The 42638-nt window shown below is 68.8% G+C and carries 32 protein-coding genes (1 of these 32 cut by a window edge); 14 read left to right on the top strand and 18 right to left on the bottom strand.

Annotated features, from left to right (window positions below; all coding sequences use genetic code 11):
* The first annotated feature begins 254 nt into the window (after positions 1 to 254).
* The gene (locus tag ACRAQ3_RS18060) at positions 255 to 941 is read left to right on the top strand and encodes a hypothetical protein (protein WP_432256674.1); all 687 of its coding nucleotides are present in this window, start codon (positions 255 to 257) and stop codon (positions 939 to 941) included.
* Between the two features lie 3 nt (positions 942 to 944).
* On the opposite strand, the gene ACRAQ3_RS18055 is transcribed toward ACRAQ3_RS18060, so the two are convergent.
* Together ACRAQ3_RS18055 and ACRAQ3_RS18050 are read right to left on the bottom strand one after the other, a co-directional pair.
* Positions 945 to 1280: a hypothetical protein gene (locus ACRAQ3_RS18055; RefSeq protein WP_432256673.1), complete on the bottom strand. Its 336-nt coding sequence runs from the start codon at positions 1278 to 1280 to the stop codon at positions 945 to 947.
* A 55-nt stretch (positions 1281 to 1335) separates the two neighbouring features.
* Positions 1336 to 2562 (bottom strand): cytochrome P450, encoded by a 1227-nt coding sequence (locus ACRAQ3_RS18050; protein ID WP_432256672.1) that lies wholly within the window; start codon positions 2560 to 2562, stop codon positions 1336 to 1338.
* Between the two features lie 171 nt (positions 2563 to 2733).
* On the opposite strand from ACRAQ3_RS18050, the gene ACRAQ3_RS18045 reads away from it, so the two are divergent.
* Positions 2734 to 5025 carry an FdhF/YdeP family oxidoreductase gene (locus tag ACRAQ3_RS18045; RefSeq protein ID WP_432256671.1) on the top strand — a complete coding sequence of 764 codons (2292 nt, stop codon included), beginning with the start codon at positions 2734 to 2736 and terminating at the stop codon, positions 5023 to 5025.
* Between the two features lie 13 nt (positions 5026 to 5038).
* Here the strand turns inward: ACRAQ3_RS18045 and ACRAQ3_RS18040 are convergent, their stop codons facing one another.
* The 3 genes from ACRAQ3_RS18040 to ACRAQ3_RS18030 form a co-directional block, all read right to left on the bottom strand.
* On the bottom strand, positions 5039 to 5773 hold the full coding sequence (locus tag ACRAQ3_RS18040) for a metallophosphoesterase (RefSeq protein WP_269396860.1): 735 nt from the start codon (positions 5771 to 5773) through the stop codon (positions 5039 to 5041).
* A gap of 82 nt (positions 5774 to 5855) precedes the next feature.
* Positions 5856 to 6488: a hypothetical protein gene (locus tag ACRAQ3_RS18035; RefSeq protein ID WP_432256670.1), complete on the bottom strand. Its 633-nt coding sequence runs from the start codon at positions 6486 to 6488 to the stop codon at positions 5856 to 5858.
* 109 nt (positions 6489 to 6597) lie between these two features.
* Positions 6598 to 6870: a hypothetical protein gene (locus ACRAQ3_RS18030; protein WP_269396862.1), complete on the bottom strand. Its 273-nt coding sequence runs from the start codon at positions 6868 to 6870 to the stop codon at positions 6598 to 6600.
* A 156-nt stretch (positions 6871 to 7026) separates the two neighbouring features.
* Here ACRAQ3_RS18030 and purU point away from each other — a divergent pair, with 156 nt between their 5' ends.
* The gene (gene purU, locus ACRAQ3_RS18025; RefSeq protein ID WP_085897538.1) at positions 7027 to 7884 is read left to right on the top strand and encodes a formyltetrahydrofolate deformylase; all 858 of its coding nucleotides are present in this window, start codon (positions 7027 to 7029) and stop codon (positions 7882 to 7884) included.
* Positions 7885 to 7887: 3 nt separating this feature from the next.
* Here purU and ACRAQ3_RS18020 read toward each other — a convergent pair whose 3' ends face one another.
* The 3 genes from ACRAQ3_RS18020 to ACRAQ3_RS18010 all read right to left on the bottom strand — a co-directional run bounded on the left by ACRAQ3_RS18020 (position 7888) and on the right by ACRAQ3_RS18010 (position 11514).
* Entirely contained in the window at positions 7888 to 9189 is a 1302-nt protein-coding gene (locus ACRAQ3_RS18020; RefSeq protein WP_432256669.1) for an AI-2E family transporter, read from the bottom strand.
* Between the two features lie 4 nt (positions 9190 to 9193).
* The gene (locus ACRAQ3_RS18015) at positions 9194 to 9973 is read right to left on the bottom strand and encodes an SDR family NAD(P)-dependent oxidoreductase (RefSeq protein ID WP_269396865.1); all 780 of its coding nucleotides are present in this window, start codon (positions 9971 to 9973) and stop codon (positions 9194 to 9196) included.
* A gap of 95 nt (positions 9974 to 10068) precedes the next feature.
* A complete protein-coding gene (locus ACRAQ3_RS18010; RefSeq protein WP_432256668.1) occupies positions 10069 to 11514 on the bottom strand; it encodes a mannose-1-phosphate guanylyltransferase/mannose-6-phosphate isomerase in 1446 nt (481 codons plus the stop codon).
* A gap of 248 nt (positions 11515 to 11762) precedes the next feature.
* On the opposite strand from ACRAQ3_RS18010, the gene ACRAQ3_RS18005 reads away from it, so the two are divergent.
* A complete protein-coding gene (locus tag ACRAQ3_RS18005) occupies positions 11763 to 12809 on the top strand; it encodes a DUF475 domain-containing protein (protein ID WP_432256667.1) in 1047 nt (348 codons plus the stop codon).
* 64 nt (positions 12810 to 12873) lie between these two features.
* Here ACRAQ3_RS18005 and ACRAQ3_RS18000 read toward each other — a convergent pair whose 3' ends face one another.
* The 5 genes from ACRAQ3_RS18000 to ACRAQ3_RS17980 form a co-directional block, all read right to left on the bottom strand.
* Positions 12874 to 15069: a DEAD/DEAH box helicase gene (locus ACRAQ3_RS18000; protein ID WP_432256666.1), complete on the bottom strand. Its 2196-nt coding sequence runs from the start codon at positions 15067 to 15069 to the stop codon at positions 12874 to 12876.
* A gap of 122 nt (positions 15070 to 15191) precedes the next feature.
* A complete protein-coding gene (locus tag ACRAQ3_RS17995; protein ID WP_432256665.1) occupies positions 15192 to 15482 on the bottom strand; it encodes a hypothetical protein in 291 nt (96 codons plus the stop codon).
* Between the two features lie 256 nt (positions 15483 to 15738).
* The gene (locus ACRAQ3_RS17990) at positions 15739 to 17481 is read right to left on the bottom strand and encodes an OFA family MFS transporter (RefSeq protein ID WP_432256664.1); all 1743 of its coding nucleotides are present in this window, start codon (positions 17479 to 17481) and stop codon (positions 15739 to 15741) included.
* A gap of 226 nt (positions 17482 to 17707) precedes the next feature.
* Complete coding sequence (locus tag ACRAQ3_RS17985) at positions 17708 to 19696, bottom strand: sensor histidine kinase (protein ID WP_432256663.1); 1989 nt, start codon at positions 19694 to 19696, stop codon at positions 17708 to 17710.
* Complete coding sequence (locus ACRAQ3_RS17980; protein WP_269396872.1) at positions 19693 to 21063, bottom strand: sigma-54-dependent transcriptional regulator; 1371 nt, start codon at positions 21061 to 21063, stop codon at positions 19693 to 19695. Before ACRAQ3_RS17980 ends, ACRAQ3_RS17985 begins: the two co-directional genes overlap by 4 nt.
* 509 nt (positions 21064 to 21572) lie before the next feature.
* Between ACRAQ3_RS17980 and ACRAQ3_RS17975 the strand changes: the two genes are divergently transcribed.
* From ACRAQ3_RS17975 to ACRAQ3_RS17960, 4 genes are all read left to right on the top strand, one after another.
* Complete coding sequence (locus tag ACRAQ3_RS17975) at positions 21573 to 22682, top strand: glycosyltransferase (RefSeq protein ID WP_432256662.1); 1110 nt, start codon at positions 21573 to 21575, stop codon at positions 22680 to 22682.
* Positions 22683 to 22773: 91 nt separating this feature from the next.
* The gene (locus ACRAQ3_RS17970; RefSeq protein WP_432256661.1) at positions 22774 to 22908 is read left to right on the top strand and encodes a hypothetical protein; all 135 of its coding nucleotides are present in this window, start codon (positions 22774 to 22776) and stop codon (positions 22906 to 22908) included.
* Positions 22905 to 23954: an acyltransferase family protein gene (locus ACRAQ3_RS17965; protein WP_432256660.1), complete on the top strand. Its 1050-nt coding sequence runs from the start codon at positions 22905 to 22907 to the stop codon at positions 23952 to 23954. Before ACRAQ3_RS17970 ends, ACRAQ3_RS17965 begins: the two co-directional genes overlap by 4 nt.
* Positions 23951 to 25033 (top strand): glycosyltransferase family 4 protein, encoded by a 1083-nt coding sequence (locus ACRAQ3_RS17960; RefSeq protein ID WP_432256659.1) that lies wholly within the window; start codon positions 23951 to 23953, stop codon positions 25031 to 25033. Before ACRAQ3_RS17965 ends, ACRAQ3_RS17960 begins: the two co-directional genes overlap by 4 nt.
* A gap of 3 nt (positions 25034 to 25036) precedes the next feature.
* Here ACRAQ3_RS17960 and ACRAQ3_RS17955 read toward each other — a convergent pair whose 3' ends face one another.
* Positions 25037 to 26494: an oligosaccharide flippase family protein gene (locus ACRAQ3_RS17955; protein ID WP_432256658.1), complete on the bottom strand. Its 1458-nt coding sequence runs from the start codon at positions 26492 to 26494 to the stop codon at positions 25037 to 25039.
* Between the two features lie 192 nt (positions 26495 to 26686).
* Between ACRAQ3_RS17955 and ACRAQ3_RS17950 the strand changes: the two genes are divergently transcribed.
* The 3 genes from ACRAQ3_RS17950 to ACRAQ3_RS17940 all read left to right on the top strand — a co-directional run bounded on the left by ACRAQ3_RS17950 (position 26687) and on the right by ACRAQ3_RS17940 (position 30999).
* The gene (locus ACRAQ3_RS17950; protein WP_432256657.1) at positions 26687 to 28924 is read left to right on the top strand and encodes a GumC family protein; all 2238 of its coding nucleotides are present in this window, start codon (positions 26687 to 26689) and stop codon (positions 28922 to 28924) included.
* Positions 28925 to 29367: 443 nt separating this feature from the next.
* On the top strand, positions 29368 to 30045 hold the full coding sequence (locus ACRAQ3_RS17945) for a sugar transferase (protein ID WP_432256656.1): 678 nt from the start codon (positions 29368 to 29370) through the stop codon (positions 30043 to 30045).
* A complete protein-coding gene (locus tag ACRAQ3_RS17940; RefSeq protein WP_432256655.1) occupies positions 30046 to 30999 on the top strand; it encodes a glycosyltransferase family 2 protein in 954 nt (317 codons plus the stop codon).
* Positions 31000 to 31048: 49 nt separating this feature from the next.
* Here the strand turns inward: ACRAQ3_RS17940 and ACRAQ3_RS17935 are convergent, their stop codons facing one another.
* The 4 genes from ACRAQ3_RS17935 to ACRAQ3_RS17920 all read right to left on the bottom strand — a co-directional run bounded on the left by ACRAQ3_RS17935 (position 31049) and on the right by ACRAQ3_RS17920 (position 37518).
* The gene (locus ACRAQ3_RS17935; protein WP_432256654.1) at positions 31049 to 33925 is read right to left on the bottom strand and encodes a S8 family serine peptidase; all 2877 of its coding nucleotides are present in this window, start codon (positions 33923 to 33925) and stop codon (positions 31049 to 31051) included.
* A 445-nt stretch (positions 33926 to 34370) separates the two neighbouring features.
* On the bottom strand, positions 34371 to 35225 hold the full coding sequence (locus ACRAQ3_RS17930; protein WP_432256653.1) for a sulfotransferase: 855 nt from the start codon (positions 35223 to 35225) through the stop codon (positions 34371 to 34373).
* An 11-nt stretch (positions 35226 to 35236) separates the two neighbouring features.
* Entirely contained in the window at positions 35237 to 36682 is a 1446-nt protein-coding gene (locus ACRAQ3_RS17925) for a hypothetical protein (protein ID WP_432256652.1), read from the bottom strand.
* A gap of 239 nt (positions 36683 to 36921) precedes the next feature.
* Positions 36922 to 37518 carry a calcium-binding protein gene (locus tag ACRAQ3_RS17920; protein WP_432256651.1) on the bottom strand — a complete coding sequence of 199 codons (597 nt, stop codon included), beginning with the start codon at positions 37516 to 37518 and terminating at the stop codon, positions 36922 to 36924.
* A gap of 382 nt (positions 37519 to 37900) precedes the next feature.
* On the opposite strand from ACRAQ3_RS17920, the gene ACRAQ3_RS17915 reads away from it, so the two are divergent.
* From ACRAQ3_RS17915 to ACRAQ3_RS17905, 3 genes are all read left to right on the top strand, one after another.
* The gene (locus tag ACRAQ3_RS17915; RefSeq protein WP_432256650.1) at positions 37901 to 39622 is read left to right on the top strand and encodes a hypothetical protein; all 1722 of its coding nucleotides are present in this window, start codon (positions 37901 to 37903) and stop codon (positions 39620 to 39622) included.
* Positions 39623 to 39820: 198 nt separating this feature from the next.
* Complete coding sequence (locus ACRAQ3_RS17910; protein WP_432256649.1) at positions 39821 to 41053, top strand: polysaccharide biosynthesis/export family protein; 1233 nt, start codon at positions 39821 to 39823, stop codon at positions 41051 to 41053.
* Between the two features lie 88 nt (positions 41054 to 41141).
* A protein-coding gene (locus ACRAQ3_RS17905) for an Ig domain-containing protein (RefSeq protein ID WP_432256648.1) crosses the window boundary here: on the top strand, positions 41142 to 42638 show its 5' portion. Its footprint extends 1353 nt past the window's final position; only the first 1497 of its 2850 coding nucleotides appear in the window; the start codon lies at positions 41142 to 41144; its stop codon lies off the right edge, out of view.

The raw sequence follows: 42638 nt of genomic DNA, 5'->3' as shown, positions 1-42638 counted from the left end.
CATTTCCGGACAAATAGGGGACACCATGAATGTCCCCCAATACCAATACATACCGATTTCCATCCGGAAATTGGATTGGCGCAGAGGGCCATTCCGGAGTCGGCTTGACAGAATCGTGTTTCCGGACGCAAATCAGGCCATGCCGGGGAAAGACGTTGGGAAGCGATGTCCGAGCCGGTGAGCAGACGCCGTCGGTCATCCGTGCCGGGGGCGTTCAGGGTACCGCCTCGACCGGCGGCAGGACAGGGCGCGCCATGTTGATGACAAAGGCCGTGGGCCGGGGGGCGGCGGCTCGCAAATACGACATCCTCACCGCCCTCGGTGCGCATGCGCTCGCCGGCGGCCGGACCGAGCAGGTGCTTGCCCTGCGGCTGATGACGCTGATCACCGCGCGCTACAACTGGGGTCGCGACGAGCTCGCCGTCGGTCAGCGCGAGATCGCCCGGCTCTGGTCCGTCGACGAGCGCACCGTCAAGCGCGAGATGGCCAAGCTGCGGGGCAGGGGATGGCTCGAGCTGATCCGTGCCGGCGCGCGCGGCCGCGTCGCGGAATACCGGCTCGGCATCGAGAGGCTGCTCGCCGACACGCGGCCCGAATGGGACCGCGTCGGCCCCGACTTCGCGCACCGGCTCGAAGGCTCCGAGGATGAGGGCAAGGTGGTGCCGCTGCCGATCAGGGGAGAAGTCCCGCCGCCCGACCTGTCGGCCGGGACCGAATGGGCCCTGGCCCAGGCGGTGCTCCATGCCGAGGCCCCCGGGCCCTACGCGTCGTGGCTCAGGGCGCTGGAGCGCGCCGGACGATCGGGCGGGCGGCTGACACTCGTCGCGCCGTCCCGGTTTCACGCCGCCTATGTGCAGACACACCTTGCGACGCGGCTGCTCGCGGCCTGCCGATCGGTGGACGAGGATATCACCGAGGTGGCGGTGATCGCCGCGAGCTGAGCCTCAGATGATCAGCGCGATCACTGTCAGCACCACCGCCGTTCCGACCGTCACGGCGATCAGGATGGTGCGGTTGCTGGCCTCGCGCGCGGACAGCTTCGACGTCGCGCTCACCGGGCGCGGGGCCTCGGCCCCCTTGGGTGCCTGACCGCGCGCGGGGTTATCGGTCTCGGCATCCTGGGCGCGCTTGACCTGAGCTTCGGTGTTGGGAAACCCCGAGGCCTCGTCATCCGTACCGAGCGGCGAGGCCGCGGGATCGGGAAAGCCTTTCTTGTCGCCGGCCTCGCCCTCGTCGATGTCGTGGCGCAGACGGTCGGTGCTATGCGGTGTCTCGGCCATGTCGCGGCTCCTTGAAAATGTCACCGCTCAACAGGAGGCGAGGCAGCGCGGTTCCTCAGAGCCTGAGCCGCAGGCCGCTCGCGGGCCATGGCGGTATGGCGGTGCGCGGGATCGACAGATCCTGCGGCGGCGCGTCGAACCCGCTCTCGAGCAGCAGCGCCGTCGCCTCGGACAGCAACGCCGCGGTCAGGGCCTCGCCGGGGCACCGATGCCCGACCCGCATCGAGCCGCCGCCCTGCGGCACGAAACCGCCCAAGGTGGCGGGCGCGCCGAGATGCCGGCGCGGATCGAACCGCCCGGCCTGGGCCCAGGCCGCCGGGTGGCGGTTGCTGCCATAAAGATCGAGCAGCAGCCAGTCGCCGGGGGCGAAGCGGTGGCCCTCATGCGAGAACGGCTCGATCACCCGGCCGCCGATCACGGGAAAGAATGGGTAGAGGCGGCGCACCTCGTCGCCCCAGGCGCGCAGCCCGATCTCGTCGGGCACGAGAGCGGCGCGGGCCTCGGGATGGCTCACCATCGCATGGGCGGAGAAGACGACGTAGCGCCCGACCGCCACGATCGGTCGCAGCAGGTTCAAGAGCTCGATCGCCGCCACCTCGCGGGGCAGGGCGATGCCATCGGGTCCGCGATACCGGGCCACGCGGTCGAGCGGCGTCCCGGGGTCCGGTGCGCCGGACCGCGCGGCGCGGATCTGCTCCCGGGCCCAGGCCTCGGCCCGGCGTCGCAGCGCGCGGGCGCGCAGATGGCCGGGACCGATACGCGCCGCGCCCGAAATCATCGCGGTCAGTTCCTCGCAGCGCCGTTGCGGCGCGTTTTCGGCCGGATCGATCCCGCACCAGCGCAGCGCGACGCGGGTAAGGATCGGCCCGACCTCGTCGGCGAGCACGATCTCCCGCGCGCGCCAGCCGGACGAGGCGGCCTGCCATTCCTCGCGCAGCATCCGCCGTGCCATGCGCAGCCGCTCATCGGCCATCAGTGACAGGAACAGCAGGCGGCGACAGCGATGCGCCACGCCGTCCAGTGTCTGGACCGATCCCTTGTCCTGCAGCAGGGCCAGAACGCCGCCCGGCATGGCGCCGCGCCGCGAAAGTCGCCCCGGCACGTAGAAGGCCCGCGCCGCGGCCGGGCCGCGCAGGCAGGTCACCGGCCGCAGCATGATACGGGTCCGGAACCCGTCGGTGCCGAGCCTGTCGCAGCGCCGCGACACGAAATCATATCCCTCTCTCAGGAACGACAGGGTGCTGTCGACCGAAACGAGGCGGGGGAGAGAGCGGTCTCGCATGGTGACGAAAAAACCGTGGCTCGATGCGCGGGGTTCCGCGCCCTCCGGGCGCCGGGCGGAACCCCGCCATCCGACAGCGGTTGTCCGCCGAGAGCTGTAATATCGCCTGATGGGTGCCGGTGGCGAGGCGAGGGCCGATGGCCAGGGCCAATGGCGAGGGAAGGACCGAACATGACCGACCGCAAGGAAACCCAGCAGCGCGAGGAGCTGCCGCATTACGAGCATCCCTCGGGCGGTTGGGGCTCGCTGCAGAGCGTCGCCAAGCACATGGGTCAGGAGCGGCCCGATCCCGGTGTGATCGAGACGCTGCGCCGCCAGAACAAGCCCGGCGGCCACATGTGCACCTCCTGCGCCTGGACCAAGCCGCCGAACCCGCATATCGCCGAGTTCTGCGAGAACGGCGCCAAGGCGACGCTGTGGGACCTGACGCGCGACCGCTGCACGCCCGAGTTCTTCGCGCGCCACACCGTGTCCGAACTGCGGACGTGGTCGGATTACGATCTCGAGATCCAGGGCAGGCTGACGCATCCGATGCGCTACGACCCGGCCAGCGACAGGTATGTCGAGACCACGTGGGACGAGGCCTTTGCCGGGATCGGCGCGAAGCTGGCCGAGATCCGCGCGAAGGATCCGAAATCGGTGGTGTTCTACGCCTCCGGCCGCGCCAGCCTCGAAACCTCCTATCTCTGGGCGCTGCTCGCCCGGCTCTATGGCAACAACAACCTGCCGGACAGCTCCAACATGTGCCACGAGACCACCAGCGTCGGTCTCAAGAAGGTCACCGGCAGCCCGGTCGGCACCTGCGTGCTGTCGGATTTCGATCATTGCGACATGATCATCTTCATGGGGCAGAACACCGGCACCAACTCGCCGCGCTTCCTGCATCCCCTGCGCGCCGCCAAGAAACGCGGCTGCAAGATCGTCACCTTCAACCCGGTGCGCGAGGCCGGTCTCGTCACCTTCCGCGACCCGCAGAACCCGGTCGAGATGCTGGCGGGCAAGGAGACGGTGATCTCGGACCGCTACCTGCAGCTCAAGCCCGGCGGCGACGTGGCGGTGCTGGCGGGCCTGTGCAAGCGCGTCTTCGAGATCGATAACGAGCAGGGCGGCGGCGTCATCGACCGGACCTTCGTCGCGCAGCACACCTCGGGCTGGCCCGACTTCGAGAAGAAGATCCGCGAGATCGACTGGGCCGATATCGAGCGCGTGTCGGGTCTGCGCCGCGAGGATCTGGCCGAGATCGGCGAGATGTACTGCAACTCCGAGAAGGTGATCGGCATCTACGGCATGGGGCTGACCCAGCACGTGCATGGCAGCCTCAACATCGCAATGTATGTCAACCTGCTGCTGATGCGCGGCAATATCGGTCGCGAAGGGGCGGGGATCTCACCGGTGCGCGGCCATTCGAACGTGCAGGGCCAGCGCACGGTCGGCATCTCGGAAAAGCCCGAGCTGGTGCCGCTCGACAAGATCGACGAGCTGTTCGGCTTCAAGAGCCCGCGCGACGAGGGCACCACCACGGTCGAGGCGGTGCAGGGCATCCTCGACGGCTCCATCAAGGGCTTCGTGTCGCTGGGGGGCAATTTCGCCCGGGCGATCCCGGATCAGGGCCGCACCGACCCCGCATGGAAGGACCTGGAGATCAACGTCCAGATCGCGACCAAGCTCAATCGCAGCCACACCCTGGTCGGCAAGGAGGCCTGGCTGCTGCCCTGCCTCGTGCGCTCTGAGATGGACATGCAGGCGACCGGGCCGCAGGCGGTGTCGATGGAGGACAGCCTGTCGATGATCCATGGCAGCCAGGGCAGGCGGGAGCCCGCCTCGAAGATGCTGCGCTCGGAGCCCTTCATCGTTGCGGGGATCGCCAAGGCGACATTACCGCCGAACCCCAAGGTGAAATGGGACGACTGGGTCGGCGACTACGCCCTCGTGCGCGATCTGATCGAGGAGACCTATCCCGACAAGTTCACCGACTTCAACGAGCGGCTGTTCACGGCGGGCGGCTTCTACAAGGGCAACCCGGCGCGCGAGCGGCACTGGAAGACCGAGACCGGCAAGGCGATCTTCACCGCGCCCGAGACGCTCTCGGCGCTGGGGCAGGTGCCGGGGCCGGACAGCTACACCCTCGTCACGGTGCGCTCGAACGACCAGTTCAACACCACGATCTACGGCTTCGACGACCGGCTGCGCGGGCTCAAGACCGACCGGCACGTGGTGATGATGAACCCCGAGATGATCGCCAGGGCGGGTCTCAGGGAAGGGCAGGAGGTGACGCTCTCCTGCGCCATCGAGGATGGCGAGACGCGCGAGGTCGGCGGGCTCAGGGTCATCGCCTACGACCTGCCCGACGACACGGTGCTGACCTATTATCCCGAAACCAACCCGCTGATCCCGCTCGACTACCATGACGAGCTGTCGAAGACCCCGGCCTACAAGGGCGTGCCGGTCCGCATCAGGGCCTGACGTCGGCCGGGGCTCAGCCCTCGGTCGTGAAGGAGACCGTGCCGTCCGAGATCCGGGCCGCCGTTAGGCGGCCCGTCGCCCATGCGCCGGTATCGATGGCGATCCGCCCATCCTCCACGAACGGCGCCGCCTGAACCACGTGGCCATGCACCACCCAGAGCCCGTCGCGGCGGGGCAGGGTGGCGAATTTGGGATGCCCCCAGAGCAGGGTCTGCGCCGCCTGCCGACCCGGCGGGTGATCGGGGTCGAGCCCAGCATGGGCCGCCACGAGATTGCCGCTGCTCCAGAGCAGCGGCGCCGCGCGCAGCCAGTCCAGCATCGGCCCCAGCGCTGCGGCGAGTTCCGCGGCGGCGCGCGCGGCCTCGCCCGGCAGTTCGAGATCGGGGGGCGCCACGCCAAAGCTCGCCAGCGTGGCGGTGCCGCCATTGTGCAGCCATGGCGCGGCCTTGCGCTGTGGCGCGTCGAGAAAGTCGAGCATCATCTGCTCGTGATTGCCGCGCAGGCAGATCACCCGGTCATGTCGCCAGTGATGCAGCAGCCGCAGCACCCCGGCGCTGTCGGGGCCGCGATCGATCATGTCGCCGAGGATCACGATCGGCGCGAGGGCGTCGCGCCGCGCGATGCGACGCAGCAGCGGCGCCAGCAGGTCGCGGCGGCCATGCACGTCGCCGATCGCATGGACCGTCGTCGTCGGGGCAACGGGGCCGCCTTTGAAACGGCGTCCGGTCAGGGCTGGCAACAGGGACATGCCCATTCGATAGCGCGCCGCGCCTCGATGCGCCACAGGCCCGGCGTTTGGCCAGACACCTTGGCCGGGCGCGCGCCATCACTCAGCCCAGAACCAGACCGCCGGCGATCAGGGCCAGTTGCAGCAGGATCCGACCCACGCGAAAGCCGCTGCGACGAGACAGGGGGTGGGCGGCGGCAACCGCCAGAAGCGACAGGAAGACGAGTTGTGTGATGCTTACGCCATTCGCCGCCAATACGATCACGAGCGGCGCCCAGAGGATCGTGATGGCCACCACTGCCCAGCGGCCCGCGCCAGCTAAGATGGCGACCTCGCTCTCCGTGGCCGGTTCCTCCCAGAAGGCGCGATCGGCCGCGTTCCAAGCGCCGGAGAGCGCGCCGACCAGGATAACGACCGACAGCCAGATCGGGCCGATCCGGGTGGTGTCGTCCAGGATCATGAGCACGAGCGCGAACTGAACGCATTGCCCGAACCCCATGCACCAACGGGTCAGCGGCTTCGGGGCTCCGGCCCTGTCGGCGGCGATGGCGCCGCGCGAGAGGTCCCTGACGACTAGCAGCGAAGCGAACGTGAAGCTCATTCGTGAGAGCACGACCGATCCAGGCAGATCGCTCATCGCGGCCAAATGCGCACCGATCAAGGCGGCGACCGCCGAGCTGAGCAGGAGCTCGACGATCAGGGGCCGTTGTTCCGCGAGGTCCGAGAACCATGCCATCCGCCACATCGCCTCGCTCGTATCCCAGCTCTCTATATGCAACCTATAGGAGAGCTTCGCGAGGCGTGGCAACGGGTTTCGCAGGGTCGGTCCGCGCGTGGGGCCCGTCTCAGTCGCGGCTCACCAGCTTGTTGAAGCGGCTCGCCGCGCCGTCGGCGGCCCGATCCTGGTGCAGGAAGGCCAGTTTGCTTTCCTCGAAGATCGCGAACCAGTCGTCCCAGTCGATCCGCTCCAGCCCCTCGGCGCTGGGTTCGAAATCGATCCTGAGAATGCCGCCCTCGCCCTTGTCGGCGGTATCCGACACCCGGGCGGGATGGCCGCCCCGGGCCTCGCACCATTCGCGGATCTCGTCGTGGTCGGTGGTGGTCTTCGCGTCGCTCATCTTGTGCTCCTATCGGAAACCTTCGTTCCCCAACGCGGCGGCGGAGCCGCGGTTTCGCGTTCCGATGTCGCCAAACCGCGCCGGAGCGGCGCGCGCGTGCTGGCATCAGGGGGCGGAGCGCGCGACAAGCGGTGCCAGCCCAAGACGAGAGATGCCATGACCACCCATATCCTGACGCTCACCTGTCGCAACCGCCCCGGCATCGTCGCCGCCGTCGCCACCGCGCTCGCCGAGACCGGCGGCGACATCACCGAGGCGCGGCAGTTCGACGACACGCTCACCGGCACCTTCTTCATGCGTGTGGCGTTCCGACTGCCGCAGGAGGTCGGCGGCGACGGCGCCTTCCGCGCCAAGATGGACGGCATCGGCACCGCTTTCGGCATGCAGTGGACGCTGAACCCGCAGGATTATCGGCAGAAGGTGCTGATCCTCGTCTCCAAGTTCGATCATTGCCTCGCGGACCTGCTCTACCGCCAGCGCATCGGCGAGATGCCGATGGATCTCGTCGCGGTGGCGGGCAACCATCCGCAGAGCGCGCTGTCGGTGCGGCTGCCCGAGGAGGTGCCCTATCACCACCTGCCGATCACCAAGGAGACCAAGCCGCAGCAGGAAGCCGAGATCCGGGCGCTGGTCGAGGAGACGGGGGCCGAGCTGGTGGTGCTGGCGCGCTACATGCAGATCCTCAGCGACGAGATGTCGGCCTGGCTCTCGGGGCGCTGCATCAACATCCACCATTCCTTCCTGCCCGGCTTCAAGGGCGCCAAGCCCTATCATCAGGCGCATGCGCGCGGGGTGAAGATGATCGGCGCCACGGCGCATTACGTGACCGAGGATCTCGACGAGGGGCCGATCATCAGCCAGGACGTGGAGCACGTGACCCATGCGGACACGCCCGACGACCTCGTCGCCAAGGGCCGCGACATCGAGCGGCGGGTGCTGGCGCGGGCCGTGGCGCTGCATCTCGACCGGCGCGTGCTGGTGAATGGCGGCCGCACCGTGGTGTTCGGCAAGTAGCGCTCAGTCGGCGGCCCCGGCTTCGCCCGGGGCGCCGAGCTGCGCGTCGACGCCGTCGTAATCGGTCTCGTCCGAGAGGCCGAGCGCGATCCAGCGCAGCGCCGGGACATGGGCGCAGGCGACCATCACCACCATGGTGATCGGCACCGCGAGGATCGCGCCCGCCACGCCCCAGACCCAGCCCCAGAACAAGAGCGCCGAGAGGATGACCAGCGCCGAGATCGAGAGGTGCCGGCCCTGCACGCGCGGATCCACGTAGTTGCCCATCACCTGTTCGATCACCAGAAGCCCCGCGCCGATCATCACCGCGGTCCAGGGGTCGCGGGTGGCGAAGGCATAGACCACCGGCAGGATGCCCGAGATCAGCGAGCCGATCGAGGGCACGAAGTTCAGAACGAAGGTCAGCAGGGCCCAGACGATCAGCAGGTCGAGCCCGAAGATCCAGAGCCAGCCCGTGTAGAGCAGCGCCGTGACGATGCCCAGAACGAAGCGGACCGCGAGGTAGCGGCGTACCTTCTTCGCCACCAGTTCCACCGCGCCCGCGACCTCGCGGCGCTTTTCCGGGCGCGTCGCGGCGTCGAGCTTGGCATGCCAGCGCGGCGCCTCGATCAGCATCAGCAGCGTCAGGAAGAAGATCAGCACCAGCGCCAACGCGATGCCGGAAATGGTCGAGACCACGGTGGTGGCGAGCCCCGAGGCGCGCTCGATCAAGGTGCCGCCGAGCCCGCCGCCACCGGCGAGGCTGCCGATCTGCTCGACCAGCCCGTCGGCGGCACCGCCACCGCCCTGCGCCGGGTCCGGCCTGTCGGTCGGGTTGAGCCCGGCGCCCGGTGTCGCCTGGATCGCGCTTTCGACCGCCGCCCCGGTGGCGCCCGCCGCCGCCTCACCGGCCGCTTCGCCGGACTCGTCCCCGGCGTCATCGCTGCCGGCGGCATCTGGCGTCTCTCCGGATGACTCGCCCGAGAGCTGCTCCATCGCCTCGGTCGCCTGCTCGGCCGGAAACCGCGTCAGGAATTGCTGCGCCGACATCCACAACACGCCGATGAAGACCGCAATCGCCGTGGCGAGCAGCGTCATCGCCGCGAGATGACCGACCCAGCGCCGCCCCCCCGCGATCCGCGCCGCCCAGCCATCGACCGGTGCCAGCAGCAGCGCGAGGAAGAAGGCGAAGGCGATCGGCAGGAAGACGGGCTGCATCGCATGCAGCGCCCAACCGACGAGGACCAGCGCCACGAGGCCGAGCATACCGAGTGCCGGGTGGGCAAGGCGGTAGGGCTTGTCCAGCTCCGCGGCCGGTTCGCTCAACTGCTCAGGCCCCCTGTCCGACATGCAGCGACAGCCCCCCGTCGATGGTGAAGGTCTGGCCGGTGACATAATCGGCCTCGGGCGAGGCGAGATAGACCGCGAGATGCGCGACCTCCTCGGGCTTGCCGGCGCGCCGCCACGGGATGTTGCGCACCTGTCTTTGCAGCTGCTCGGGGTCGTCCATCGCCTCCTGGTTCATCGCCGTCAGGATCATCCCCGGCGCGATGTTGTTGACCGCGATCCGGTCGGGCGCGAGTTCGAGGCAGAGCGTGCGTGTGAGGTTGCGCAACCCGCCCTTTGCGGCGTCATAGGCGGCGGAGCCGATGCGCGGGATCTCCTCGTGCACCGAGGAGATGTTGACGATACGGCCGCCGCCGCCCACCGCGCGTCGGGCATGGATAAAGGCGCGGCAGCACAGGAACGGGCCGAAAAGGTCGGTCTTGAGCATCTTCTCCCAGCTCTCGTCCGACATCTCGGCCACCTCGTCGCCGGGCGCGTCCATCCCGGCGCAGTTGACGAGGATGTCGGGCGCGCCGAAGGCGTCGGAGGCGGCGGCAAAGAGCCGCTGTACGTCTTCGGGGCTGGTGTGGTCGCATTGCACCGTCACCGCCGCGCGGCCCGCATCGCGCACCGAATTGGCGGTGTCCTCGGCGTCGTCGGCGGCCTCGAGATAGGCCAGAACCAGATCGGCGCCCTCGCGGGCGAAGGCGATGGCGGTCGCCCGGCCAATCCCGGATTCAGCGCCGGTGACGATGGCGATCCTGTCCTGCAGCCGTTCGGTCATGTGCCCCTCGCTCAAGCTCGGGGCACAGGCCATCCGGGCCCCGTCAGGGGGGCAACTGCCCGCGCCGATCAGGGTTCCGGAAACCGCTCGCGGGTTCAGCCCCGGGCGTAGACGTCCTCGTATCTGACGATGTCGTCCTCGCCGACATAGGCGCCGGTCTGCACCTCGATGAGGACCATCGGCACCTTGCCGGGGTTCTCCATGCGGTGGACCGCGCCGAGCGGGATGTAGACCGACTGGTTCTCGGTCACGAGCTTCACCTCGTCGTCGATGGTGACCCGCGCGGTGCCCTCGACCACGATCCAGTGCTCGGAGCGGTGGTGGTGGCTCTGCAGGCTGAGCGAGGCGCCGGGATGGACGAGGATCCGCTTCACCTGGAACCGGCCGCCGACCACGAGGCTTTCGAACCAGCCCCAGGGGCGGTGGTCCTTGGGGAAGGCGGTGGCCTGCATCGCCTGCTTGGCCTTCAGCGCCTCGACCGCCTTCTTCACGTCCTGGGCGCGGCGCATGTCGGCCACCAGCACCGCGTCGTTCATCGCGATCGCCATGACGTTCTCGAGCCCGATGCCGACGATCTCCAGCCGGTCGCTCTCGGAGCGCAAGAGCGTATCGCGGCAGTCGATCGCGGTGGCGCCTTCGGAGGTGACGACGCCGCTCTCGTCGGGGCCGCTCTCGCGCCAGACCGCGTCCCAGCCGCCCAAGTCAGACCAGGCCGCCTGGTAGGGCACGACCGAGAGGTTCGGCGCCTTCTCCATCACCGCGTAGTCGATCGAGATGTCGGGGGCGCCGGCCCAGGAGGCCGGGTCGAGCCGCAGGAAGCCCAGATCGGTCTTCGCCTGCGCCAGCGCCGCCTCGACGGGCCCGAGGATCTCGGGCGCGTGCTCGCGGAAGGCCGCGACCATGTCGGCGGCGCGGGCCATGAAGATGCCGGCGTTCCACAGGAAGTTGCCCGAGGCCAGCATGTCCTCGGCGCGGCCCGCATCGGGCTTTTCGACGAAGCGGGTCAGCGGCTGCGGCGCGCCGTCGCCGACCGGGCCTTCGAGCTCGAGATAGCCGTAGCCGGTCTCGGCATGGGTCGGCGCGATGCCGAAGGTGACGAGACGGCCCTCGGAGACCGGCCCGAGGCCGCGCGCCACGGCGGCATGGAAGGACGCCGCGTCGGGCACCACGTGATCGGAGGGCGCGACCAGCATCACTGCCTCGGGGTTCTCGGCCACCAGATGCAGCGCCGCGGCGAGGATCGCGGGGGCGGTGTTGCGTCCCTCGGGCTCGATCAGCACCGCGCCGGGATCGATGCCGGCGAGGCCGAGCTGCTCGGTGACGATGAAGCGGAAATCGGAATTGGTGAGCACCAGCGGCGCCGCGAAGCCCAAGGCCTCATCCGGCCCGAGCCCGCGCCCGTGCAGCCGCCGGGCCGAGGCCTGGAACAGCGTCTCTTCGCCCATCAGCGGCACGAACTGCTTGGGATAGCTCTTGCGCGAGAGCGGCCAGAGCCGCGTGCCGGAGCCGCCGCAGAGAAGAACCGGGGTGATGTCACTCATATCGATTACCATGATAAATTACTGTCCACTGCAATTTCGCCTTCAGGTAGAATCCCGACTGGCGTACGCCGCCTTATCGGCGTCTTGGGCGAACTCCTACCGTCAATCCATCCTCTCTGAAAAGACCTCTTGGCCGGCTTTTCGCCCATCGGGCCGGGGCGGGGGCCGATCCTGCACCGATCCCGGGCGGCGCTGGACATTATCGCGCCACCGCAGCATCACTTCGGGGCATCACGGGAGGGTTGTTTATGCGCGCGGCGATAGGTCGGTATTTCGCTTGGTCGTTCGGTGTCACGATACTGGGTCTCGTGCTGGCGGTCTGGCTGGGCTGGCGGCAGGGCGGAGCCGCCGGCGCGCTGTCCTTCGGGATCATCGCCACCGTGCTGGCGGTGCTGGAAATCTCGCTCTCCTTCGACAATGCCATCGTCAACGCCAACAAGCTTGACACCATGTCCGAGGTCTGGCGCCGGCGCTTCCTCACATGGGGCATCCTGATCGCGGTGTTCGGCATGCGCATCGTCTTTCCGCTCGCGGTGGTGGTGGTCGCCGCCGGGGTCGGTCCGTGGGAGGCGGTGCGCCTCGCCGCCGCCGAGCCCGCCGAATACGCGCGGATCATGGAAGAGGCGCATCTGTCGATCACCGCCTTCGGCGGCACCTTCCTGATGATGGTCGCGCTCTCCTTCTTCATCGATGAGAGCAAGGAGGTCGACTGGTTCGGCGGTCTCGAACGGCGGTTGCGGCGCGCCGCCGGCGTGCAGGGACTGCAGGTCGGGCTGGTGCTCGTGGTGCTGGTCAGCTTCGCGGCGGTGCTCGACCCGGTCGATACCGGCACCTTCCTGTTCTCGGCGCTTCTGGGGCTTCTGAGCTTTCTGGCGCTCGACATGCTGGGCAACTGGCTCGATGCCGAGGACGAGGTGGGGGCGGCGGCCCGCGCCGGGGGCCTGGGCGCATTCCTCTATCTCGAGGTGCTCGATGCGAGCTTTTCCTTCGACGGGGTGATCGGCGCCTTCGCGGTGACCAAGAACCTGTTCCTGATCGCCATCGGTCTCGGAATCGGCGCGATGTATGTGCGCTCCATGACGATCATGCTGGTCGAGAAGCGCACCCTGACCGAGTTCCGCTACCTCGAACACGGGGCGTTCTACTCAATCCTCGTGCTGTCGGTGCTGATGTTCGCCCAGACGCTGGTGCATGTGCCCGAGGCGATCACCGGCCTTCTCGGCGCGGCATTGATCGGGGTCGCCCTATGGTCCTCGATCCGCCACAATCGCGCGCAGGAGATCCGCGAGGCCTGACCGGTCCCCGGAAACGCGAAGGGGTTCCCGCTCGGGAACCCCTTCGTTCGTCTTAGACCCCAGTTCAGTCGCGGCGCTTGGGAGCGTCGAAGCCGCCCTTGCGGGCTGCGGGCTTGCCGGCCTTTGTCCCGTTCTTGGCGCCGGTGGGCGGGGTGAAGCGGCGCGAGGTGTCGGCGGCACCGCGCGGCTTCGACGGGCCCTCGGGCTTGCCGGGACGAGGGCCGGGCTTGGCACCGGGTTTGAAGGGCTTGCCGCCCGGCTTGCCGCCGGACTTGCCGCCGCGCTCGGAGACCGCGCCATCGCGGCTGCGGTCGAACGGCTTGGCGTCCTTCTTCTTCCACGGCTTGTCGCCGGTCTCGCCGTCGCGCTTCTTCCACGGCTTGCCTTCGGGTTTGCCGCCACCGGCTTCGGGCTTCTTCCAGGATTTGTCGCCACGCGGCTTGTCGCCCGCAGGCTTGTCCGCGCGCGGCTTGCGCGGCGGGCGGCTGTCCTCCGGCGCGGGGGCGGCCGGGGCTGCGGGGGCCGTGGCCTCGGGGGCGGGGCGCGGCGCATGCTCGGGACGGGGCCCGCGATCGGGCCGGTCACTATGCTCGGGGCGGGGGCCACGTTCGGGTCGCTGCCCGCGCTCGGGTCGTTGCCCGCGTTCGGGCCGCTGCCCGCGCTCGGGCCGGGGGACGCGCGACAGGTCCGGCGCCGCGTCGAGCGCGGTCATCTTCAGGCCCTCTTCGGGCGACATGTCCGGGCCGATCGCCCGCAGGAAGCCGGGCACCGAGGCTTCGGCGATCTCCACGAAGGTCTCGGTCCCCTGGATCCGGATCGCGCCGATCGCGTCCTTGGAGATGTCGCCGGCGCGGCACAGCAGCGGCAGCAGCCAGCGCGCCTCGGCCCGCTCGTTGCGGCCGACGGAGAGCGAGAACCACTTGCCGGGGCCGAAGCTCTCGGCAGGGCGCTTCTGCGGCTTGGCATCGGGCGCCTGCAGCTCCTCGGGCGCCGAACGGCGGGCGCGGTAGAGCGCCAGATAGGCCGCCGCGATGGTCTCGGGCGCGTGCCGGTCGAGCAGCTTGGCGGCGAAGACCTTGGCATCCTCGGTCACTTCGGCGTTCCAGACCGGATCGTCGAGCAGCCGCGCCTCGTCGGCGGCGAGGATGTCCTCGGCCGAGGGCGGCACGGTCCAATCGGCCGAGAGCTTGGCGAAGCTCAGCAGCCGCTCGGCCTTCTTGCGCAGCTTCATCGGCACGATCAGCGCGCTGACGCCCTTGCGCCCGGCGCGGCCGGTGCGGCCCGAGCGGTGCAGCAGCGTCTCGGCGTTCGAGGGCAGCTCGGCATGGATGACCAGTTCGAGATCGGGCAGGTCGATGCCGCGCGCCGCCACGTCGGTCGCCACGCAGATCCGGGCCCGGCCGTCGCGCATCGCCTGGAGCGCATGGGTGCGCTCGTTCTGGGTCAGCTCGCCCGAGAGCGAAACCACCGAGAAGCCACGGTTCGACAGCCGCGCGGTGAGGCGGGCCACGGTGGCGCGGGTATTGGCGAAGACGATCGCGTTGGTGGCGTCCTGATGGCGCAGCGTGTTGATGATCGCCGCCTCCTCGTCGCCCTGCGCCACCTGCAGCGCCCTGTAGGAGATGTCGGCGTGCTGGCCGCCCTTGGTGGCGACGACGACGCGCTCGGCGTCGTTCTGGAAATCCTGCGCCAGCTTGGCGATGGCCGGCGGCACCGTGGCCGAGAAGAGCAGCGTCCGGCGCGCCTCGGGGCAGGCCGAGAGAATGAATTCGAGATCCTCGCGGAAGCCGAGATCGAGCATCTCGTCGGCCTCGTCGAGCACCACGGCGCGGATGTCCGACAGGTCGATCGCGCCGCGGCGCACGTAGTCGGCAAGGCGGCCCGGCGTGGCGACGACGATATGCGCGCCCCGGTCGAGCGCGCGGCGCTCGTCGCGGATCTCCATGCCGCCGATCGCCGTGGCGAGGCGGGCGCCGGCACCGCGATAGAGCCAGTCCAGCTCGCGCATCACCTGGCTCGCCAGTTCGCGGGTCGGCGCGATGGCCAGCGCCACGGGGGCGGCGGCGCGGCCGAGCTGGCCGTTCTCGTCGAGGATGGTCGGGCCGATGGCGAGGCCGAAGCCCACGGTCTTGCCGGAGCCAGTCTGCGCCGAGACCAGCAGGTCGCGCTCGGCAAGCTCCGCTGCGGTGACGGCCTCCTGCACAGGAGTGAGCGTGTCGTAGCCGCGCGCATCGAGCGCGTCCCTGAGGGTCTGCATCATAGGTAAGAAATGTCCGTTGGTCCAAGATCGGCAATAGCCGGGAGCCGCGCCGGATCGCGCGGTGTCAGACCAAGCCTCATAGACGGATCATGCGGCGCTGTATAGCGCCAATAGCGCCCGGCCTAGCGGAACAGGAAGCAATCCACCGGTGCCGCCGGTTCCTCGGGGCGGTTGGCGGCCTCGACGGGGGCTGCCTGGGGGAGCGGCACGGGTTTCGGCAGCCGGGCCCGCGCGACGGACAGGCTCTTCCTGCGGCCGGGCTTCGGGGTCACCAGCGCCACCTTCGGCATGGCGGGGAGGGGCGTGGGGCGGGGCTTTGAGCGGCGCGCGCAAAGCAGATCGGCGGCAACGGCCTCGATATGGACGCTCTCCGAATCCTTCGCCGAATAGCAGATCGCCGATTGAGCTGACATGTCCTTCTCCCTGCCCTCTGCCGCGACATCATCTTTTTAGGCTCGAAGCCGGTGATGTTTGGCCGCCGGCATGTCGGGCCGGCTGGAGTTCTGGATCGGGTTTTCGCCGTTTCGTTGCAAGCGCGGGGCTTGAAGACCGGCGGAAACATGCCCGACGCATCCCGGAGCGCAACAACCCTAGGGAGATCTTGAAACAAAGGGCCGCGCCAGCGGCGCGGCCCCGAAACTTTTCGTCGGAATAACGACTTACCTAGGGTCACTCACCCGGCACGGCGCTCATGCCCGCATCCGACTCACGGTAGTGATGCTTCTCGCGTACCGGGCGCATCATCAGGTTGGCGAAGAAGGCCACGACCAGCAGCGCCGCCATCACGTACATCGTGGTGTTGTAAAGGCTCGAGGTCGGATCGACCGTGCCCGCGGGCGCGATCTCCATCAGCCGCGCGATGGTGACGGTCTTGGCCGCGACCAGCTGGTCGAGCTGGTCGAGACCGGCGCCGAACTTCTCGGCGAAGGTGGCCGGATCGACCTTGGCGGCAAGATCGGTGATCGCCGAGTTCACCGACATGTCGCGCAGGCTGGTGATCAGCAGCGGCCCGAGCACGCCCGCCGTCGACCATGCCGTCAGCAGACGCCCATGGATGCCGCCCACATGCATGGTGCCGAACATGTCCGCCAGATAGGCCGGGATCGTCGCGAAGCCGCCGCCATACATCGTGAAGATGATCATGGTCGCGACGTAGAAGCCGATCAGCCAGATGATCGAGGGATCGGACGCCGTGGCCGAGGCGAAGAACGGGATCGACATGTAGAGCGCCGCGCCCAGTACGAAGAAGATCGTGTAGGTGGTCTTGCGGCCGATATAGTCCGAGGTCGAGGCCCAGAAGAAGCGGCCCACCATGTTGAAGACCGAGATCATCAGCACGTAGGTCGAGGCGAAGGCCGCCGTCACGATCAGCGGCATCGAGGTGCCGTAGATCTCGCTCATCATCGTCTTGGCCACGCCGATCACGCCGATGCCGGCGGTGACGTTGAAGCACAGCATCAGCCAGAGCTGCCAGAACTGCGGTGTCTTCATCGCCTGGTCGATATGCACGTTCGAGCGGGTGATCATCCCGGCCGAGGCCGATTCCGGCTTCGGCTGCCAGCCCTCGGGCTTCCAGTCCTTGGGCGGCACGCGGAAGCCGAAGGCGGCGATGATCATCACCACGAAATAGCCGATCCCGAGCGTCAGGAATGTCGCAGCGGCGCCGGTATCGCCGGTGCCCACCGCGTAGAGACCGTTGGCGACGACGCCGTCGATCTGGCCGGCCTGCGCGGCGGTGGCGCTGACCGCCTCGATCAGCTGGCCGTTCTGCTCGACGAAGAGCCGGCCATTCTCGGTGCTGGTGGCGACCTCGCCAGTCATGCCGAGGAAGGTCGGCGCCTCGGAATAGAGGCCCAGCAGCCAGGATTTGAGCGGGGTGGCGATGATCGCGCCGCCGCCGAAGCCCATGATCGCCATGCCGGTGGCCATGCCGCGCCGGTCCGGGAACCAGCGGATCAGGGTCGAGACCGGCGAGACGTAGCCCAGGCCCAGGCCGCAGCCGCCGAGCACGCCATAGCCGAGATAGACCAGCCAGAGCTGGTGCGCGGCGATGCCGAGCGAGCCGATCACGAAGCCGCCGCCCCAGAGGCAGGCGGAGAGCACGCCGACCATGCGCGGCCCGACCTTCTCGAGCCACTTGCCGCCGAAGGCGGCGGCGAGGCCGAGGAACACGATCGCGACCGAGAAGATCCAGACCACCGAGGAGAGCGACCAGTCATCGCCCGCCGGCGCCACGACGCCCAACTCGCGAGTCAGCGGCGGGTTGAAGACCGACCAGGCATAGACCGAACCGATGCACAGGTGGATCGCGATCGAAGCGGGGGGGACCAGCCAGCGGTTGAAACCGGGCTTGGCCACAATGTTGTCCTTGTGAAGGAAGCCGAACGGCCCCTTCGCGTCACTCAAGCTCATGATGTCTCCTCCCAGAGTCGCGGCGCCTGCCCGCCGGGCGGAGCCGTCATGGCGGCGATGCTTGCGGCGCACATCTGAAGCTGTCAAGAAAAATACATATTTGAAACAATGACTTAGATGGACATTCTGTCGGATTTTGACGCCTGTGGGGGTCAGGAAGTGGACATTTTGTCCTCCGGCCCCGTGCCCCGTGGTCGCGGCGCGGTCAGCCGGTCCCAGTAGCGGGTCACACCGCCGGGAGGCGGATCGTGAAGCGGCTGCCCCGGCCGGGTTCGCTCTCGGCGAGGATGGTGCCGCCGGCCTGGGTCACGAGGGTCTGGCTGATCGACAGGCCAAGCCCGGTGCCGCGGCTGCGCTTGGTGGTGAAGAACGGATCGAAGATGCGCGCCAGCACCTCCGGCGCGATGCCGGGCCCGGTATCGGCGACCTCGATCTCGACCCAGTCGCGCCCCTCGTGCCGCGCCTCGCGGCTGGCGATCCGCAACATCCCGCCTTCCGGCATGGCATGCGCGGCATTGACCACGAGGTTGATCAGCACCTGGGTCAGCTCGCCGCGATCAATGGCGACGCGGGCCTCCGGCGACAGGTCGGTCTCGATTTCGAGATGGCCCGCGCCCGGCTGGTGCCGCGCGAGTGCCAGCGCGTCGCGCACTGCCTCGCCCGCCTCCAGCATCTCGCCGGAGGGCGCGTAATCGCCGGGGCGCGCGAATTGCAGGAGCTTCGACACCATGGCCGAGATCCGGTGCACCTGCGCATCGATCAGGTCGAACTCGGTCTTCACCTCGCGCGCCGCCTCCGGCGGAAGCGTCTCGCGCGCGACGTCGAGATTGCCCTGGATCACCGCCACGGGGTTGTTGATCTCATGCGCGACGCTGGCGGTGATCTCGCCCACGGCGGCGAGCTTTTCCGACAGCACCAGCTGCCGCGTCGCCTGTTCGAGCCGGTCCTTGGCCTCGCGCAGGTCGCGGGTGCGCGCCTCGACCTCGCGCTCCAGCTCGGCGGCCCAGTCGCGCAGCCGCGCGTCGCGCTCCTGCACCTGGTCGAGCAGCGTATCGAGATGGCCCGCGACCTGGCCGATCTCGTCCGGGCCCTGCAGATGGATGCGCGCGCGCAGATCCCCCGCCTCGACCCGGGCCATGGTCTGGGTCATCCGCTCCAGCGGCAGGAAGATCCGCCCCGCCCATCGCAGGAACAGCGGCACGGTGATCGCCAGCACCGCCAGCAGCGACAGCGCCACCCATAACAGCGAATTGGCCCGCGCCGCCGAGAAGGGCGCTTCGAGAAAGCCGACATAGAGCATGCCCACGGCGTCGCCGTGGCTGTCGCGGATCGGCTCATAGGCCGAAACGTACCAGTCATTGACCACGAAGGCGCGGTCGAGCCATGTCTCGCCGCGCTCCAGCACACGCTCGGACACAGCCTCCGAGACCCTCGTGCCGAGCGCCCGGACATTCTCGAACAATCGCACGTTGGTGGAGACCCGCACATCGCCCAGAAACAGCGTCGCGGTGCCGCGGCTGCCCTCGGGCAGGGAGCGGTCGCGGTAGACGAGGTCGTTGATCGTGTCGATGAAGCCGAGATTGCGGTTGAGCAGCACGCCCCCCACCAGCGCCGCGCGGCCACCCCCCGCCAGCGTCACCGGCGCCGCCGCGTGGATCATCATGCCGCGATCCTCGCGGTCGCGCTCGGTCGGGCGCGCGGCGGCGGTGGGCACCAGCGGGATCGCCGCGCGCGTGGCCAGATCCGGCGACAACGCGGCGAGCGTGGCCGGGGCGAACAGGTCGACCGCGCTCATCGCCCGTCCCTCCAGCGCCGACGCGATCACCGGCCAGTCCTCGGCCGGCAGGATCGCGTCGAAACGCGAAATGCCGCCGGGCCGGGCGAGGAACAGGAAATCGAAGCCGAGCGCGTCGCGGCGCTCGGCGAGGAAGCCCTGCGCCGAGGGCTCGCGCGCGATCGCCGCCGCGAACTCGGTCGAAGCGCCGAGCGCGTCGAGCCGCTCGGCCGCGTTCTCAAGAAGCCGTCCGAGATACTGGTCGGCGATGGTCAGGTCGGAGTTCACCTTGACGATCAGAAGCTCGTCGAGCCGGTCCGACCAGCGCAGCACGATCACCCCGATGAAGAGCGGCAGCAGCACCAGCACCGGCAGGAGCGCGATCGCCAGCAGCCGCGCCCGCACCGACCGGGCGAAAAGTGCGAAGGGGCGCAGCGTCACAGCCCCCAGGCGGCGCATTTGCGATCGATGGTCTTGCGGCTGACGCCGAGCCGCCGCGCCGCCTCGGCGCGGTTGCCGCCCGTGGCCTCCAGCGCCGAGAGGATCTCGCGGCGCTCCACATCGTCGAGTGGCTCGATCGGGCTGCTGGGCGGCGGGCTGAGCTGCTCGAACGGAAAACGGCCGAAGATCAGCGCCCGTTCGACGAAATTGCGCAGCTCGCGGATATTGCCGGGCCAGTCATGGCGCAGGATCGCGGCGCGGACGGGCGCGTCGATCTCGACCCGGGGCAGGCCGAGCTGGGACGACAGCTCGTCGACGAAGAGCTGGGCGAGATCGACCGTGTCGGCGCCGCGCCGCCGCAGCGGCGGCATGTTGATCTCGAGCACGTTGACCCGGAACCACAGATCCTCGCGGAAACGGCCTGCCGCGACCTCCTCGGGCAGGGTCTTCGAGGTGGCGAAGACGAGGCGGATATCGAGCGGCCGCTCGCGCTCGCTGCCGACGGGGCGCACGGTGCGGTGCTCCAGAACCCGCCGCAGCGCGGTCTGCGCCGAAGCCGAAAGCTCGCCGATCTCGTCGAGGAAGACGGTGCCGCCCTGCGCCGAGACGAGCAGCCCCTCGCGCGGGGCGTCGGCGCCGGGAAAGGCGCCGCGGGTATGGCCGAACAGCTCGATCTCCAGCATGTCGGCCGGGATCGCGGCGCAATTGACCGGCACGAAGGGCCCCGCGGCGCGATCCGACAGCCCGTGCAGATGCCGCGCCGCCACCTCCTTGCCGGTGCCGCTCTCGCCGGTGAGCAGCACCGGCGAAGGGACGCGGGCGACGCGTTCGAGCATCCGCCGCACCTCATCGATCTGCGGCGAGGCGCCGATCAGACGGGTGCGGCGCGACCGGCCCGGGTCGCCGGTGGCCAGCTCATGGCGCAAGAGCGCGTTCTCGCGGCGCATCGCGGCCAGCTCGACGCAGCGGCGCACGGCGTTCAGAAGCTGGTTCGACCGGAACGGCTTGAGCACGAAATCCACCGCGCCCGCGCGCATCGCCTCGATCGCGGTGTCGAGATCGGCGAAGGCGGTCATGATGATCGTGTCGCTCTGGCTGCCGCGCCGCCGCTGCTCCGCCAGCCATTCCAGCCCCGAACGCCCCGGCATCCGGTTGTCGAGGATCACCACGTCGAAAAGCTGCTGCGCGGTGAGCGCCTCGGCCGCCTCGGCGCTGTCGGCCTCGGCCACCTCGCGGCAATGCGGCGCCAGCGTCTTCACGAGGAAATTGCGCATCCCCGGCTCGTCATCGACGACGAGCAGCCGCGCGCCGGCCAGCCGCGCGGTCAGGCGTGCCGCCTCCGCATCGTCCTCAGCGATCCTGTCCAACTGCCGATCCTCCCCGGGGGGCGATCATCGGGCCTCCGCCCCCGGAGATCAATCCGGCACGCGGGGGGCGAGGGGCCGCCTGCGCGCCCTTGCCGCGAGGTCCCGGTAGGTCGGATCGTGCTCCCGCGATGCGCGTGCTCGAATTCCCTGCGAAGGTGCGGCCGATTCGTGCCGTGGCGGCATGCATTGCCAAGCATGGACCGGGAGCGGACATCCCGAGAAAGAAGGGGGGCGGTCGTCGCTTCTGGCCCGGTATCGGCCAGCTGGGGGCGTTATTCTCTGAGTTGTCTTGAAAATCATAAAATCCCCATTTAGTTGCGCACCCCAATGGCGGTTGCCGCTGCAACTGGCAGCTGAAAAAGCCCGATGACAAACCGGCCGTGCCGCGGTGCGGCGGGGTTGCGGGGCGCGGCCGGGCCGGGCAAGTCTGCCGGTGGTTTTCGAGTGATGACGGTTTGAAGGGTGACGATGATGAGCATGATCCACAGGCGACCGACGGACCGGACGGCATGAGCGAGACGCGCCGGGTCGCGATCATCCATTACTGGCTCGTGGGGATGCGCGGCGGCGAGAGGGTGATCGAATCCCTGTGCCGGATGTTCCCCGGGGCCGACATCTTCACCCATGTCGCCGAGCCCTCGAAGCTCAGCGCCACGCTGACGCGGCACCGCATCACCGAAAGCCGCATCGCCCGGCTGCCGATGGCGCGCCGGCACTACCAGAAATACCTGCCGCTGATGCCGCGCGCGCTCGAGGAGATCGACCTGTCGGGCTACGATCTGGTGATCTCGTCCGAGGCCGGGCCGGCCAAGGGCGTGATCGCGCCGCCCGACGCGCCGCATCTGTGCTACTGCCATTCGCCGATGCGCTACTTGTGGGACCAGTACCACGTCTATCGCGACGGGGCCGGGCGGGTGACGCGGGCGATGATGCCGCTGCTGGCGCCGTCGCTGCGGCAATGGGACGTCATCAGCGCCGCGCGCGTCGACGGCTTCGCGGCCAATTCGAACCACGTGGCGGACCGGATCCGCAAGTATTGGCGCCGCGAGGCCGAGGTGGTGGCGCCGCCGGTCGCGGTGCAGGATTTCGCGCCCGCAAGGCCCGGCGAACTGGGCGATTTCTACCTCTGGGCGGGCGAGCTGGCCCCCTACAAGCGGCCCGATCTGGCGATCGAGGCGTTCCGACGGCTCGACAAGCCCTTGGTGGTGATCGGCGGGCCCGACAGCACGGTGGCGCGGCTCAAATCCATGGCCGGACCGCGCACGCATTTTCTGGGCAAGGCGCCGTTCGAGGTGCTGAAAAACCATCTCGCGCGCTGCCGGGCGCTGATCTTTCCGGGCGAGGAGGATTTCGGCATCGTGCCGATCGAGGCCATGGCCTCGGGCCGGCCGGTGATCGCCTATGGCCGCGGCGGCATCCTCGACTCGGTGGTCGAGGGCGAAACCGGGCTGTTCTTTCGCGAGCAGAGCGTCGAGGCGCTGGTCGAGGCGGTCGAGCGGTTCGAGGCCTCCGGGCTGGCCGATGCCGGGCCCGAGGCCTGCGTCGCGCGCGCCGGGCATTTCACCGAAGAGGCCTTCCAGCAGGGAATCCGGCGCAGCCTCGCGGCCATCGGCGCCTGACCGGACCCCGGCCGGGGACCATGCCGTGCTCCCCTGCGTCGGGCCCGCGGGCCGCAAGCAGTCTTTTTCACGAGTGTTCGAGGGTAGAGAAATGAGACAGACCGTGACCCGCAGCGTTGCAGGCGGCACCTCCGGCATGCGGCCGGAGCCGCAATCGCATCTGCGCTTTCCGAGCGGCGGCCTGCCGGCGGCGCTGATCCGCGATGGCCGGGGGGCGCCGCAATGACGGCGCTGGCGAGGGATGCCGCCTCGATCCCGGCAAGCGCGGGGCTGTCGAAGGCTGCGGCGCGCGACGCGCGCATCGACATCGCGCGCGGCATCGGCATGGTGCTGGTGGTCTGGGGGCACGCGCTCTACGGCGTGATGAATGCCGGGCACGACACGCAGATCCACCGGTTCGAGCTGCTCTCGATCTATACCACGCATATGGCGCTGTTCTTCATCCTGGCCGGCCTGCTGGCCGGGTCGATCCGCAAGCGCAGCTGGTCCGAGTTCTGGAGCATGGCCTTCACGCGGGTGATCTGGCCCTACTTGCTGTGGTCGGTGCTGCTCAAGACGATCCATTTCGCCATGAGCGGCTACGTGAACACGCCGCTCAAGGGCTATGCCGTCCTCGACATCCTGTGGAAGCCGCCATCGGTGATGTGGTTTCTCTATGCGCTCCTGCTGGGGATGATCCTGCTGAAGCTGACCTCGGCCTTTTCCCGCCCGGCGACCGTTGCGCTGGCCGCGGTGCTCTTCGCGTCGGGATACCTGCTGCCGGATCTCGATCCGCAGATGGACTGGATCCGCACCTCGCTGCGCTTCATCGCCATCTATCTCGTGGCCGCGATGGTGGGCCGCGCCGGGTTCGAGCGGCTGCTGGCGCCCGTTTGGGTCGCGCTCGCGACCGGGGTGATGGGCGTGACGCTCGCCTATGCCTGGGTCGACGCGGCCGAGCCGATCCCGGGCTATGCCGCCTTCGCGCCGCTCTATATCCCGGCGCTGCTGGCGGGGCCGGTGGTCGCGATGCGGCTGGCCTATGCGATCGGCGCGACACGGGGCGGCGGTGCGCTCGGCGCGGCATTGGCACTGGTCGGGCGCAACACCATGCCGATCTTCGTCACCCATATCCTGTTCACCGCCGGGGTCCGCATCGTGATGCTGGAGCTCGGTCTGACCAATGCCTCGCTGATCATCGCGCTGGCCACGATCATCGGGGTGATCGCGCCGCTCGTGGCGGCCATGCTGGCCGACCGGCTTAGGGTCGCAGCCTATCTGGGCTGGCGATGAACGCCGTGCCGCGCCGCCTCTTCGTCAATGGCCGGTTCCTCGCGGGGCCGGTCACGGCCGTCAACGCCGTGGCCGCAGAGCTGACCGCCGCGCTGGCCCGCAGCGAGGAGCGCTGGCGGGTCGAGGTCGCGGTGCCGCCGGGATTGGCCGGGGCGGCAAGCGATCGCGGGCTGCCCCATCGCGTCATCGGTCGCGGCGGCGGCATCGGCTGGGAGCAGCGCGATCTTCCGGCGCTGCGGCGCGAGGGGGTGGTGGCGGGTTTCTTCAACACCGTACCGCTGCGCGGCACCGGCTACGTGACGATGCTGCACGACGCGCATGTCTTCACCACGCCGCGCTCCTATGGGCGCGCCACCGGCGCCTGGCGGCGGCTGCTGTCACGCCGGGCCGGGGCGCGGGGCAATCATCTCCTCACCGTGTCGGAGCATTCGCGCAGGGAGTTGCTGGAGATCGGCCTCGGCGCGCCCGAGCGGATCGGCGTGGTGCATTGCGGTCTGGGCGAGGTCGGGCGGGTCGCCCCCGATCCCGGGCTGCGCGATCGGCTCGGGCTGGCGCCCCAAAGCTATTGCGTGGCGCTGGCGAGCCTGCTGCCGCACAAGAACATCGACCTGCTGCTGCGCGCCTTCGCGCATCCGGCGCTGGCCGGGACGAGGCTGGTGCTGGTGGGCAAGTCGACCCGGGAGGATTTCCTCGCCGCCGGGCATCGGCCGGGGCCGAACGTCCTATTCGCCGGCTTCGTCAGCGACGCGGAGCTGGCGGCGCTGTACCGGTCGGCGCTGGCGGTCTGCATGCCGTCGTTTGAAGAGGGTTTCGGCCTGCCGGCGCTGGAGGGCATGGCCTGCGGCTGCGTGGCGGTGGTGTCGGATCGCGGGGCCCTGCCGGAGGTGGTGGGCGAGGCCGGGCTGATCCTTCCGGCGAATGCCCCGGCCGCATGGGTCGCGGCGCTGGCGGCGCTGGCCCGCGATCCGGCGCGGCGCGAGGCGCTCGAGCGGGCCGGGCGGACCCGCGCCGCCGCCTTCACCTGGGACGAAGCGGCGGCGCGGATGCTGGCGCATCTCGACCGCTGGTTCGCGGGCTGATCCTCAGCCCGCGAAGAGCCGGAAGCTGAACACCCGGCTGCGGGTCGCGGCCAGCGAGGCGACGCCCGCCAGCCCCAGCGCCAGCGCCATGCCACCGGCCAGCCGCAGCGTGTCGTCGTTCAGCAGCATCGAGATCGCCAGCCAGCCGGTTTCCAGCGCCACCGCGTAGACCGCCAGCAGGACCAGCGCGATCGCGGCGTTGCGCAGCGCCGGGCGCAGCGCCACCTTGCCATGCCGGCCGATCACCCAGAGCGCCGAGACCGAGGACAGCACCGCCACCGCCGCCTGCGCGCCGGCCAGCGCCACCAGCCCCTGTCCCGAGAAGACGAGGATCGCCGCCAGCATGATCGCGGTCCAGACCATGTTGTAATACATGCCGATCCGGTTCGCGTGCCGGGCCGCGAAGACCGGCTCGATCAGATGGTTTCCGGCCAGCCCCGCCGCGCGCACCGCAAGCGCCTGCAGCGCCGCGAGCGCTGCGAGGTATTCGGGGCGGAACAGCGCGCCGACGAGGCTTTCGCCCAGCACCGCGATGGTGATCGCCACGCCGCCCATCAGGAAGACGTTCGCGCCCAGGAACCCTGCCACCTCCGTGCCCAAGGGGCGGCCGCCGCGCGCCGCCTCGCCGAACCGCTTGAGCGCGAAGCTGCGCAGCGGCTGCGCGACGATGTCGACGGAGGCCATCGCGAGGCGGTTGGCAAAACGGTAGAGCCCCGCCTCGGCGGTGCTGAACAGGTAGGCGAGGATCAGGTCCGCGCCGAAGGTCGAGAAGAAGCCCAAGAGCCGCGAGCCGTAGAGGCCGCCGGCATAGCTGGTGGCCTCGCGTGCCAGCGCCGTGTCGAAGCGCCAGCGCGGCAACCGTGGCACCGCCATGCCGAACATCGCCACGCCGAGAACGATGCGAATCGCGCGGTAGGCGACCAGCGCATAGAGCGACTGCCACAACACCAGCACCAGACAGCCGCCCGCGAGGCCGCCGAGATTGGTGGCGATCAGGATCAGGAAGTAGCGCCGCATCGACCCGGCACGGGTGAGCGCGGCCGAGGCCCAGCCGATCGCCGAGGCGAAGGGCTGCATCACCCCGAACAGCCGCAGCACCGGCGCCAGCTCCGGCGCGTCGAACAGCGCCGCGAGCGGCGCCGCGAAGATCACGAGGAGCAGGCCGCCCAGGGCGCCGATGCCGGTCATGATCCAGAACATGGTCGAGAGCAGCGCCTCCTCCTCGGAATCGGAGGTCACGACGAAGTGGAAATAGCCGGTATAGGTCAGCATCACCACGAACTCGACGAAGACGATCGCCAGCGTGTAGACCCCGTAATCCGCCGCGCTGAGAAAGCCCGCCGCCAGCAGGGTGATCACGAAGGAGGCGACCTGCTGCGAGGTCAGCCCCAGCATCGAGATGACAGCGCCGCCGCCGCCGCCGCCATTACCGCGCCTGTTCGAGTGGCTTTCGCGGCTCATGGGCGAGGCCGGGTGCCGCAACCATGCGGCGAATACGAAATAAACTTCACTGACATGTGGACATCCAGTTCGGGGAGGTGTCCATGCTCTATCCGTCTCCCCCGCCCGAGTGCAACGAGGTTCGGCGGGGGCAGGTCGTGCTTTTGCGATGAGACTAATTTGTAAGCGGTATTTGATCGGAGAGGGTCAGGCATGGCGACCGATAACAGCGCATTCAATCACGGGGCCTTCCTGTCCTCCGCGCGACGGCAGGAGGATGCGGCGCACACCCATGAGGAGAGCGTCGATCTTCGCGAACTGATCGGCGCGCTGTGGCGCCGCAAGTGGTTCGTGCTGTTCTGGACCCTCGCTGCGGCGGCGCTGTTCTTCGCGATGACGATCACCAAGCCGGTGCGCTATACCGCCCAGGCGACGGTGATGCTCGACCCGCGCCAGCAGCAGGTGGTCTCGGCGCGCGAAGAGGTGGTCTCGGACCTGCAGCTCAACACCGCGATCATCGAGAGCGAGGTGGCCAGCCTGCGCTCGTCGGCGCTGCTCGAACGGGTGGTGGAGCAGATCGGTGTCGACCGCTTCGCCGGGATCGATCCGGCCAATGCCGCGCCGGGCCCCGTGGCGCGGATCATCGGCGGCGCCAAGCAGGCGGTGCGGGGGCTGGTCGCGCCCGCGACGCCAGCGGCGCAGGGCGATGCCGCGCCGCTGATCTCGGAAGAGCGGCGGCGCCTCAGCCGGATCGTCACGGCGCTGCAATCGGGCATGTTCATCAACCGGGTCGGCGATTCCTACGTGATCCAGATCGCGTTGCAGACCGGCGATCCCGAGCTTTCGGCACTGGTTGTCAACGGTCTGGCCGAGACCTACATCGCCGAGCAGCTGCTCGACCGCCAGAGGGTGGCCGAGAACGCCACGCAATGGCTGTCGCAGCAGGTCGAGCGCCGGCGCGGCGAGGTGGTGGCCGCCGAGGCCGCGGCCGAAACCTACAAGAGAGAGCAACTCGACACCGCCGGCGCCTCGGTCGAGGTGGTCCAGCAGCAGCTCGCCGAGCTGAACCAGCAGCTGGCCATGGCGCGCTCGGAGCGCGCCAACCAGGAGGCGCGGCTGCAGCAGATCGACACGCTGATCGCCGAACGCGGCCCGACCATCGCCGCCGAAACCCAGTCCTCCGACTATCTCGTGTCGCTGCGCCAGCAGCGCGACGAGATGCTGCGCGAGGATGCGCGGCTCTCGGCGACGCTGGGCGAGAACCATCCCGACCGGCGCGACATCGCCTCGGATATCGGCCGGATCGAGGCGGCGATCGCGGCCGAGGTGGCCAATATCGCCCAGTCCTACCGCAACGAGATCGAGGTGCTGCAGGGGCGCGAGGCCTCGCTCGGCCGCGACGTCGAGGCGCTGGAACAGCGGCTCTCGGACATGTCGGCCTCGTCGCTGCAGCTGCGCCAGCTCGAACGCGAGGCCGAGGCGGCGCGCACCGGGTTCGAGGACCTGCTGACACGTCTGGGCGAAATCCGGGCGCAGGCCGAGATCCAGCGCGCCGAGGCCAAGCTTTTGAACCCGGCGCTGATCCCGACCGGCCCCTCGGCGCCGCGCCCCGTTCTGATGACCGCCTTCGGTGGCACGCTGGGCCTGACCTTCAGCCTGATCGCGGCGCTCCTGATGGAGCTGATGAGCGCGGGCTTCCGCCGCGCCGTCGAACTGGAGCGGGCGACCGGCCTCAAGGTGCTGTCGATGCTGCCCGCCGACCGGATCCGCCAGCCGCGCCACGTGCTCGCGCATCTCGACAAGGGCTCGTATTCCTTCCTCGGCGAACGGGTGCGGCAACTGCGCACGGTGATCGCGACGCGCATCGCCGCCAATGCCGGGCCGCGCAGCGTCATGCTGCTCTCCTCGGTGCCGGACGAGGGCAAGACCACCACCGCGCTGGCGCTGGCGCAGTCCTATGCCCGCTCCGGCGTCTCGACGGTGCTGATCGACCTCGATACCCGGCGCCCGGTGCTCCACGACGAGGTGGGGGCGGTGTCGCAGGCCAGCCTCTCGGATCACCTGATGGGCGAGGCCTCGCTTGATGCGGCCATCGCCCGGTCGGACAGCCTGCGATTCGACATCTCCGGGGTCGGCGAGCACGACACATTGCTGTCGGACGGCATCGAGGCCCGTCGCATCGGCGAGCTGATCGAGGCGCTGAAGCAGCGCTACGACATGGTGATCGTCGACGCGCCGCCGGTCCTGGCGATGTCCGACAGCCTGAGCATCGCCCTGGCGGTCGATCACGTGGTCTATCTTGTGCGCTGGAAACGCACGCCGCGCCGGGTCGTGGCGCAGGGGCTGGTGATGCTCAAGAACATCGGCGTGGCGCCGCTGGGAACGGTGCTGACCATGGTCGACACCGCGCAGGATCTCGACGGCTACAGCAGCAGCTACGCCTACCACTGACCCTTTGCATGTCGTCGAAGCGCGACGGTTCGTCCCCTCCAGGGCGGGCCGTTTTCGCGTCGCGGCTCGACCCCCTCTCACAACCAGAGCGAATGTGGTGAAAGATCGCCTTTAGATTGTGCTTTTAATGTCTGAAAACGCGTAGTAGTGGTGCGCTGCAAAATAGTCCAGCAAGTGGACAAATCGAACGGACGCAAGGGGCAAAGACAACCAGTTGTTAAAAAACATAAATATGCACGAGTCGCATTCTGGACAGGTCTGCTGGGTATCTCGGCAGATTTGTTAACAGGACCGGTGCAAGGCAGAACCAAGGCATGGCCGACTCATCCAAAGGTTGTTCCCTTGGGTCGGCGCCGCCGATCACCGCGTGGCGACGGGCGTCCCTTTCGAGGGGCGCGCATTTTCGAGTGATGACGATTTTAAACGGTTTCAAGGATGTCGCGATGACACAATCTTCGAGCACCTCGATCGAGGCACTGGCGCTGCAGGAAGCGGCCGTCGACGCGCCGATGGGCTACAACCGCTTTGCCAAGCGGTTGCTGGATCTGGTCCTTGTAGCGATCCTTCTGGTCCCGTTGCTGCCGGTGATCGGCACCCTCTATCTCTTGGTCCGCCGCGAGGGCGGGCCCGGCTTCTTCGGCCACGAGCGGGTCGGCCGCAACGGCGTGACCTTCAAGTGCTGGAAGATCCGGACCATGGTGCCGGATGCCGAGGCGCGGCTCGCTGCGCTGCTCGCCTCCGATCCCGAGGTGCGCGCGGAATGGGAGCGCGATCACAAGCTGCGCGACGACCCGCGCGTCACCCGGCTCGGGGCGCTGCTGCGCAAGACCTCGCTCGACGAGCTGCCGCAGATCTGGAACGTGCTCAAGGGCGAGATGAGCCTGATCGGGCCACGCCCGGTGACCGCGGCCGAGCTGTCGCGCTACGGGCACCGGAGCTGGGTCTACCTTTCGCTGCGGCCGGGCGTGACCGGGCTGTGGCAGGTATCGGGCCGCAACGACATCGCCTATGACGAACGCGTGGCGCTCGACGCGCGGTATCTGGAGCGGCTGTCGATGCCGCTGGACCTGAAGATCCTGTTCCAGACCGTGGGCGCGGTGCTCAACCGGACCGGCTGCTGAATGACACTTTTCGCCGATACCATGCCCGACGACGCGAATGACGGCCTGCGGATCGCGGTCGTCATCTGCTCGGTCGGCCGCCCCGAGGCGCTGGCGCAGCTGCTGCCATGGCTGACGCGCCAGACCAAGCGGGCGAGCGAGATCCTCTGCGTGGTGACGAAACCCGGTGACCTGCCGGACGAGGCGATCCTCGCCGCGGCGCAGCCCGCGGCGCAGGTGCTGATCTCGGAAAAGGGCCTGCCGCGGCAGCGCAATCGCGGGCTCGACGCGGTGCTGGATCGCTGCGACGTGGTGTTCTTCATCGACGATGACTACCTGCCCGCGCGCGATGCGCTGATCGGCATCGATCGGGCCTTCAAGGCGTTTCCCGACATCTCGGGTCTGACCGGCGCGTTGCTGGCCGATGGAATCCACGGCGCCGGTGTCGATCTCGTCTCGGCCGCCGCGATGATCGAGGCGGACGAGGCCGAGCGGATCGGCCGGGATGCGACGCCGCGCGCGCTGGAGCGCGACCTCGTCGGGCTCTATGGCTGCAACATGGCCTATCGCGCCGCACGGATCGGCGCGCTGCGCTTCGACGAGCGCCTGCCGCTCTATGGCTGGCAGGAGGATGTCGATTTCGCCAGCCGCGTGCCGGGCGAGATGATCCGCACGGACGCGCTTCGCGGCGTGCATTGCGGCGTGAAATCGGGGCGCGACACCAACGGGCACCTGCTGGGCTACAGCCAGGTCGCGAATGTCGCCTATCTGATGCGCAAGGGCTCGATCCCGGCGGGGTTCGGCCTGCGGCTGATCGTGCGCAACATGCTGGCCAACCACCTGAAGATGCTGCGCCCCGAGCCTTGGGTCGATCGCCGCGCCAGGGCCAGTGGCAACTGGATGGCGCTCGGCGACCTGCTGCATGGCCGCTCCGCGCCCGAGCGCATTCTCGACTTCGCGGCGCGTCCGCGTTGATCCGGATTGGCACGGCCCATGCGCCGCGCCGATCCTTGCGCCGAACGGGTCAGGCGAATTCGAGCGTCGTCTGCCCTTCGAGCGCCGCGAGCTCGACCCGGGAGAAGTGGGCGATCTCGGTCAGGGTCCCGCCGCTTTCGACGAAAAGCGACACGCCGCCGCCCTTCTCCTCGAAACGCAGGCCGTCCGCCCCGGCGGTGCCGCCCTGCACGACGACCCGGTCGTCCTCGCCGAAATTGTAGACCCGGTCGAGATCGTCGGACCGGGCGGCGAAGATGATCGTGTCGACCCCGGCGCCGCAGAAGAACGTGTCGCTGCCGGTGCCGCCATCCATTCTGTTCGATCCGTCCTGGCCGAACAGCACGTCGTTGCCGGCCCCGCCGAACAGCATGTCGTCGCCATCCCCGGCAAAGAGCTTGTCCCGGCCGTCGCCGCCGAACAGCCGGTCGTTGCCGGCGCCGCCATTCACCAGATCCTGCCCCGCGCCGCCATCGAGCAGATCGTCGCCATCGGCGCCGATCACCATGTCGGCACCGGCGCCGCCATAGGCCTCGTCATCGCCGGCGCCGCAAAACAGCCGGTCGTCGCCCAGATCGCCGTGCAGATCGTCATCGCCCTTGTTGGAGATCAGCAGGTCGTTGCCGCCCTTGCCATCCAGCAGGTTGTGCAGGCCACGCGCGACCAGCCGATCCTCGCCCTCGGTCCCGAGCGCCTGATAATCGTATCGCGGCGCAGGGGCGGCGGGCGCTTCGGGCAGCATCGGTTCCGGTTCGGGCTCCGGCTCCGGTTCCGGTTCCGGCTCTGGCGTCGGCGTCGGTTCCGGCTCGGGTTCCGGCTGGGGCGCCGGTTCTGGTTGGGGCGCCGGTTCCGGCTCCGATGCTACGGGCGGAGGCGGCGAGGCCTCCTCCTCGGCCGGGGCCGCGCCGCGGTTCAGGATGCCGTCGAGATCGAAGCTCGCATCGCTGAAGACGAACGCCTCGACATTGCTGACAATGCTGGTCGCGGTGGCGCCGCCGAGCTTGAAGGAGAGATCGACGCCGCCCTCGCGGCTCTCGGCCGAAAGCAGCGCCGTCGAGGCGAGGTTGAAAACCAGACGGTCCGTCCCGGCGCCGCCATCGATGCGGTCGCGGCCGCCGCTGGCCTGCAGCGTGTCGTCGCCGCGCCCCCCGGCAAGGTGGTTGTCCGCCGCCGAGCCGATCAGCAGGTCGTTCGCGTCGCCGCCGAACGCGTTCTCGATCACGTTCGCCTGCAGGTCCAGCTTGGACTCGCCGATCCGGCTCTCGGTCTGTCCCGAGAGATCGATCGCGATCGCATGGGTGAGCATCGCGGCGTTGATCGTGTCGGTGCCGCCATCCTCATCGGTGAGCCGAGCGCGGGTCAGTTGCTCGATCGCGTCGTAGAAGCCCGAGGCGAACTCGTCATTGTAGAAATAGACGTCGTCGGTTTCCGGCGCGTTGCCCCTGACGGTCAGCTTCGCGCCGATCAGCGCGCCGCTCATCGGGCCGCTGCCATTGTAGTGAAGCAGGTCTGGGTTGCGGTTGTGGATGTCGATGGTCCAGCTGCCCCTGGAGCTTTCGCCGAAGACCGCGTTGGTGGTGAAGGGGAAGTTGAACAGGCTGCCGCCGCCGCCCTTGGCCTCGAAATCATAGACCAGCTGGCTGATCGTGCCGTCCGGGCTGGTCAGGAAGATCTCGAGATCGTTGGTGTGGCTCCAGGGCAGCTTCAGTTCGAGCTGCGCGCTTTCCATCGTCACGTCCTCGGTGAATTCGATCACCGCCCGGATGTGGTCGTTCTGCCCGGCCGTCAGCACGAGGTCGCTGTAGCGCGTCTCGACCGTTTCGGTCAGCAGGTTGTCGAAGCGCTGCTGGCCTCGCCAGGTTTCGGCCAGCCGCACCGCGTCGTGGAGGTTCAGGTAGCCGAAGCCGAAGCTGTCGGAGAAATGCATGCCGCCGCCGTTGAAATTCGTCGCGGCGTTGGCGACCCAGCCATAGCTCACCGAAGACGAGGTGCCGAGATCCTCGGCCCGGGCGGAAAGGGCAAGGATCTCCATCACGTCCCGATAGCCGAGCTGGTCGTTGGCCTCGAGGATCACGGCCGCGGCCGCCGAGACGATCGGCGCCGAGAACGAGGTGCCGGACATCATCCGCACGCCGCCGCTATAGGGCTCGCTCGTCATGATATCGACGCCGGCGGCGGTGATCAGGAGGTTGGCGCCGAACGAGCTGAAGGCGGCGGCGTTGCCTTCCTTGTCGGTGGCGCCCACGGCGATGGTGAAGGGCGAGTTCTGGTAGCCGTGGTAATTCGAGGATTGCGAATAGGCCGCGTTGCCGGCGGAGAACACGACGACGGTTCCGAGCCCGTCGCGGCCCTGCTGCACGGCGGTGACCAGCGCCTCGTGGCCGTTGGTGCCGGGCTGCAGGTTGTCCTGGAAGGCGCGGCTGTAGCTCCAGCTGTTGTTGAGCACGTCGACGGTCCGGCCATGGGTGACCCCGGCCTCGACCTGCGCGACGACGTTGTCGGCGTTGTAGTCGAGCGCGAAGCTCGCCACCTTGGCGCCATGGGCGACGCCGACGGTGCCGAGGCCGTTGCCGCGTTCGGCGGCGATGACGCCCGCGACCATGGTGCCATGCGCGTCCGGATAGGCGCTGCGGTCCCAGACCGGGGTGGTGCCGCCGGTGCCGAGATCGATGTCGCGGCCGGCGTCGTAATTGTCGTCGATATCGCCATGTGCATAGTTGATGACCGAATCCAGCACGCCGACGGTGATGCCCGCGCCGGTGTAGTCTGCCCAGACGGATTCGGCGTCGATCGACATCTTCGACAGGTAGGGGCGGTCGAAGTAGTACTGCGCCCCGGTATTCGGATCACTGAAGGAGGAATTCTGGGCGAGCGGCGGCGGCAAAATCGACGAACTGAACTGAGACATCTGACCCTCGTACTCATTCTTATTGTCGTCGCGCCTCGTTCATTCGGACGCGACTTGCCCGGCTTCTGCCCGACCACGCCAAAAGAACCGCCCATCAAGGCATCCCGGCGGCCGAACTGCGCAGCCGCGATGGCGGGATTGGGAAACGAGGGTCACGTTTGATCGGTTTGCGCGACCCGCATGGCGCCGCGGTTGCTGGATGCCGAAGGGGTGGCATGGCGCTGGTCCCTCGGCGGCGAAGGTTTCCCATGGCGGCAAGAGGCGGTTCGCCGGCATGGCGAAGATCCACCTTGGGTTGCAAATAATAGCAAGCGCTACAATCAGATGCGTACCGCTCCCGCCGCGTCAGAGCGGCGGGACATATCGCGGATCATCGCCCGACCCGGAGGTCCGACAGCCGGCGCCGGTACCGGACCCAGGACGGGTCCCCACGGTTTATGGCGGGTTAAGATTGAGGATTGCTTAAATCGGGATGCGGATCGGTGTCCGGGTATGGCCCCGAATTCGCCACGAACCGCGCGGCGAGCGCGCCATGCGCCGCCTCGCAACGCGCGGCCAGCGATGCCGAGACCCCGGCCACCGGCCCCGATTCGGCCGGGCGATCGCTCGGCTCGATTCGCGTATGGCTGGCGCTTCGGGTCGGGTCGCCGCCGCCGCCCTTCTGCGTGGCGCGGTGGCTGACATAGCTGTTGGTGAGCGGCGGATCGAGCCGGAGCCAGTCGCCCAGCCGGGCGACGGTCGCATCGGGATCGCGCAGCAGCGCCTCGGAGGTCACGCCGAACCTGCGCGTGGCGGGAAACCGGTCCCAGTGGCCGCACAGGGTCTCGACCCGCTCGGCGTAATAGAGCGCGGCGGCCTCGGCGCTGCGGTATTGGTGCATGTCGGTGCGCCGCGCCAGGGCTTCGATCGAGCGGATCGCCGGGGCCGGCGCGCGCAGCATGAACAGCGCGCGCGCCTCGAAGAACGGCGCATCGGCGGTGGCGTCGAGGTGATCGTGCAGCACCTTGTCATAGAGCAGATCGGCCCTGAGCGAGAGAGCCCGCCGCAGCGCGAGGTTCACCACCACCTGCCCGAGGCTTTCCGCCCGACCATGCGACACGTGGGTCTCGCCGTAACCGGTGATCCGCGGATGGCTGCACAGCACGTTCGACAGCGCGGTGGTCGTGGCCCGCATATGCGACAGCATCAGCAGGCAGCGATCGTAGCGCGCCTGCGGGGCATGCGCGGCAGTCCGGGCGGCGATGCGCTTGATCCCGTTCCTGAGGGTGGTGCGGTCTTGGGGGCGTCGAACCAGCTGCACGTGGTAAAATCCTATTCCTTGGCAAAGAGGGGCCCCGCTGCACCGGCCGGCTCGGGACGGGCGGGCGTCGCGATCGGGGCGGGACGGCGGTCGCGCAGCCGCGCATGGGCATAGAGCCCGGCGGCCACCCCCGCCATCGCGTAGAAGGGCGTGTCGAGATTGGGGTAGGGGCGGGCGATCATCGCCTGCAGCACGATCGCCATGCAGCCGCTGACCATCGCGGCGCCGGTCCGCGTGGCGGCGCTGTCGAGCCCGCGCAACCCCCGGCCCAGCGTCGCCAGCGCCAGCAGGAACCAGAGCTGCAGCAGGCTGCCGGGAAGGCCGAAGCTGCCGAGATTGGTCATGATCCAGCTCGACGCCCTGACGCTGCCGATCCCGATGCCGAGCCCGTAACTGTCGGCGAAGTTGCGCAGCGCCTGCATGTTCCAGCTCATCCGCTCGACGCCGGACTCGCTGTCCATCTTGTTGAAGATCAGCGTGTCGAGCACGATCGGCACGCTCGGCACGAAGTTGTAGATCAGCACCACGCCGCCGATCGCCAGCGGGATCGCCATGCTGAGCCCGAGATAGAGGCTCGCCACGCCCTGCACCCGCGCCGCCGAGCGGACATGCCACAGCAAGAACAGCCCGGTGAAGCTCACGAAGGCGACGATCCCCGAGGTGGACATCGAGCGTAGCAGCAGCAGCGCCACGAGGATCAGCGTCGCGAGCGTCCAGCGCCCGCCGCGATCATCGAACCAGAGCTTCAGCCAGAAGCCATAGAGCCCGACGGTATAGAAGGCATAGGCCGAAGGCTCGGGAAAGCCGCCGATCAGCCGCCGGATATCCATCAGGCGCTGATCGTCGAGCATGGCGTAGTTCATGGTGCGAAAGCCCTCCAGCATCCATGGCAGACCGGCGGCATGACTGCCCAGATCGACGAAGGACACCCCCGCGTGCACCATGGTGGAGATGGTCATCGCGCGCAGCGCCTGGTCCGGGCGGCCCCAATAGGCGAAGGCCGCGGCCAGAAGCACGTAGGACGAGACCGACAGCGCGAAGCGGACGAGCTGGCCGATATTGTTGCCGGTCGGGCGCAGCGGCGCCAGCAAGAAGCTCAGCCGGCCCTCGATCTGGCCGAGGGTAAAGAACTCGGTCTGGCCGCTGAACACCCGGGGCAGGAACACCGCGCCGATCGTCGCCAACAGCATCAGCAGCATCAGCGGAAAGCCGGGCCGGGCGGGGCGCATCGTGCCGAACAGCCGCGCGAAGCCCACGGGGCGACCGAGGCAGGCGACCCAGAGCGCGACGACGCAAAGATCGGTCAAAGACAGGTCGCCAAGGCCCGGGAGCGACAGGGCGGCGGCGCTGCGGAAGGTCATCGAGGCGAAGAACACCCATAGCCCCCGCACCGGCCCGAGCCAGAGGATGGCGCCGAACATCAGCAGGGCGATGGGCGTGGTGGTCGGGTGCAGCATGCGCTCGCCGATAAGGTGATTTACTATTTCGGCGTACACGTATGAGGCCGCAAGCCCCAGCCCCTAAACGACCCTGCAGCGCCGATCCGTCACGATTTGTCCGTTTGCTGGGCAGGTTGCGATGCGGGGATGCGGATCCCGACGCGCCGGGATCGTCCCGTTTCCGACCGTACCCCCATGGCGCGGCGAAAGCGCCACCTTCCGGTGGCGCTTTGCCGTGGTTCGAATGCTGGGCGGGATCAGATGAAGCCGATATCGTCCGCGGTCAGAAGCGCGTTGTGGAACAGCACCGTGGTCTCGCCGTAGACCAGCTTGGTGTGACCGGCCGCGGTCTGCGTCAGGCTGTAGGTGCCGCCCTGGGTGAGCTCCACCGCGTCGATGCCAACGGCGAAGTCGAACACGTTGTCGCTGCCATCGGCCTTGTCGAAGCGGAAGGTATCGGCGCCGACCGTACCGTCGAGCGAGCCGTTGCTGTTGTCGCCCCAGAGCCCGTCATTGCCGTCGCCGCCATAGATGATGTCGTCGTCATCCCCGCCGACCACGACGTCGTTGCCCTCGTTGCCATAGAGCGTGTCGTTGCCGGCGCCGCCGAACACGAAATCGCGGCTCGCCCCGGCGTCGACGAAGTCGTTGCCGTCGCCGGCATTGATCACGTCCTGGTTGTGGCCGCTATAGATGATGTCGTCGCCACCCTTGGCGTAGATCTGGTCGTCGCTGCCGGTCGAGCGGATGGTCTCGGAATTGTTGGTCGCATAGATCCGGGCCGGCGCGACGCCGATTCCCGATGCATTGATATCGCCGCCGTTGCCCTGGACGATGTTGGGTTGGATGGCCATTCGTCGTTACTCCAAAAATGTCTCTTCTTGACGGAAGCCGCCGCGAGGTGGTTCAGGACCGTGCTCATGGAGCACCCGTTAAAGTGCAGACCGCTAACTAGAACAATTACTAGCGGTTGTATCATAGGGTGATCGCCCAAAAACAATCAAGTATTGCCTGACTTCTGCCACAATCTCGTGCGCCGCGAACACAAGTAGAGATGCATTCGCTAACAAAACCCTTATGTATCTCAGCAACTTGCTCGATGATCACGCGGATGTGTCCGTCGACTATTCTTGGAGGGTGCCTGGACTGCGGGCGCCGCCTATTGTCTGGGGACACCGCGCGACGGCAGACGACAGGCGCCGAACGATCCTTAGAAAACCGTTCAAGGACAATAACATGAGACCTATCTCGGAGAAGACGCGCCGAGCCGTGTGGCCGGTTCTGGCCTGTCTGCTGGCGCAGGTTGCGGGCGCGGATACGGCGCCTGTCGTTTCGGCCAATTCCGGATTCCAGGCCGGTCCACACCATCAGGTTGAGGGGCGGCTCGATGCGCTCGGCCTCGATTCGCTGCGCGACGGCGTGGTCTGGGGGCGAATCGAATCGCAACCCGGGATCTATGATTTCGACCGCCAGAACCAGCACGGCATCGCCGCGCTGATCGCGGCGGGCCGGGCCGGATCGATCACTATCTATCCCCGCAACCCGATCTATGAATCCGGCAACACGCTGATGGGCGAAGAGGGGATCGCGGCCTTCGCGCGATTCGCCTCAGAGTTGAAGAAGCGTTTTCCCCAGATCGACACGATCCAGGTCGGGAACGAGTTCAATTCCGCCTCGTTCCAGACCGGTCCGGCGCGCGAGATGGCGCCGCTGGAACGGGCCCGCCTGCATGCGCGGCATCTCGCCGCGCTGGCTTCGCGGCCGGAACTCGAGGGCGTGCGGATCCTTGGCGGCTCGACCCATTCGATCGCCGCCGGTTACGTCTGGGAGGTGCTCGACGCCGGTGGGGCGGCGCATATGGATGCGGTGGCGGTGCATCCCTACACCACGCCGGCCGAGCATATCCCCGGCGAGATGGCGGTGCTGCGGCGCCACCCGGAGATGGCGGGTCTCGAGATCGAGGCGACGGAGTTCGGAACGACCGATATAGACGCCGCGCCGGACCTGTTCTGGCGCAATTACTGCATGATGGCGATGGCCGGGGTGCGCCGGGCCGTCTGGTATTCCCTCGAAACCCGTGGCGACGGCTATGCCGCGATGCTGGGCGAGGATTTCGGCCTGACCCCGGTCGGGCGGGCGCTGATGCTGGGGCATGAAGAGGCGCAGGGCCGAAAGGTCGAGCCGTTCCGGCCCGACCCTTATACCTATGGCTGCCGCTTCGGCGGCGAATTGGCGGTGCTGTGGGGCGAGCGCCGCGAGGTGCAGATGCTCGATGACGACATCGAGCTGCTGACCGGCGCGCTCGATTCGATCGCCGGGCCGCCGGTTCTGGACCCGCAACGGGTGCTGGTGCTGCGGGCGCCGGGCGGCGCGGTCGATCCCTATGCGGATCTCGTGCTCGGGCCCCATGATCTGCGGGCCGACAGCTACCACGAGTTCGAGCGGCCGGTCGCGGGCGGGCGGGCCGTGGATCGCGACACGGCCGGGTTCGACCGCTACGTGATCCGCGATGGCCGGATGTACGACCTGTCGACCTGTCCGGGCCAGCAGGCCCCCGGCACGCCGTGGCGGCCCTATCTGTGCAACGCCGACCTGCCGCGCTTCGTGCTGAAGCCCGAGGACTTCACCCTCGGCGGACCGGTCTCGCTGGTGCATCGCTACAACCCCGCCGAGGCGGGTGCGCTCATAGTCGAGGTCGAGATCGGCATGCACCGGATCAGCCGCAGCGGCGTCGGCGTGGCGCTGCAGGTCGACGGGCATCCCCATGAACGCCGGGTGGTGGAGCAGGGCGCGGAGCGGCTGGTCTTCGGCCCGTTCGAGGCCCGCCCCGGCGCGCCGGTGCATATCGTGATCGACCCGAGTGGCGATCCCGGCGGCGATATCGGAACCCTGCGGATCAGGGTGCGCGATGCCGGTCCCGCGATCGCGCCGATGGGACCCGGGCTCGCGCCCACGTAAACCATCTATACACCTTGACCGTGTGGTATGCCGCAGCGTAGCAATCGCAGCGAGCGTGGCCCGGGTGGCGTCCGCTCTGTCGTTCCGCTGGCCCGACGGGTTGGCGGCGGCGACTGGCGCCATCCCTGAGGCGCCTTGTTGTTTACGAGGTATCGCAGCCGCCGGTTCCGGCGGGCCTGCAAGAGAACGAGTTTTGCCATGATCCGCCTTACCCTCCCCGGGCCCGCTCGCCTTGCTGCCATCATGCTCGCCGTCGCGCTGGTCGGGGCCCCGCTTCAGGCCGCCCCTTACCGGCTGATCGCGGGCGACCGGATCGAGATCGCGCATGCGGGGATGGAGGCGCCGGTCCAGCTTACCGTCGACACCGACGGGCAGGTGCGGCTGGCGGAGATCGGCGGCATCGACGTGATCGGCCTCACCCTCGACGAGGTCGAGGCCGAGATCGCGGCCCGTGTGGGCGCGGCCGGGCTCTACGTCGATGCGCGGGTCAATGTCGTGGTCGCCGATTACGCCCCAGTGGTGGTGACCGGCGACGTGGCGGCGCCGGGACGCTACGACTACCTCCCCGGCATGACCGTGGCCGTCGCCCTCGCCACCTCTGGCGGCAGCGAGACGCTGGGGTTGAGCCAGCTCGACCTCGCCCGGGCGCGGGCCGATGCCAAGAGCCTGCTCGAGACGCTGAACCTCGACATCGCCGGCGCCGCGGCGCGGCTGGCGCGGCTCGAGGCGGCGCTGGGGGAGGCGCCGCTCGAAACGCTGACGCCGGAGGCGGTGCGCGGGCAGGTCCCGTCGCCCGGCGCGGCGCCGTTGCAGGCGCTGGTGGAGACCGAGCGCGCGCTGCTGCGGGCCGAGCGCGAGCGGGCCGAAATGCTGATGACCTCCTGGGAGGAGGAGATCCGCACGATCGAGGCGCAGAAGCAGCTCTTCGACGAGCGCATCCTTCTGCAGGAGGAGATCGTCGCCAACACCGCCGAGGCGCTGCGCAACGCCCGCGAGCTGCAGGAGCGGGGGCTTCAGACCACCGCGAGCCTCAGCAGCGCCGAGGAGCGCGCCTCGGATGCGCAGGCCCGGGCGCTGGAACTGGAAACCGCGCAGATCGCCGCGACCCGCGCCATATCGGACGCGCGCCGTGCACGCGCGCAGTTCCTCGCCGACCGGGAGCGGACCAACCTCGCCGACCTGCAGGCGGGACGGATCGAGATCGACGGGCTGCGGCTGCGTCATGCGCGCGCCCTCGAACAGCTCGCGCTCTTGAGCGGCGGCGGGGCGGGGGCGTTGCTCGATGCCACGACGGTCGAGCTGGGCTACCGGCTGCTGAGCCCGCGCCCGGGCCGCGACGAGATCACCGAGATCGACGCGCAGACCCCGCTGCTGCCGGGCGACACGCTGATCGTCACCGTCACTTCGCGGCCGCTCGACATCCCCAGCTGAAATGCGCCGCCGTTGCGCGTACGGTGCCGACACCGCGATTTAGGGCGGCCGCGCCATTCTTCCCCGACATCGATTGGGGAGAGCGGCGATGGAACAGAAGGTCGTGGTGCGGGCGGACGGCGGAGCGGGCTATCTGGGGCTGCGGCTCTTCGCGGGCGAGGCGATCACCTTCGAGGTGCCGGACCGGCCCGCGAACACGCGCGTCACCGTGACGATGGGGTTCGACACCGCCGCGCCGCCGCTCGTGCAGCGCAGCGGCGACGAAAGGGTCGCGCTTTCGCCCGAGGATCTCGCGCCGCTCGGCGAGGGGCGGGCGGGGGTCTACAACGTCTGGATCGAACAGGGCCCGGGGCGCCGGTTGCTGCAGCACGGCTCGATCGTGGCGCAGCCGAGCCTAGCGCCCGTCGCGACCGCGCCGGTCGCGGGCGGGGCCGTGACGCTGGAACTGCGCGTGGGCGAGGCGGTCTCGGTCGATCTCTCGACCGGTTTCACCGGGGCCGATCTCGTGTTTTCGCTGGCGCCCGGCTCGGCCCTTCTGCCCGCCGGGCTCGCGCTCTCGAGCGCGGGTGTCCTGACGGGGCAACCCGAGATGGCGGGGCAGCACGACCTGCTGCTGCGCGCAAGCAATTCAGCCGGTTGGGCCGAGACAGGGCTTGCCATCGCGCTCGTCGCGGCCCCGGGCAGTTCGCCGGGCGCCACGACATTCGCCGCCCACCGGACGGGGCCGCGTCTCATCGTCGACGGCGACAGCACCATGGCCAATCCCGGCTTCCGCGACGCGTTGCTCTGGGCCTTGGGCGACGTGACATGGCTGCCCGACACCTACCAGCAGGCCACCGGTGGCCACACGATCCAGACCATGCTCGACGGGGCGCAGGCGGTGGTCGACCTGATCGAGCGCGACGAGACCATCGTGGTGATCGGCCCGGTCGGCGCGAACTGGGACCCGACCGATCCGGCGGCCCCCTATACCCGGTCGAAATCCAAGATGGCCGAGCTGATCGGGATCTACCGCGACGCGGGCGCGGTGGTGGTCTGTGTACCGGCTCTGCCGTCGGGCTACGACGACCCGGCCAATCCCTATACCGCCAAGCAGGACAAGTACGACGCGATCAACGCCACGCTGGCCGAGGTCGCAGCGACCGATGCCGACGTGCACATGGTCGATGTCGCCGGCTTCGACCCGGTGTCGATGAAGAACGACGAAACCCACCCCAATATCGAGCATGGCGCCGCCTATCTCGCAGGCAGGGTGCGCGAGGTGGTGCTGCCGCTGATCGCCGGCTCGCGGCTGTCCGAGGCCCCGAACCTGCTTGGCACCGCGGGAGAGTTTCCAGGCGATGCGCCGAGCGCGGTCGCGGGCGTGTCGGGCATCCAGCCGGATGGCTGGGTCTTCACCCGGATCGGCACCGCGTCATGGAACGTCGCGCGCAACGGCGCGGGCGATCTCGTCATCTCCTGTCGGGACGCGCCCGACAGCGCGCAGCTCACCCTGCGCTACAACGCCGATGTCGGCGGCGCGACGGGCGACATCTTCGACGCGATCTTCGAGGTGGAGGTCGACCCGGCCTCGACCGGCTTCGGC

The organism is Limimaricola sp. AA108-03 (assembly GCF_050847355.1).
GTDB lineage: Bacteria > Pseudomonadota > Alphaproteobacteria > Rhodobacterales > Rhodobacteraceae > Limimaricola.
The sequence above is the reverse complement of the archived record's forward strand: the minus strand, read 5'-3'. Positions and strand labels throughout refer to the sequence as shown.

Coding starts and splice junctions, on each gene's coding strand:
- ACRAQ3_RS18060 (WP_432256674.1), top strand. CDS start 255: ATGTTGATGACAAAGGCCGTGGGCCGGGGGGCGGCGGCTCGCAAATAC.
- ACRAQ3_RS18055 (WP_432256673.1), bottom strand. CDS start 1,280: ATGGCCGAGACACCGCATAGCACCGACCGTCTGCGCCACGACATCGAC.
- ACRAQ3_RS18050 (WP_432256672.1), bottom strand. CDS start 2,562: ATGCGAGACCGCTCTCTCCCCCGCCTCGTTTCGGTCGACAGCACCCTG.
- ACRAQ3_RS18045 (WP_432256671.1), top strand. CDS start 2,734: ATGACCGACCGCAAGGAAACCCAGCAGCGCGAGGAGCTGCCGCATTAC.
- ACRAQ3_RS18040 (WP_269396860.1), bottom strand. CDS start 5,773: ATGTCCCTGTTGCCAGCCCTGACCGGACGCCGTTTCAAAGGCGGCCCC.
- ACRAQ3_RS18035 (WP_432256670.1), bottom strand. CDS start 6,488: ATGGCATGGTTCTCGGACCTCGCGGAACAACGGCCCCTGATCGTCGAG.
- ACRAQ3_RS18030 (WP_269396862.1), bottom strand. CDS start 6,870: ATGAGCGACGCGAAGACCACCACCGACCACGACGAGATCCGCGAATGG.
- purU (WP_085897538.1), top strand. CDS start 7,027: ATGACCACCCATATCCTGACGCTCACCTGTCGCAACCGCCCCGGCATC.
- ACRAQ3_RS18015 (WP_269396865.1), bottom strand. CDS start 9,973: ATGACCGAACGGCTGCAGGACAGGATCGCCATCGTCACCGGCGCTGAA.
- ACRAQ3_RS18010 (WP_432256668.1), bottom strand. CDS start 11,514: ATGAGTGACATCACCCCGGTTCTTCTCTGCGGCGGCTCCGGCACGCGG.
- ACRAQ3_RS18005 (WP_432256667.1), top strand. CDS start 11,763: ATGCGCGCGGCGATAGGTCGGTATTTCGCTTGGTCGTTCGGTGTCACG.
- ACRAQ3_RS18000 (WP_432256666.1), bottom strand. CDS start 15,069: ATGATGCAGACCCTCAGGGACGCGCTCGATGCGCGCGGCTACGACACG.
- ACRAQ3_RS17995 (WP_432256665.1), bottom strand. CDS start 15,482: ATGTCAGCTCAATCGGCGATCTGCTATTCGGCGAAGGATTCGGAGAGC.
- ACRAQ3_RS17990 (WP_432256664.1), bottom strand. CDS start 17,481: ATGAGCTTGAGTGACGCGAAGGGGCCGTTCGGCTTCCTTCACAAGGAC.
- ACRAQ3_RS17975 (WP_432256662.1), top strand. CDS start 21,573: ATGAGCGAGACGCGCCGGGTCGCGATCATCCATTACTGGCTCGTGGGG.
- ACRAQ3_RS17970 (WP_432256661.1), top strand. CDS start 22,774: ATGAGACAGACCGTGACCCGCAGCGTTGCAGGCGGCACCTCCGGCATG.
- ACRAQ3_RS17965 (WP_432256660.1), top strand. CDS start 22,905: ATGACGGCGCTGGCGAGGGATGCCGCCTCGATCCCGGCAAGCGCGGGG.
- ACRAQ3_RS17960 (WP_432256659.1), top strand. CDS start 23,951: ATGAACGCCGTGCCGCGCCGCCTCTTCGTCAATGGCCGGTTCCTCGCG.
- ACRAQ3_RS17955 (WP_432256658.1), bottom strand. CDS start 26,494: ATGAGCCGCGAAAGCCACTCGAACAGGCGCGGTAATGGCGGCGGCGGC.
- ACRAQ3_RS17950 (WP_432256657.1), top strand. CDS start 26,687: ATGGCGACCGATAACAGCGCATTCAATCACGGGGCCTTCCTGTCCTCC.
- ACRAQ3_RS17945 (WP_432256656.1), top strand. CDS start 29,368: ATGACACAATCTTCGAGCACCTCGATCGAGGCACTGGCGCTGCAGGAA.
- ACRAQ3_RS17940 (WP_432256655.1), top strand. CDS start 30,046: ATGACACTTTTCGCCGATACCATGCCCGACGACGCGAATGACGGCCTG.
- ACRAQ3_RS17935 (WP_432256654.1), bottom strand. CDS start 33,925: ATGTCTCAGTTCAGTTCGTCGATTTTGCCGCCGCCGCTCGCCCAGAAT.
- ACRAQ3_RS17925 (WP_432256652.1), bottom strand. CDS start 36,682: ATGCTGCACCCGACCACCACGCCCATCGCCCTGCTGATGTTCGGCGCC.
- ACRAQ3_RS17920 (WP_432256651.1), bottom strand. CDS start 37,518: ATGGCCATCCAACCCAACATCGTCCAGGGCAACGGCGGCGATATCAAT.
- ACRAQ3_RS17915 (WP_432256650.1), top strand. CDS start 37,901: ATGAGACCTATCTCGGAGAAGACGCGCCGAGCCGTGTGGCCGGTTCTG.
- ACRAQ3_RS17910 (WP_432256649.1), top strand. CDS start 39,821: ATGATCCGCCTTACCCTCCCCGGGCCCGCTCGCCTTGCTGCCATCATG.